Annotated in this window: 41 protein-coding genes; 21 read left to right on the plus strand and 20 right to left on the minus strand. The window is 33.2% G+C overall.

Going from position 1 to position 48,651, the window contains the following annotated elements; genetic code table 11:
• Positions 1-545: 545 nt before the first annotated feature.
• From ACWVCY_RS02270 to ACWVCY_RS02280, 3 genes are all read right to left on the minus strand, one after another.
• Positions 546-866 carry a hypothetical protein gene (locus tag ACWVCY_RS02270; protein WP_455140067.1) on the minus strand — a complete coding sequence of 107 codons (321 nt, stop codon included), beginning with the start codon at positions 864-866 and terminating at the stop codon, positions 546-548.
• A 128-nt stretch (positions 867-994) separates the two neighbouring features.
• A complete protein-coding gene (locus ACWVCY_RS02275) occupies positions 995-1,492 on the minus strand; it encodes a DinB family protein (RefSeq protein ID WP_455140068.1) in 498 nt (165 codons plus the stop codon).
• Position 1,493: 1 nt separating this feature from the next.
• Entirely contained in the window at positions 1,494-2,309 is an 816-nt protein-coding gene (locus ACWVCY_RS02280) for a class I SAM-dependent methyltransferase (RefSeq protein WP_455140069.1), read from the minus strand.
• 478 nt (positions 2,310-2,787) lie between these two features.
• Between ACWVCY_RS02280 and ACWVCY_RS02285 the strand changes: the two genes are divergently transcribed.
• The gene (locus ACWVCY_RS02285; protein WP_455140070.1) at positions 2,788-3,213 is read left to right on the plus strand and encodes a GNAT family N-acetyltransferase; all 426 of its coding nucleotides are present in this window, start codon (positions 2,788-2,790) and stop codon (positions 3,211-3,213) included.
• A 10-nt stretch (positions 3,214-3,223) separates the two neighbouring features.
• On the opposite strand, the gene ACWVCY_RS02290 is transcribed toward ACWVCY_RS02285, so the two are convergent.
• The gene (locus ACWVCY_RS02290) at positions 3,224-4,273 is read right to left on the minus strand and encodes a hypothetical protein (protein WP_455140071.1); all 1,050 of its coding nucleotides are present in this window, start codon (positions 4,271-4,273) and stop codon (positions 3,224-3,226) included.
• 224 nt (positions 4,274-4,497) lie between these two features.
• On the opposite strand from ACWVCY_RS02290, the gene ACWVCY_RS02295 reads away from it, so the two are divergent.
• The gene (locus ACWVCY_RS02295) at positions 4,498-5,706 is read left to right on the plus strand and encodes a hypothetical protein (RefSeq protein WP_455140072.1); all 1,209 of its coding nucleotides are present in this window, start codon (positions 4,498-4,500) and stop codon (positions 5,704-5,706) included.
• A gap of 15 nt (positions 5,707-5,721) precedes the next feature.
• Here ACWVCY_RS02295 and ACWVCY_RS02300 read toward each other — a convergent pair whose 3' ends face one another.
• The 6 genes from ACWVCY_RS02300 to ACWVCY_RS02325 all read right to left on the minus strand — a co-directional run bounded on the left by ACWVCY_RS02300 (position 5,722) and on the right by ACWVCY_RS02325 (position 12,273).
• Positions 5,722-6,732 (minus strand): NAD(P)-dependent oxidoreductase, encoded by a 1,011-nt coding sequence (locus ACWVCY_RS02300; RefSeq protein ID WP_455140073.1) that lies wholly within the window; start codon positions 6,730-6,732, stop codon positions 5,722-5,724.
• Between the two features lie 26 nt (positions 6,733-6,758).
• Positions 6,759-8,270, minus strand: a complete 1,512-nt coding sequence (locus ACWVCY_RS02305; RefSeq protein ID WP_455140074.1) for an FGGY-family carbohydrate kinase — start codon at positions 8,268-8,270, stop codon at positions 6,759-6,761.
• Between the two features lie 9 nt (positions 8,271-8,279).
• A complete protein-coding gene (locus tag ACWVCY_RS02310) occupies positions 8,280-8,900 on the minus strand; it encodes a class II aldolase/adducin family protein (RefSeq protein WP_455140075.1) in 621 nt (206 codons plus the stop codon).
• Between the two features lie 24 nt (positions 8,901-8,924).
• Positions 8,925-9,257 carry an SCP2 sterol-binding domain-containing protein gene (locus tag ACWVCY_RS02315; RefSeq protein WP_455140076.1) on the minus strand — a complete coding sequence of 111 codons (333 nt, stop codon included), beginning with the start codon at positions 9,255-9,257 and terminating at the stop codon, positions 8,925-8,927.
• A gap of 184 nt (positions 9,258-9,441) precedes the next feature.
• Positions 9,442-11,388 carry an aldehyde ferredoxin oxidoreductase family protein gene (locus ACWVCY_RS02320; protein WP_455140077.1) on the minus strand — a complete coding sequence of 649 codons (1,947 nt, stop codon included), beginning with the start codon at positions 11,386-11,388 and terminating at the stop codon, positions 9,442-9,444.
• A gap of 51 nt (positions 11,389-11,439) precedes the next feature.
• Positions 11,440-12,273, minus strand: coding sequence for a 2-oxo acid dehydrogenase subunit E2 (locus ACWVCY_RS02325; RefSeq protein WP_455140078.1), 834 nt, complete (start codon positions 12,271-12,273; stop codon positions 11,440-11,442).
• A gap of 138 nt (positions 12,274-12,411) precedes the next feature.
• Here ACWVCY_RS02325 and ACWVCY_RS02330 point away from each other — a divergent pair, with 138 nt between their 5' ends.
• From ACWVCY_RS02330 to ACWVCY_RS02360, 7 genes are all read left to right on the plus strand, one after another.
• Positions 12,412-13,608: a serine hydrolase domain-containing protein gene (locus tag ACWVCY_RS02330; RefSeq protein WP_455140079.1), complete on the plus strand. Its 1,197-nt coding sequence runs from the start codon at positions 12,412-12,414 to the stop codon at positions 13,606-13,608.
• Positions 13,609-14,649: 1,041 nt separating this feature from the next.
• Positions 14,650-16,296: a methyltransferase domain-containing protein gene (locus tag ACWVCY_RS02335; RefSeq protein ID WP_455140080.1), complete on the plus strand. Its 1,647-nt coding sequence runs from the start codon at positions 14,650-14,652 to the stop codon at positions 16,294-16,296.
• A 14-nt stretch (positions 16,297-16,310) separates the two neighbouring features.
• Positions 16,311-16,580, plus strand: coding sequence for a 4Fe-4S dicluster domain-containing protein (locus ACWVCY_RS02340; protein WP_455140081.1), 270 nt, complete (start codon positions 16,311-16,313; stop codon positions 16,578-16,580).
• Between the two features lie 22 nt (positions 16,581-16,602).
• Positions 16,603-17,598 (plus strand): aldo/keto reductase, encoded by a 996-nt coding sequence (locus ACWVCY_RS02345; RefSeq protein ID WP_455140082.1) that lies wholly within the window; start codon positions 16,603-16,605, stop codon positions 17,596-17,598.
• An 86-nt stretch (positions 17,599-17,684) separates the two neighbouring features.
• The gene (locus ACWVCY_RS02350) at positions 17,685-18,635 is read left to right on the plus strand and encodes a DMT family transporter (protein ID WP_455140083.1); all 951 of its coding nucleotides are present in this window, start codon (positions 17,685-17,687) and stop codon (positions 18,633-18,635) included.
• A gap of 84 nt (positions 18,636-18,719) precedes the next feature.
• A complete protein-coding gene (map, locus tag ACWVCY_RS02355) occupies positions 18,720-19,625 on the plus strand; it encodes a type II methionyl aminopeptidase (RefSeq protein ID WP_455140084.1) in 906 nt (301 codons plus the stop codon).
• Positions 19,626-19,735: 110 nt separating this feature from the next.
• The gene (locus ACWVCY_RS02360; RefSeq protein WP_455140107.1) at positions 19,736-21,019 is read left to right on the plus strand and encodes an MFS transporter; all 1,284 of its coding nucleotides are present in this window, start codon (positions 19,736-19,738) and stop codon (positions 21,017-21,019) included.
• Here ACWVCY_RS02360 and ACWVCY_RS02365 read toward each other — a convergent pair.
• Positions 21,016-22,998 carry a HEAT repeat domain-containing protein gene (locus tag ACWVCY_RS02365; RefSeq protein ID WP_455140085.1) on the minus strand — a complete coding sequence of 661 codons (1,983 nt, stop codon included), beginning with the start codon at positions 22,996-22,998 and terminating at the stop codon, positions 21,016-21,018. The genes ACWVCY_RS02360 and ACWVCY_RS02365 overlap by 4 nt on opposite strands.
• A gap of 243 nt (positions 22,999-23,241) precedes the next feature.
• Here ACWVCY_RS02365 and ACWVCY_RS02370 point away from each other — a divergent pair, with 243 nt between their 5' ends.
• From ACWVCY_RS02370 to ACWVCY_RS02380, 3 genes are all read left to right on the plus strand, one after another.
• On the plus strand, positions 23,242-24,057 hold the full coding sequence (locus ACWVCY_RS02370) for a glycerophosphodiester phosphodiesterase (RefSeq protein ID WP_455140086.1): 816 nt from the start codon (positions 23,242-23,244) through the stop codon (positions 24,055-24,057).
• A gap of 8 nt (positions 24,058-24,065) precedes the next feature.
• Complete coding sequence (locus ACWVCY_RS02375; protein WP_455140087.1) at positions 24,066-24,845, plus strand: hypothetical protein; 780 nt, start codon at positions 24,066-24,068, stop codon at positions 24,843-24,845.
• Positions 24,846-25,046: 201 nt separating this feature from the next.
• Positions 25,047-26,726 carry an ATP-dependent nuclease gene (locus ACWVCY_RS02380; RefSeq protein ID WP_455140088.1) on the plus strand — a complete coding sequence of 560 codons (1,680 nt, stop codon included), beginning with the start codon at positions 25,047-25,049 and terminating at the stop codon, positions 26,724-26,726.
• A 102-nt stretch (positions 26,727-26,828) separates the two neighbouring features.
• On the opposite strand, the gene ACWVCY_RS02385 is transcribed toward ACWVCY_RS02380, so the two are convergent.
• Both ACWVCY_RS02385 and ACWVCY_RS02390 read right to left on the minus strand, forming a co-directional pair.
• Positions 26,829-27,992: an NAD(P)/FAD-dependent oxidoreductase gene (locus ACWVCY_RS02385; protein ID WP_455140089.1), complete on the minus strand. Its 1,164-nt coding sequence runs from the start codon at positions 27,990-27,992 to the stop codon at positions 26,829-26,831.
• Entirely contained in the window at positions 27,992-30,073 is a 2,082-nt protein-coding gene (locus tag ACWVCY_RS02390; RefSeq protein ID WP_455140090.1) for an FAD-dependent oxidoreductase, read from the minus strand. Before ACWVCY_RS02390 ends, ACWVCY_RS02385 begins: the two co-directional genes overlap by 1 nt.
• Positions 30,074-30,346: 273 nt before the next feature.
• On the opposite strand from ACWVCY_RS02390, the gene ACWVCY_RS02395 reads away from it, so the two are divergent.
• The gene (locus tag ACWVCY_RS02395; protein WP_455140091.1) at positions 30,347-31,021 is read left to right on the plus strand and encodes a hypothetical protein; all 675 of its coding nucleotides are present in this window, start codon (positions 30,347-30,349) and stop codon (positions 31,019-31,021) included.
• A gap of 242 nt (positions 31,022-31,263) precedes the next feature.
• Positions 31,264-32,652, plus strand: a complete 1,389-nt coding sequence (locus ACWVCY_RS02400; protein ID WP_455140092.1) for an aspartate aminotransferase family protein — start codon at positions 31,264-31,266, stop codon at positions 32,650-32,652.
• Here ACWVCY_RS02400 and ACWVCY_RS02405 read toward each other — a convergent pair.
• Positions 32,639-33,832: a YgeY family selenium metabolism-linked hydrolase gene (locus ACWVCY_RS02405; protein WP_455140093.1), complete on the minus strand. Its 1,194-nt coding sequence runs from the start codon at positions 33,830-33,832 to the stop codon at positions 32,639-32,641. The genes ACWVCY_RS02400 and ACWVCY_RS02405 overlap by 14 nt on opposite strands.
• 183 nt (positions 33,833-34,015) lie before the next feature.
• Between ACWVCY_RS02405 and ACWVCY_RS02410 the strand changes: the two genes are divergently transcribed.
• The 6 genes from ACWVCY_RS02410 to ACWVCY_RS02435 all read left to right on the plus strand — a co-directional run bounded on the left by ACWVCY_RS02410 (position 34,016) and on the right by ACWVCY_RS02435 (position 39,479).
• Complete coding sequence (locus tag ACWVCY_RS02410) at positions 34,016-35,350, plus strand: PQQ-dependent sugar dehydrogenase (RefSeq protein WP_455140094.1); 1,335 nt, start codon at positions 34,016-34,018, stop codon at positions 35,348-35,350.
• A 272-nt stretch (positions 35,351-35,622) separates the two neighbouring features.
• Positions 35,623-36,279 carry a hypothetical protein gene (locus tag ACWVCY_RS02415; RefSeq protein WP_455140095.1) on the plus strand — a complete coding sequence of 219 codons (657 nt, stop codon included), beginning with the start codon at positions 35,623-35,625 and terminating at the stop codon, positions 36,277-36,279.
• Between the two features lie 223 nt (positions 36,280-36,502).
• On the plus strand, positions 36,503-37,747 hold the full coding sequence (locus ACWVCY_RS02420; RefSeq protein WP_455140096.1) for a cysteine desulfurase family protein: 1,245 nt from the start codon (positions 36,503-36,505) through the stop codon (positions 37,745-37,747).
• A 1-nt stretch (position 37,748) separates the two neighbouring features.
• Positions 37,749-38,156 carry an iron-sulfur cluster assembly scaffold protein gene (locus tag ACWVCY_RS02425; protein WP_455140097.1) on the plus strand — a complete coding sequence of 136 codons (408 nt, stop codon included), beginning with the start codon at positions 37,749-37,751 and terminating at the stop codon, positions 38,154-38,156.
• 5 nt (positions 38,157-38,161) lie between these two features.
• A complete protein-coding gene (locus ACWVCY_RS02430; protein WP_455140098.1) occupies positions 38,162-38,416 on the plus strand; it encodes a sulfurtransferase TusA family protein in 255 nt (84 codons plus the stop codon).
• 118 nt (positions 38,417-38,534) lie between these two features.
• Positions 38,535-39,479, plus strand: coding sequence for an FTR1 family iron permease (locus tag ACWVCY_RS02435; protein ID WP_455140099.1), 945 nt, complete (start codon positions 38,535-38,537; stop codon positions 39,477-39,479).
• Between the two features lie 5 nt (positions 39,480-39,484).
• Here the strand turns inward: ACWVCY_RS02435 and ACWVCY_RS02440 are convergent, their stop codons facing one another.
• From ACWVCY_RS02440 to ACWVCY_RS02465, 6 genes are all read right to left on the minus strand, one after another.
• Entirely contained in the window at positions 39,485-39,847 is a 363-nt protein-coding gene (locus ACWVCY_RS02440) for a zinc-ribbon domain-containing protein (RefSeq protein WP_455140100.1), read from the minus strand.
• Positions 39,848-39,973: 126 nt separating this feature from the next.
• Positions 39,974-40,489: a hypothetical protein gene (locus tag ACWVCY_RS02445; protein ID WP_455140101.1), complete on the minus strand. Its 516-nt coding sequence runs from the start codon at positions 40,487-40,489 to the stop codon at positions 39,974-39,976.
• 115 nt (positions 40,490-40,604) lie between these two features.
• Positions 40,605-41,435, minus strand: coding sequence for a diacylglycerol/polyprenol kinase family protein (locus tag ACWVCY_RS02450; protein WP_455140102.1), 831 nt, complete (start codon positions 41,433-41,435; stop codon positions 40,605-40,607).
• Between the two features lie 215 nt (positions 41,436-41,650).
• Positions 41,651-42,346 carry a phosphoribosyltransferase gene (locus tag ACWVCY_RS02455; RefSeq protein WP_455140103.1) on the minus strand — a complete coding sequence of 232 codons (696 nt, stop codon included), beginning with the start codon at positions 42,344-42,346 and terminating at the stop codon, positions 41,651-41,653.
• A gap of 22 nt (positions 42,347-42,368) precedes the next feature.
• On the minus strand, positions 42,369-43,874 hold the full coding sequence (locus ACWVCY_RS02460; protein WP_455140104.1) for a carboxypeptidase M32: 1,506 nt from the start codon (positions 43,872-43,874) through the stop codon (positions 42,369-42,371).
• A complete protein-coding gene (locus ACWVCY_RS02465) occupies positions 43,874-45,916 on the minus strand; it encodes an Eco57I restriction-modification methylase domain-containing protein (RefSeq protein ID WP_455140105.1) in 2,043 nt (680 codons plus the stop codon). Before ACWVCY_RS02465 ends, ACWVCY_RS02460 begins: the two co-directional genes overlap by 1 nt.
• A 247-nt stretch (positions 45,917-46,163) precedes the next feature.
• On the opposite strand from ACWVCY_RS02465, the gene ACWVCY_RS02470 reads away from it, so the two are divergent.
• Positions 46,164-48,651, plus strand: a 2,488-nt coding sequence (locus ACWVCY_RS02470) for an alpha-amylase family glycosyl hydrolase (RefSeq protein ID WP_455140106.1), incomplete at its 3' end; no start/stop codon positions are given.

Consider the following 48,651-nt stretch of genomic DNA (forward strand, 5'->3'; position numbering starts at 1 on the left):
ATTAAGGCTATCAAAGATTGTCCACTCCTTATGTTTTTGGATTCCCCGTACATCTAATAAAAGGGGCCTGTAACCATTGCGTAGTTGTTGATAAAGTACTTTAGGGGATATTTCAATCCTCAATTCAGATTGTGGCAATTTTACTCACTTTTTTTAATTAAATTGACTTTTAATAATAAAAATTTATATTTTCTTTTACGATTGTAGTTGGAAATTTCAGTTCTTACAAGGATCGCTAAAAAAATGTAAAATTTAATTCGCTGGTTGATAGAAAACAATATTTGTTCTTGAATTAAGAAGTCAAATGTAGAGGCTTAGATATTTTGATTAGAATATATGATGAAAACTCATCTGAAATATCCCTTTCATATTTTCTATTCCTGACCTTTAAAGCTCTCTATATGATTGGTTATCTCACGATCAGAATACATTTCATTTTCTCAACTTTTTGGATTTAATTTGCTTTTTTTTGTCCTTTCTGTTTTCTACAGCAGTAGGTTTCCTTTACATTAGGATAGTGGAGCTAAATTATTAATTAATCATCATTAAGACCGATCAAAAGGTTCTCCGCATTTTGGACAGAAATTTCCTTTAAAGTTAGCCCCACAAATCCCGCAGCTGACCCATCTTGATGGTGGAGGCTTCTCCTTTTCATGTGGTGAAGAGGAATATTCCCTAACATTCATTAAACCTTTTTCATCGGTAAAAAACTGTGTGTATCCACATTCAGCACAGATATAAATTTCAAGGGTTGCAGTTTTAGGAAATGCTATTGGTACAGAAAATGTATACATTCCTGGGCTAAATTTAAATGCTCCACGGATGTCAGAAGCTCCACAATTCGGACAATGCTGGACAAATCTCATGTTTAATATAATTGATTCTTTAGGTTAATATTCCTGTTGATTCCAGAAGAGTATTTGTATAGAAGTTAAATAAAGATCTTGGCTTTTATTTCTTTTTGCAATTGAAATTTAGATTTTTAAGAAATCTATTAGGTAAAGGAGGGTTTTGAATATAAATTAATTAAATAATAAATTTGGCCCCTATGATAATTATCATGGTCATACCATTCTTCCAACAATTGAAATATTTTCATCTTTTCTCCCCAAGGTGCCTTTGTGTCCTTTTCATAAGAGGAATCTTCTGCTTCTAGAATATGTTCTGAAAAATCTTCAGTGACTAGGAATTTTTCCTTAATTTCTTCTAATGAATAATGTACTCTCTCTTCTATTCGGAAAAAGACATTTCTGACCCATTGTGCTCGCACACTTAAATCAGTTTGACTACGATTTGGATCAAAACTTTGATGAATATACCGAATTTCAGAACCAAGGATATGCCGTAATATTTCGTCTATTGACCATAAATTTTCTTTTGGTCTTTTTTTAAATTCATCTTCATTAAATTGTGTCAAATTTTCCCATAATTGTTGACGATGTCTTAATATTCTTGAATAACGACCTTTCCAAATTTTTCTATATGAATCCAAATTAAAACACCTTCTTTTTTCGACAAGAAATTATCAATGAAAAAGGAATAATTTGATTGACCCGAATGAATTTTTCATTAATTTTTCTGTCGTAATATGCAAGTTCCTTAAAATTTGATTGTCGAAGCTGTTCTCTGTTAAAACCTTTTGGTTCTACAATTCTTTCAATTAGAAAACCAGAGTAAATTAGACTATTAATTAACTCTTCAAAGCGTCTATATCGTTGACCAAATGAAGCGATTTTTTGTTGATTTTCATCCTCCCAATTCCATATGTCACGTGATTCATTAAAATATGAATATATTTTCTCGAAGTTGTATTCTTCTAAGGCTTCCCATAAAACAAATTGAATTGGATGTAAAATACAGATTAGAAATTGTCCATTATTCCTTAAAATTCTAAAACTCTCATTGAAGACTTTCTGAATATCTTCTACATAACTGATTGCATGTACGGAAATAATTAGATCAAATGATTCATCTAGAAAAGTTGTGGAAAGATTTTCCATATCTTGCCTTATAAACTTTATATTCACATTTTCTCTTGAAGCAAGACCTTGAGCATAAAGTAATTGTTTTTCAGAGATATCTAATCCAGTGACAGATTTAGCTCCCCACTTTGCTAAAACAATGGATATTTGTCCTCCTCCACACCCTAATTCGAGGCAATCTTTACCTTTGACATCATCTAATAACTTCAAATGCTTTTCACTGGGAGCATAAGGACCATAATGAACATCCTCTAGAGATATAATTGTTTGAGCTTGATAATAATCGCTTAATTTATCCCAAGAAATTCTATTATCTTCATTTGACATAAATTGGCCTCTAATCTAAGATATTCGATAAAAATTAATTATCTTATTGAATTGTTTAAAGTTTTTCCCTCTAATATGTCTTGAAGGAATTTTTCAACCGTATCAAAATCATTTTTAGGCTTTTTAGATGCATCTAGGGTTTTTAGAATACCTTCTCCCTCTTCAATGAGACATGAGAGATTGCTTTTTAGTTCTGTTGTAGTTATTGAATTAATTGTAATTAATCTTTTTATCATTACATTTTTGAATAAGAAGATGAAAAAGTTCACTTTTACTAAAATATCGCGATCCTACAATCATTAATGGGAGTCCCTTCTGACCTTGAAAGAGAATGAAATATCCAAGCTCACCAAGTAAGGAAAAAATAATTTTAGCTCAAGTGGAAATTCTAGTCAATTCAATTGTTAAGCCAAAATAATATTAATAGTTCTTAAATGCTTCCATCGGATTTTTAATTAATAAAAAGAGTGATGAAAACATGATAGAAATTCTATCAATTGAGCAATATTCGCAAATATTAGATCTGTGGTATCTTACCAATTTACCATTGAAAGAAAAAGGACGTGATAGTTATTTAAGCCTTGAAAAACAACTAAATACAGGATCAATTATTATTATAGGTTATTTTTCAGAGAAAACTTTGGTAGGTGTTGTATTAATAAGTCAAGATGGGAGAAAGGGATGGATAAATCGACTCGCAGTTCATCCAAATTATCGACGACAGGGTATTGCTTCTCAATTAATCCAATATTGTGAAAATTATTTTAAAAGCCTTGATATTACCGTTTATGGAGCTCTAATTGAAGCAGATAATACCCCAAGTAAAAATTGCTTCGAGAAAAACGGATGGAGCTGTTGGCCAGAGATTCAATATTATTCAAAACGTAAAAGTGATCAGAGTTAAAATAGCTATTTTATAGATGAATAGGGAACCCGAAAGTTAATAATAATGTCATTATGATTAGGGGAATTATTCTAAGATAACCAACCTCACGTTCAAAACCCCATAAATATTCAATTGCCAAAAATAAGTAGATTATAATAAAAACAAAGGAAAAAAATTCAAGTATTATTCCGAATGTTCCTGCATAATCTGTGATGTTAAAAATCAAAAAGCGAGCTTGATCAAAAGAAACATTATAATTTAGCACATATGTTTCATAATTACTCAATTGATTTATTAGAGCTAATATAGGAAGAAAAATCACTTTAGGCGCTATTAATACTGAAATTATTTTAAGAGTCTGTAAATATTCAATCTTCAAGGGAGCATCATAAGTTATTAAGTATATAACTGTTGTATATAACAGGAATAAGATTAAGTTAAGTATCAAGTATCCAATTATACCATCACTAATTATTTCATTTTGAAGCGGTACCCATTCCATTTGTTTTACTGGATTTCCATAAACAAATCTTGGTACTGTTATAATTGTAAAGATTATTAGAATTATACTTGAAATTGTATAAAGAATGAGGAAAGGCATCCATGTATCAATACCATAACGAAGATAATTGAAAATCTTCTTGGGGAAAATAAACATTTGAAATTGATAAATTGTTCCTGAAATAGAATCTCTTTTATTAGGGACAGGAATATTTTCCTTTTGACTAACGCCCCGAAGTTGAGAAAGAGGCATTCGACATGAAGGGCAAGTTTTCTTTTCAAGATCTCCTTCAGATAGACTTTTCAGACAAACTTGACAATACTCATAATTTAGGATTGAATCAAGTTCTTTACTAGAAAAATCCAACGAATCCTGTACAAATTGAGCCAATCCATGAACTGCCGTAAAGTATTGATAAGCAGTAATTTTTTTCTCCTTATAACGAATTTTTTGCTTTTTTAACCATTTAATCCAGCTATAAGTGGTTTTCTTATATTCAATCTTTTCTGGTGTCTTTTCCAATTCATCTGTTATGAAATTAATAATTGCTTCTAGTGGTATATCATTGCTACTCATTAAAAGCCCTCATTTGACTCTATTTAGCTTGAAATTATCAGGTTTTTAAAACCTAAAATAAAATATCCCTTAAAGATTTTAATTGTGATTTTTAATTGAATAAAATGCTTTTTAGAAAAACTATATAATATTTTGTTAAGCAGCACTTATTCTTTTCTTATTTTATTCTAAATAAGAAGTTTTATTACGAATAAATACTAAAAATGTATGGAGTCATTAGATTTATGTTCCCAATCCAATTATGCGGATTAATTATTTTTTTCTGTGAAGTGGTTTCTAACATTACTTTATTCTATTTTATAGCAAAAAGATACCGAAGAACGAAACTTCTTGTAGTAGCTATTCTTTCTAGTTTATATATCGTATTTATCGCTTTTATTGCTATAGAATTACTCTTTTTCCTTATAAACTTTAATAATCCTGTCAATGCTTATCTTGATGTGGGAAATAATTTTTTTACTTCCCTTTTACCCTTTTTTGGGGGTATATCTGCTGGGATTTTTCTTCTTTTCATAGAATATTTTCGTAATGAACGAATAAATCCAATTCATATGGGTATTTATGGTGTCTTTTTAGGAGCATTTATTCTAAATCTTCTTTATCATTATATCATCCCAGAAACAGTTAATATCAGTGAATTAACTCCGCCTTTGATGACCAATGATGTGCAAGAGTTATTTTATTTTTTTCTAAGCTTTTTATTTTCTACTAATTTTCCTGCACCCTATTTTGTGGGTTATGTTGTCATTATAACTTTACATTCATTGAATCAAATAAATAAATTAATTGCTCCTCATGAAAAAATACAAAAACGTCAAATAAAGTTAATGGAATATTCGATCATTTTTTATTATCTTTTCACCCTTCTTTTAGTCGTTTCAGGCAATATTCTTAGAAACATTACACCCCCTGACGTCCAAGTTTTTTTGAAACATTTTGCTCCTCATATAACAGTTCTTTTAGGGCATTATACAATGTTTCAAGCATATGTTAAAGCTCCTATTGGATTCTTGCAATTTCAACGAAATGAAAAAATTCTTGTTATGAACCAATCAGGTATTCCTTTATTTTCATATGATTTTGAAGATTTTAATCAGGAAAAAATTTTCAGCACTCGTCTAAAAGGGGAGCAAGATCTTCTCTTATCTGGGGGAGTCTATGCGGTTCTATCGCTTTTTCGAGATATGATCCAAACAACCAATATCAAATTAATTCAATTTGAAAAGAAACAACTCATGCTGGCTTATAATGATAATTTCATTACCTTTCTTATAGTAGATAGAGTCTCTCAGTTTCTTTGGTCAGCATTAGAATCTTTTTGCCGTATGTTTAATCTAAGATATGGCAATGAAGCAGGAGAATTAACAGTGGTTCCTGTTTATATTTTTGATGATGCAGTTGAATTAGTAGCCTTAGCGTTTGGTCGAAAGTAAATTTCGGATCCTTATTTATGTTTTCCATTGATATTTAAGATTTTTACCTTCAAGAAAACTTAAAATATCAGAGACAATCATTTCAGTTTGGTGTCGGATTACATCTTGAGTATTTCCACCAAAATGAGGCATAACTGTAACATTGGGAAGTTTTAAGAAACGGTTATCTGAATCAACTGGTTCATCATCGAAAACATCGAGGCCAGCACCTGCTATCTTCTTTTTTACAAGAGCTTCATAAAGAGCATCTTCATCGATGCAAAAGGAACGAGCAAGATTAAAAAAATGCGCTGTTGGCTTCATCAATGCAAACAATTCTTTGGTAATGAGTCCTTCTGTTTCCTCTATCGGAGGAGTATGAATCGTGATCAGATCAGATTCTTTCATCAACTCTTCTAGCTCAACAGCTTGAGCTAGGGTTTCTTTAACAACTAGATGATTTGAATCTATATAAGGGTCATAATAGATTATTTTCGATCCAAAGCCAAGATGTAGACGTTTAGCTACTCTTTGGCCAATTTGGCCAAATCCTATTATCCCAATTGTCAATCCACCCAATTCAATTCCAATGAATTGGTTATAGAATTCCGCAAATCCGCTTTCATCTAATTCTGATATGTCAAACTCTCCACTTCGCAGAAATCTATCCAATTGAATAATTTTCCTTGCTTGAGATAGCATCATACCAACTGTTAAATCTGCTACTGCATCAGCATTTCTATGGGGTGTATAAATAACAGGGATTCCTTTTTCTTCAGCTGCTTCAGCATCAATATTAACAGGAGTTCCTCGAGTTGACGCAATCAATTTTAAATGGGTTTTCTCTATTACCCAAGCATCAATTTCATCAGCTTCTGTAATAATGATTTCTATGTTCTCATTATTTAATTTTAAAATTAGTTCTTCATCATCAAAAAATAACTTGCCTGTTTTCCTCCAATTTTCATATTGAACATTCAATTGAGGGTGATTTTGGAGTATTCTAAGACCATTCTCATGAAATGGAGCCGTTATTAAAACTTTCATTCATTGGATCTCCTAAAATACAGAGTTCACTCTTCAGTTCGTGACTCTTGGTAAATCTCTTTCCATCGCGGATATAATGACTCATATTCAGCATTTTCAGCTTCTTGAGGATAGAAATAAATATGTTCTCTGAAGAACTTGCAAGCTTCCTCCATATCCTTGTACACTCCAAGACCAATCATGCTTGCAATCGCTCCAGCTAGAGCTGCACCCTCAGGTTCTAATACTCTGATCTCAGAATTAAGAACATTCGATAAAATTTGGGCAAAAGCTTTTGAACGACTTAATCCTCCAACTAAATTAATTTCAGAAGAAGGAACACCAGTTAGATCGCTGATTTGTTCGTAATTTGCCCTGACAGCATAACTAAGGTTTTCAAGTAAAGCTCGAGCAAAAGAACCAATATTTATAGGATTATCAAAAGAATAAGCAATGGGAGTAAATTGATAACCCCCTCCACTAGGAATTAGCAACATTTTCTGAGCTGAGAATATTTGAGGACCTAAATCTGCAAACACTCCACCTGATCCAGGAGCTTCAGACAAAACAAGCTGTTCAAATTTTTCCCATGGATTATGAACCTCTAGAGGGGATAAAATTGATTCAATAAACCAATGGTGAATGTCTCCACCTGACCCTGCATTCGATTCAATTACCCAACGATGAAGAGGAAAAGCACCAGTCCATATATTCTGATCTGGATCAATTAAAGGTTTTTGTACGACAAATTGTAATGGCATTGTTGAACCAGCGACAACACCCATAGAATTAGGATGAATAGCTCCACATCCAATCAAAGAAGCTTGGGTATCTGCAGCACTCATAATCACGGGTATCTGGCTAGAGAATCCTAACTGTTGGCTAATTTCTGGGTTAATTGAACCAATAACCTCCCCGAATTGTAAAAGTTCAGGAAGAATCTCATGAGAAAAATTAAATTCTTCCATAATTTTATCAGACCATTTTCTTGCAGTGATATCAAATAATAGTGTTTCAGCTGCTGCAGTATCATCACTAGTATATTTTCCAGTTAAACGATAATTTACCCATCCATCTATTGTTAATAGGTGTTTAATCATATTATATTTTTCTTCTTCATTTTCTTTAAACCAGAGTAATCGTGGTAGTGCGAATAAAAATGGAGCTCCATGGCCAGTTATTCGGAAAAGTTCCTCATTAGTCATGTATTCTTCAACATCAACTTCTAATCCTCTAGCATCACGATTGGGTCCTGCATATATCTCTTTTCCTTCTTTATTGAGAAATACACACCCATGTCGTTGAGATGTTGCAGAAATTGCCTTTATTTCACGTGCTTCAACTGATGCATTCTCTAATGCTTGTTGAATACACTTTACAAGAATATTCCAAAATAGATCAGGATTGAATTCGTGACCATAAGGCTCAAGACCTTCAGGTATCAAATAATGTTGACTCCATGGAATCTTTGAAAATCCTTTAATTTTTCCTATTTCATCAATAATTACCGCTTTTCCTCCACTAGTTCCTGCATCAAGCGATAAATAATAAATATTCATTCAATTCACCTAATCCCAATCAGGAAAACGACGAAGTTTTCCTTCGAACTGCTTTGCATTTAAATAAAGTTGTAAATATTCCTCTAAAGCTCTGGTTTTTATAGCTGCTCTCTGAAAGGATTCCTCACTGACAGAAATCACTCCATGATTTTGGAGTATAAGAACCTGACTGTCCCAAAGAGCTGTTGCAACTGCTTCACCCAATTCTTTTGATCCACTTCTCTCATATGGTACAATCACTACCTCGGGAACAAGAAAAGCTAATTCTGCAGTAAAAGGTTGAAATTCAGGTGGATTTTCTAGAATTGAGACCGCTGTTGCTAAAGGAGCATGAGAATGAATAATAAAGCGGAAATCTTCATCTTCTTGATAAACACGGAGATGCATAGGCCATTCTACACTCGGTGAATAGGTAGAATGTTCCTTTACTATTTCACCATGCAGTGTCATTTGAATGAGATCTTTCGGTTCAACTAAGTCTTTTTTCAATCCTGAAGGAGTTATCCAAAATTTATCAGTTTCTTCAACAGACCGAAAACTTAAGTTTCCCCCTATATCGGTCAAGATCTTTTCTGAATAAAGCTCCTTCATTGTCTTACATAATGATTGTTTCAATAATTGATCGTCCAAATGAAAAACCTCTTTTGTAGGTATTCATTTCATCAATTTTTGAAGTTTTAATAAATCAGGCATACTTCCTTTTACTTTCAACTTTTTAGCAGTATAAGCTTTCATCCCACCTATCTCCCCAGACATGATTCCAACCCATGTTTCAGAATCAGTGGTGATTTTGACATCTGATTTTTCAGGTTCTCCTTCTTGGATCTCGCTAGGAGTACCATTTTCAATTTTGAAATAATAATGTTTTCCAATATCACTGAATTCAAACGACATTACTTTATTCCACTTTCGAAATACTTTTTGAGACTTTTCAGTTAAAAAGTTTTCACGGAGTTTGTTAACGCTATCTACATAATCTTCAGTCATTGATTTCACTTCCAAATGATTGTTGGGTTAAGAAAGGAATTATTCCTATTAAATATAGATTCTTTGAAAAGGATTGTGTCATAAAAATACAACTTTTAATTTTTACTAAAATCTTCTGTAAAGCGACAAATTATTTATATATTTGGAACAGGTCGAAAAATATTATTTTTATTATATCTGAAACTCAAGAAGGAGTATCAAGCAGATTGGAATATTCAATTAATCCTAAATCTTGCAAGTGATTTTTATTAGGTAATGAAGTCTCTAAATCCCATTTCAATTTATTATAAAAATCACGTATAATCTGATTTTCTTCTTCGACAGTAATACCTTTATTTGGGCCACTAATTGCTGTTTTAAGAAGTCGAGTAGGTAATTTGAATGCTAAAGGATTAATTCCTTCACGAATGTTGAACAAATGTTTAAGAGTAAAAATTCTTTCACCAATTATTGCAAGTTCTTTTCCTGAATAGGTTGAACCCAGAGTTAATTTTAAGAATTCAGCTATTGGGAAATTTCCCGTTACTAAAGAAAATTGACATAACCCCAGTGACGAAGTGAGTTGATTATAAAAATAAAAATTAGAGATTTGATCCTTCTTATCTAATTCAGGATACATTTCGTTATATTTAGATAATCCAATCATCAACTCCATAAATGCAGTATGTCGACCAGGAGCTGGATCTATTCGATAGGGTAAAACAAGTGTTTTAGAATAACGGGGATCATGAGCTGGAATTGGTTGATTTTGGATATGCATCGCATATTCTTCTCCCAATTCCTTTTCAACTGCTTTTAATCCTTCTGCAAACCGATCCCCAAGGCCTCTACGATGAACTATTAGCTCTAAAAAGGCCAAATAGTTTTGCGGGTGTCCCCAATCTAGGATTAAACCTTCTAAATCTTGAGCTGTTAACCGTCCTGTTTCCTGTGCCTCTATAGCATAAGCTATTAATGCACCAGCCGCGATTGTATCCACTCCCTGTCTATTACAAAAGTCATTAAGCTGAAAAATTGATCCTAGATCATCATTCAGGAGATTTGATCCCAGCATTGCTAATGTTTCATATTCAGGCTTATGGGTATCTTCAAAAGTATATCTTTCATCTGAATAACGCATTATTCCTCCACAAGCCATTGGACAGGAATGACATCCATAGCTTTTGATCTGATATTGTATTACATTATCTCCAGTTATTTTTATACTATTTTTTAACGGAAAATCCTTATGAGAACCACCCCAATTTTTTACTGGACCATCTCCTGTTTCTACTGCAATAGCCGTTCCAGCACAAGTTCCCCACTTTCTATACCCCTCTATCACTAGATTAGAAGGACTCATAGAGCCGAAGTTTTTAATCCTGAAGCGTCGAATCCATGGTGCAAATATCGTTGAAGCTTTTAAAGCAGGTTCCATTAATGAACTAATTCCTTTATTTATCCGTTTATTAACCAATTTTCTAAGCTCGGTTAATCCATCTGGGTCACTTACTGGTATATCCTTTGTTCCACTAACGACAATAGCTTTCAAATTTTTAGACCCCATGACTGCACCTAAACCACTTCTAGCCGCTATTCGTCCTTTATCGGTCACAATACCACTAATTAATACTTTATTCTCTCCAGCTAATCCTATAGAGGCAACATGTACCTTTCCATATTGATTCTGCAGTATTTCCTCAGTTTCTAAACAATCCTTCCCTTTTAAATGAGGTGAGGAAATAATCTCTACTGAATCATCAGTAATACGTAGAATACTTAGCTCTTTAGATTTTCCTTTAATTATAAGACCATCAAATCCAGATTTTCTTAATTCTGGCCCAAAACGTCCACCACAGTTAGCCTCTCCCCATGTATTAGTCAGTGGAGATTTAGATGCAACAGTAAACCGTCCAGAAAAAGGAATTCGTGTTGCACTAAATATTCCTGTAATAAAGCATAAAAAATTATCTGGAGAGAGAGGATCAACTTTAGCAGGCATATTTCTTAAGAGATAATCAATAACTATGCCATGACCACCTAAAAATTTTAAAAATTTTTCTTCACTAAATCCAATTGACTCTAATGAAACAGATTTATTTGTTAAGTCAATTATTGCAAGACGATATAATCTAGAATTAGAAATACTCAATTAATTACCATCCATTGAAGATATACAATTCAAATAGCTCTATATTTTTACTCATTTGAGGCCAAAACCCATTTGCATTAATTCCGAAAGCTTAGCGAGGAATCGAGTCGCGGGAGCTCCAAGGGACACCTCCTCATCAAACATCACAGTCATACTGAGGTATTCGCCAATGTCGACAGGGTTAGCTAGATCTCTTCGCTTCTTAAAGATTCCCCCCAATGCGAACACAACAGGATGCAAACCGATTGGGATGGCCCATCCCCCGCCTTTTCCGAACATACCTACTGCTGTGACACCAACAGTACCCATGAGACGCTTCCTTAGAAAAGGATCTGATCTAATTTTCCACCAAAAAGGCTTCTTCAGGAAGCCTGGTAAGCGAAGAAAGACACTGACTGACTCAGGAATCCCTTCACCAGCTATGAAACGTCCACTGGTTTCTAACCTCTGGACCCGACGAATTTCATCATTAATCTGCCTGAAGCTCTTCTCGTTCGCCTTCCTCACGATGTATTGAGTAGGAACCTTTTCTGAATTCACCTGCCGCTCGATTATCATGCCAACATCAACATCCTCGAAGACAATGAGCTTTATTTTTCCTTTCTTAAAGGCTTGAATTTCTCTATGCTCGCCTATGGCTTGAGCAATACATTTTATCACCCAAGCTGTGAAAGAAAGCTTCTCTCCAGTCTTTACTTCATTCTCTATGATAAACTTCCGTGCTTCTGTGACATCAATCTCAACTAGCCCATAGATACGGTTTTTCGGTGCTAGGTTGTTAAGAAGGTCTATGGGCCAAGTAGATCTGCGGGTTATTTCTCTGAAAGGAACAGTACTTCCTAATTCTTCGGGTTTCATATCTGGGTCCTGCTTTTGTGAACTCATAAACAATAAACCTCATTTCCATCCGTTAGAACCAAAATACTAGAGCACTTTGTCCCTGTTGCGTATAGGCATATTATATATAAATGTATACTAAATGTACATTAATCGTTCTATATATAAACCACAGGGTGAATCAAAGTGACCAAAAAAAGTGTGATTTCAGGGTTTGTCAAACCTAGGTTTGAAGCTGTACAGGAAGCCTTCGCTGAGAACTTTGAGCAACGAAATGAACTAGGGGCAGCCTGTTGTATTTACCACCGAGGAGAAAAAGTAGTCGACTTATGGGGTGGCATTAGAAGCGAAACTACTGGAGAACCATGGGAAGAAGATACCATGGTGATTGTTTGGTCAACTACAAAGGGATTAGCTGGATTAGCTATGGCACTTGCTCATTCACGGGGATTATTTGACTTCGATGAATGTATCTCAAAGTATTGGCCTGAATTTGCTCAAGAGGGTAAAGAGAATATCACTATTCGACAGCTACTAGCACATCAAGCGGGACTCTTTGAATTCGATGGACAAGGTGACAAGAACACGATAGCAGACCTTGATCGCCTAGCAGAGAACTTAGCACGACAAAAACCTGCATGGGAGCCAGGAACGAAGCAGGGATATCACGCTATCAGCCTTGGATACTACCAAAGCGAGCTCTTGCGCCACGTTGACCCCAATGGCCGTAGCCTAGGGCAGTACTTCCAAGATGAAATTGCTACTCCACTTGGTCTCGACTTCTACATTCGACTTCCTGAAGAAATTCCAAATTCCAGACTAGCTACCCTTCGAACTGCCAAGATTGGCCTTTTGGCGATACGAGGTATGCCATTCCGCTTGGTTCTTGCATCGATGTACAAAAATTCTACATTCCGTAGATCGCTATTTGGGAGTGACATTTCCTTGGACAAAGAACATATTTATGCTAGGAATTTCGAAGTTCCTTCAGGAGGAGGTGTGGGAACAGCCCGTGCCATTGCTCATGCATACAGCGTTTTTGCGACAGGTGGAAAGGAACTTGGAGTGCGAGAGGATACACTTCAACAATTAATGGCACCCCCCGTTGCTCCATTACAAGGATCCAGAGATCTAGCCCTAAAAGTGGAGATACCATTCTCTCTCAGTTTCACGAAACCCTCTCCAAAGACCCCCTGGGGTTCTCCTAGCTCATTTGGGATGCCAGGAACAGGAGGTTCATTTGGATTTGCGGATCCACAAGCTAAGATAGGATATGGGTATGTCCTCAATGGGATGGGTATGTCACTTACTGATCCAAGAGACCTCGCTCTACGTACAGCAATGTACCATTCAATTGGCATAACAGATCCGTACTATGAGTGAGGAGACAATCCAACACTAGGAACCAAGAGATTCAAAACGATACAAATTTTAACAAGTCTGCAAATTCTAATACTTCCTATTGTATTTTGCCTTCACATTTGAATATGAAAACTAACATACTTATAGGTACTTTGTGGTAGGTTACAGTTTCATTACTGCGTACAGAAATTGATTTCGTCTCTACCCAATCGGAACTCTTTTATATTCCTCGTGTTAGGTATCTTGGGATTCTTAATAGATCCCTAGATTCTGAAAGGATAATTATTGTGGTTAATCAGGATTCAGGGACATATTATAATCTATGATTGTATAATATTGGTGACAGTGCTAGTCATTGTCCTCCTACGTGGAGATGAAAACCAAGTTTGATTAGCAAAGCAGATCTATACCACAGGGCCAGCTAGAACATACCTAGAATAGAAAAGGAGCAAACAGAATCGTCCCAGAAAAAATCAGTAATAAACAGATTACAACCAGATAATAGAATAGGGCTATAGGGAACAATATAAGTAATTGCAAATTATATAAGTCACTACAATACAAGTGATTTAATATTATAGGACAGGGTTACAGTGATTATTAATAAAGAAATTCTAGAGGTTGTTGTTAGCATAAACAACCATCAGGAAGATCTATTCATTTGCAATATTATTTTTAGTTTTCTACTTCATTGATAGACCATTTTTGCAAAGTGTTGAAGTATTTAAAAGAGATAATTGTTTCCTTTTGAATCGCACAAAAGAGAAAAGATTCTCAGCGGTGTGCAAAGCATTAATTTTGTTGACTTCCTGATGGAAGGAATTTTCACCTCTCCCCTATCCTATAGCTATTAAGACGGTGTGAAACCTATATTTTAAATTATAACCTTTTCCTTTGTTTACAATCGATACTTTAACCTTAATACTATTGTTTTTAATTGATTATTTGTTATATCACTATTTGTGACAATATAACTTAGGATCAAGTATACTCAAGCAGTTAACATCCATTGGAGATATATAGTATAACACCAATGAATCATATATTATGAGTCTTCTCTATATGAAAGTTCTTGAAAAATCTCCTGACCAGTATGATAAAGAATTTCAAAAATTATTTCCAGAAAGCGCAGAAATATATGAATTAATATTAAAGACAATCGGGAAAACGGGAAAAGTGCTGGAGGTTGGGAGTGGAACAGGAAAACTAGCGATTCAATTGAATAAACTTGGATTAGATGTTACTGCTGTCGATACCTCGAAAGATATGATTGATTTTGCCTTAAAAGAAGTTCAATTAAATAATGTAGATGTTAAATTTATTCTGGGAGACTTTACTTCTCATATTATTTATCAGCAACTAGAAACAGAAGGACCATTTGATTTTATTATTTCTACCTTTGTCTTATCAGAACTCACACCTCTTAAACAAATACTCTTCCTTAAACAAATATTTAATCTCTTATCCCCAAAAGGACAAATTTTTATTGCAGCAGAAACATTTCCGAAGACAAGATTTGCGAAATATTTCTATAAACTAAAAATAGGTATTCTTAATCAAATTAATATTTTTCGTGAAGGGTATAGTACTTATCCTATCCTTGACTTCAAGAAAAGATTAGAATATTGGTTTCAAGGTGACTTTTTACTGGAAAAAAGGAATATTCAATTATATAATGGAACAAAAAAAGATTCTGAACCTGAAATTACACCTTTACTTTCTTTAGAAAGTCAACTGGGACGATTTCGATGGTTAAAAGTATTTTATTGTATTCTTAATGGAGTTTTAACCCGTAAAAGTATTAAACCAGGTTTATATAAAGTCGGGAATCCAAATAACCAATCTCCATTGTTGGTTACCTCAAATTACTATTGGACCGCTTCAACAGTCTCTAAAACTTTACAAAACTTTCAAATTGACTGTTATGTACTCGTTGCAGATACCAAAGGAATTAATGTTTGGTGTGCTGCTGGAGGAGGTCATTTTACCCATCATAGTATTATCGATGCACTCAGACTCTTTGATGTGGATAAATTTCTGACCCATAAAGAAATTGTTATTCCTCAACTTGCAGCAACAGGAGTTGATAGAAAAGAAATAACAAAATTCAAATGGGAACCAAAATTTGGACCAATAAGTATTAAAGAAATCCATAATTATCTGATTAATGGTCGAAAAAAATATCCTTCCCAATCCAAAATTAGATTTGATATTGTTAACAGAACATTTATGGGAACTCAACATACAATATTTCTATTAATAATGTATTTTCTCCCAATTTTCTTATTAACTGGATTTCTGGGTTTTTTAGGATTGGATCGATCATTCTTTTGGTTTAATGTGTCGTTTCAAGGTGCTATTATTGCATTATCCCAAAGTCAATTTTTTGCTTGGTTTTACCCCCTTTTCAATTATACACGATCCTTTTTCATTAAAGGACTTACTTTTGGAACAATTTCTAGCGTAGGTATCTTGTTTCTCATGACTGGTTTAAAAACCTCATATAACCTCTCCACCATTATTTTCTGGTTTCTGCTTATAATGCTCCTTGGTCTGCTCGTAAGTTTGGATTTTGCTGGACAAACACCCTATTCAAATCATTTAGAAGTCGAAGCTGATTTGATATTGTTTCTTTTACCAGCGATTCTCATAATAATCTTTTTAATAACAATGTTGATATTATTTCCTCCTATTACGCTATTATTTTAAGAAAGGTGTATATAGTGACTGCTAAAATCTTTCAAGAAAAATGCATCGGATGTACATGGTGTGTTGAGGTCTGTCCTCATCAAATAATAATTATTTCAAAAGAAAATAATAAAGCTGAGATTATAAATGCAAAATTCTGCATAGAATGTGGAGCCTGTGCATTACAATGCCCTGTTGAGGCAATTCGCTCTCATCCTATAGGTTGTGGATGTATAGGTGGAGTATTAAGAAAAAAGATTAATAAAATTTTACGAAAAGAAAACCCTAAATCTTGTTGTAATTAATTATCCAAAGAGGGAAATTATAATGGAATACAAACTATTAGGAAAGACTGGTATTCGAGTTAGTCGAATTTGTTTAGGAATGATGTCTTTTGGCGATCCCAATATATCTAAATGGACCTTGGGGATTGAAGAAGCAAAATCAATAATTTTGAAAGCAATCGATTTAGGAATTAATTTTTTTGACACAGCAAATGTCTATTCTGCTGGGAAATCAGAGGAAATAACTGGTGAGATCTTAAAGGATTATAGAGATGAAGTTGTGATTGCTACTAAAGTCTTTTTCCCCTTAAGTGGCTATAGTCGTGATCCCGAACCAAAACCAAACACTAATGGACTCTCACGCTATCATATTAGACAAGCAATCCGTGATTCGCTAAAAAGGCTACAAACTGATCACGTTGATTTATATCAAATTCATCGGTTGGATCCATCTTTACCAATTGAAGAGATTCTCATATCACTTAATCATCTAATTCAACAAGGAAAAGTCCTTCATATAGGAGCCAGCTCGATGTTTGCATGGCAGTTTACAAAAAGTCTCTGGATGGCAGAAAAATACAATTTGGAACCGTTTAAAACAATGCAAAACCATTACAACCTTTTATATAGAGAAGAAGAACGAGAAATGATTCCATTGTGTCAAGACCAAGATATTGGTCTTATTCCTTGGAGTCCCCTTGCCCGAGGATTCTTAGCTGGTAAATATCAACGTGAAGAAGAAGAGACATCAAATCGAAGTAAATATGATCGTTATTTAAAGCTGAGATATTTCAAAAAGGAAGACTTTGATATTGTTGACCGAGTTGTTGAAATCGCAAAAGAAAAAGACGTTGAACCTGCTCAAATTGCTTTAGCATGGCATTTTAGTAAAGTTTATATTACTGCACCTATTTTAGGTGCAACCAATATCAGCCATGTCGAAGATGCTGTAGAAGCGTTACAAATTAAACTTACAGACTATGATATTGTACGTTTAGAAGAGCTCTATAAACCTCAACTGATCAGTGGTCATTCCTAAGAATTATCTCTAATAAAATTATCTTTAAATGAAAAAATACTGAATCTTTTTATTAGGTAGGATTCAGTGAAGAGGCTAAAACTGATTTGGAAGAAGAACAATTTCATATGCACACAACACGTTTATTCGCTGTGTTTGTAATGATGATTGCAGCTTTTTTCTGGGGTACAACATATATAATAGTAAAAATCGGTCTTTCCTATCTTGATCCTCCTCTTCCACCCCTTGGTTTTTTATTTTTAAGGTTCTTAATAGCTTTGATAATTATTTTCATTCCTATAAGCCTTCTCAATCCTATTAATGATTTCTTTGTCTTATTAAAAACCAAATGGATTATTTTTTTGGGAGTAGTTAATGCTATTGCCTATATACTTCAGTTTTTAGGTCAAGGCGGGACTACTTCCGCCATAGCAGCTTTATTCATAAATATATATCTAATATCCACCCCATTCATTGCATGGGTGATTTTAAAAGAACAAATACCGAAAAAACTTATAGGAGCAATATTTTGTGGATTGATGGGAGTAATAATGGTTTCAACTGCAAATATATTAATCGAACCACCTCAGGATTATACAATCTTCTTTTTAAGCACGATATCGGTCTTTTTCTCGGGAATTATTTGGGGAGGATATTCTGTTATCTCTAAAAAAATAAATATTCTAGCTAATGAAACAAACTCTATTCAAATGAAAAATGCCCCTTTGATCTTTACAACCTCAAATTTCTACACAGTCTGCATAATATTTTTTTCTATGCTTTTCTTTCACCATTTACCAAATATTTCCATTTTTACATTAAATTCATGGTTAATAATTCTATATCTTGCTATATGCGGGACTTTAATTCCATTTGTTCTTATAATTTATGCTTCTCGTTCGTTGAAAGCATCAGAGATTAATCTAATCACTCTTTTAAATGTAATTGTTGGATTAATACTTGCTTCCCTCGTATTAGCAGAGGATTTTACATTGTTAAGTGTGATAGGGAGTTGTTTAATTATAATAGGCATTATTACCTCTATCAATACTAAGTAATTTGAATTTAGTTGTTTTTTTTGTTAAATAAAGCGAAGAGCTTTTATTTTTATTAATAAAGGCTCTGATTAGTGGTGTCACCATATGATATGGTCTCGCGAAGAATTACATGACCTTCAATTATCAGGAAAAATCGCTAAATTAACATTAGATCAGATTGAAGCTTATATCAAACCAGGAATTTCGATTGGGGCATTACATGATACTTTAGTTAAATTAATACAGAAACGTGGAGCTGATTTAGCTTTTCCTCCAAATATTAGCTTAGACAATTGCGCAGCGCATGATACAGCAAATATTGATGAAAAGCGAGTAATTCCTAAACGAGGCTTAATTAAAATTGATATAGGTGCTAATGTTAATGGGATGCTTTCTGATACTGCCAAAACATTTTCTACCGACGGAAAGAATGTTCGACTTATTAAAGCATCTCAGGAAGCTCTTGATAAAGCTATCGAGACATTAAAACCTGGTATCAGAATTAGTGACGTTGGATCAGTTGTACAAGAAACTATTGAACGTTTTGGATACAAGCCGATTTCAAATTTGACAGGCCATCAATTAGAAAAAGCTCGTCTTCATGCAGGAGTATCAATTCCAAGTGTCAAGGCGATGCCTTTTTCAAAGCGTACAAAAATCAAAGAAGGTATGATTCTAGCAATAGAACCGTTTGCGACTGATGGCAAAGGACTTAATTCTGGGTATGTTGATAATTTTGGTGAACCGCTGATTTTTTCTTCTAGTGGAAATCCCCGAACAGAGGTAGGAAAAATTTTAACCAAACGTTTTGAGTTATTACCTTTTTCTCTTAGGTATGCGAATCAATATTTAATTGAAAAAGAGAGTAAAGTTTCTAATCTAGCTCAAATTTTGACTCAAGACCATTTTCATGGGTACCCACCTCTTGTTGAAAAAACAGGTGGACTTGTCAGTCAGGCAGAACATTCAGTCTTGATTACTAAATCAGGTATAAAGATCTTAACTGAATGAACTATATCTTACCAGAATGATATTGCTTATAAATATGTAATAAATTCAAAGATTTGTTTTTTATAACTATTGTTCAATATAAACTTATAGGTGCTACTAAATTGTCCTCAATGAATCAAGATGAAGATCAGAAACAATCATCTAACTTGATTGGTTATCTTATTTTTCTTTGTGGCCAATGGATATCAATTTTAGGATCAAATATAGTCAATTTTGTAATTATATGGTTCTTAGCATTAACTACAGAAAGTGAATTTGTTTTAGGTCTTTCCGCTTTTCTTGGTTTTATGCCATTCATTCTTGTAACCCCCATTGCAGGAGTGTTTGTGGATAGATGGAGTAGAAAGAAAGTAATTGTTTTCGTTGACTTTATGCAGGCATTCTTTACATTAATCCTGATAGCTGCCTTTATATCAAATCTCTTCACTGATATTCAGCTTGTACTCATTCTTCTTTCCTTGAATTTTATTAGAGGAATCTTTGGGGCATTTCACACTTCAGCAACTGATACCCTTCTACCAATCATGGTTCCACGGGATCAACTAAGTCGAATAAATGGTATGAATTACTTTGTTAATGCTGGAATAAATATTATTGGTCCAATTATCGCTCCTATATTACTTGAGATTTTTCCAGATATTACTCAAATACTCTGGCTAGATGTTATTACCTTTCTTCTAGCTATTGTACCAACATTATTAATAACTATACCAAAAATTATTAAGAAAGTTGAAAAAATTGAAAAACCTTCTTTCGGACACGAATTCATCGAAGGAATTCGATTCATAATTAAAACACCTGGATTATTCCCTCTTCTCTTTGTTTTTGCAGGTGCAAATTTCTTTTTGACTCCACTCTTCACTCAACTTGCTTTTTTCATCAAATTCATCCATGGAGGTCAGGCTCAAGATTTCGGATTTATAGCAGCTTTACAGCAAACAGGTCTGCTTATTGGTTCATTCATTATGACATTCTGGAAAGGCTTCAAGAATCATGCTTTAGGTGTTGCATTTGGATTGTTTTTAGGCTACTTAGGACTAGTTATAATGCTTCTAGCTCCTATTGGTTTTTTCCTAATATTAGGTATTGGAATTTTTATTACAGGATTTGTATTACCAGTTGCTAATGTCTCAAGTGAGGCAATCTGGGGAGCTACTGTTCCACGAGAAGTATTAGGCCGCGTTTATGCGGTTCGTCGGACATTGGCACAATTTAGTGCACCTGTTTCAATGCTCCTCTCTGGAATTTTTGCAGAATTATATGGTTTAACCATCATTCTCTGGGTAGCTTCGATATTGGGACTAACTGTCTTAGGATTCACATGGTTTTTCACTCCACTACCAGAAGTCGAGAAACGTATCAGTATACAGAGATCAAATACTAAAGATGCTTAAGCTTGTATTCGATTGGTTTTATATTTTAATTGACTTTCAAGAATATCTAGGAGAGAAAGACAGGAAAAATAACGTATACTAGGATCTTTCTCAATCTGTGGATCAATCAACTTGAATAGCTCTGGAACGATACTAGGATTGCTACGATATCCTAAGGCTTCTGCTGCTAATTCACGTACGCTATAAATCTTCTCTATTTGAATTGCTTGAACTAAAAACTGATCTATCTTGATATCGCTATTTGGGATATGACCCAAAGCATGAGCAGAGGCTGCTCGTACGGTATTTGCTGGATCATGAAGAAGGTGATGAATTAACCTTTCTAAGATCGGATTTAGACTAAATGACTCATCTAAGTCGTCTATTTTGTTGATAAATACTCTAAATGCTTCTATTATTTGTTGACGGACTTCAAGGCGATCAGAATGCAATAGAGAAAACATTAAATCTAGATCAGAATATTCAATCCAATTAGTTAAAATCTCAAGATAATTCAAGTTTAATAATAAATCTCTACTATTCTTTATTCTATCTAGAATATGATTCTTAAAAATTCTTTGGTCTAACTGTGATATAGCCCATGTGGCTTGTCTTTTGACCCATGGATCTGATTCTTTTTCTAAACATTCTAATAGAGCCTCAAAACTTAAGTTTTCCTTTAAATTTCCTAGAAATGTGCAAATAGAAGCTTTAAGTGAAAAAGAAATTGATAGTTGAAGATTTTTAAGAATTAACGGCAAATATTTTGACAAAAACTCTATATCTTTCTTTAACAACGGTATAAAGCTTTCTAATCCCTCTAAGATGGACTCTTTTAAGGAGGATGATTGAATTTTGAAATACAGATCTATCAAGCAAGCCATTGATTCTTCATAGCTATTCAATTGTGCAAGTAAGGAGATAATATTCTCCTTTACTTTGAAATCAACTTCTTGAGAAAGACAGGTTTGACATAATCGCTGCATTAATTTACCTCTTTCGGTCTCATCAAGATAAAGTTGCTGAATTGACCATGCACTAACAGACCTGACGTATGAATCTTCATCAATTAATCCTTTTAATAGAGATGAAAGAGCTTCTTGACTTTTAATTATACCTAGTGCCTCAGCAGATGCTTCTCTTACTGAAAAACTAACATCAGTCTCCAGACTTTCAGCTAAATCTCCTAACGCTTCATAAACTTTTAAGATTCCTAGTGCTTCTGCAGCTGCTGCTCTAATTTTAGAATTACTATCAAATTTTAATCGTTCTATCAAAATTGGATATAAATCATATAAATTCTTCTTTCCTATTAATTTAACTGCTTTTAACCGAATCGCTGGATGTTTTTCTGTCTCAACGATAACGTCGAGACTATTATTAACTTCAGTGGTCTCTAACCACTCAAAAGAGTCTAAGGCTCGTTTACGAAGGCCGATATCTTCATAAGATGAACTGATTAATGTTAATAGAAGGTGTTCTAATTGTTTTGAGATTTTTTTTGCTTTTTTAGAATAGAACTGTAAACCCTCAATAATTCCCTTCTTTATCTTTTCATTATATCGATTTATATTCCATTGATGAAGAAAAATATCTTCCACAATTGGAAAAGGAAAATTTCCTAGTAATTCTAAATAAGTTGGTAATTTTTCTCTAATATTGATTTGTTGTTGAATTTCGGTAAAAAGTTCTTCTTCATTTGGGATTATACCAGATAATGTCTTATTTAATGAACTTTTAATTGAGTTGATCACATCAGGATCTTCCTCCCTTCTTAGCCATTGCAATAACTCATTAGAGATTACAGTTTTTCCAGTAAAGTTATTTGCAAGAATTATTCTTTGAATTTTATTATTTGAGTATGTTAAAGGAATCAGCTTCTCCGGAAATATAGCAGCCAATCGTGTTATAAGTAATGATACAATTTGATGATCAGGATCAACTTCAATAAGGTTTATTAATGAATTTTGGATTAAATTAACATCTAACGTTTTTTTCATCAGTTATAAACCCTGAGACATTCATAATGGTGCGTTTAATAAAATTCTTGTCCTATAAACTTTAAAATCTAGATTATAATGATAATCTTACTCTAAACAAGATTCAACGATTATAAAGAATCATTCGTTTGCTCTATCTGAGATTGAGCATGCTCTAAAGCATCAATAGTATACTATTCGGCTTTAGTTGAGCATTCAGAGCTTGGATGTTAGCCTCAATGATTAAGTGAGATTGAAAAACAAATGAAAACACCCCAATTTAACCCATTTCGCTCTCCTCATCGACCTTTAGTCATGGGACATCGAGGTGATCAAACAGTTTCTCCTGAAAATACTTTATTAGCTTTAAAAAATGCTGCTCTGTTAGAACTAGATGTTATTGAAACAGACATTCGTATGACTAAAGATAATGAATTAATATTATTTCATGATGAAACTTTGGATCGAACGACTAATAAAACGGGCCCTGTGAAGAATTACACCCTAGATGAACTCAATCAGGTAGATTTAGGTTATTCATTCACATTAGATGGTGGAAAGTCTTTTCCTGCTCGTGGTCAAAATTGGAAAGTTGTTACTCTCCGTCAAGCATTTGATTTATTCCCTAAAATGCATTTTAATTTAGATATAAAAGATGTTGATCCTATTGCTCCAGAGCTTCTAGCGAAAATAATAATAGAATATTCTCGTGAGGATTCGATATTAGTGGGATCATTTCATCATTTTCAAATAAAAAAGTTCAGAAAAATCCTTCCACATGTTCATACGTCAGCATCACCTCAAGAAGTCAGAAGATTTTTAACTTTTCAAACACTATTTCTGGAGAGAATAATTACTCCGAGATATTCTGCATTTCAAGTCCCTATCATTCATCAAAATCGCACGATTGTGACAAAACGATTTGTAAGAGCTGCACATGCCAAAAATATTGCAGTTCATGTTTGGGTTGTTAATGACCGGCTATCATTCGAATATTTAATTCAACTCGGTGTTGATGGGATTTTTACTGACGATCCTTGGCTTCTCTTGGAAGTACTACAGGAAAAAGAATTAATTTGAGGTTTTAAATGGAGCATCCTACACCTGATGATCAGAAAGTATTAAAACACTTAACGCAAATTCTATTCTTCCCTTCTTGGTCAAAATTAATAGGTTCAGAATATTATTTGGGTTCTTATTTAAATCAACCAGTTATTGAAATATTAAAGGATAATGTTGTGTTTTTACCCGATCAAATACTAACAGGCGAAGAAGAAGATTCTGAAGAAGCTTTTGTTGTTTTAACTGGAGTTGGTCTTTATTATACCCAATTTCGTGTCACTCCTAAAATGATTAACACTGATTTTCGAGAATTGACATGTCTTTTAATTTCATTAGATGATTATGAAAAAGCTCAAGATATATCAACTTCAATCATTAATTCTGAAAATCTCCGTATGACTGAATTGATGATTTCCATTCCATTTGCACTTATTTTGGCACGACAAACCACTCAAATGTTTATGAGAGGGGTCATTGCACGGAATGTAGTTCATCCATACAAAGATTGTTTTGATGAGTTAGTTCGAATGTGTAACAATCCAAACACTCTTTCCTCTGAAAATGGATATAAATTACTTTCAGGAGGGGGAAAATTTACTAATCATCTTTTAACAGAAAAAATTTTAGATAGATATTCTCAAGTCACTGCAGGTTTGAAAGCAGTTGAAACCTCAGCTAATATAATTTTAGATTCTCTTCAATTAACGGAAAGTAGGATAAGATTAGCAATTTTTGAAAAAATAAGGTTAATCAAACGTGATTTTGTTGATGTTGGGTATCCCAGACTAATGGATTGGACGCCTTGATAAAAAAGTCCATAATTGTTTAAGACAGCTTAATTATTGAAAATCACTCATTCTTAATAAAACAGATTTCATTCTTATTTATCAAAGAATTCTCAATCCTCGATTTAGATTTTCGGTTATTATGACTACGTTTCCCTAGACAGGTATAGGAACTATTATCTTTATATAGGATAAAGGCAATTTAGTGTCATTAGTTGAATCATGCAATTAGCTAAACTTAGTCTTAGAAACTTTAGAAGCATCGCCAACCTCTCTCTAAGTGATCTAAAGAGTTTAAATTGTTTTATAGGTCCCCATAATTCAGGTAAGAGTAATTTATTGGAAGGTATTTCTGTTTTTTGGGATGGAGCTTTTCGTGCTGAAAATCAGCTACAATTCCCACAAGAAGAAGTCATTTCAAGTTATAATTTTGAAAATCTCCTCTCATATTTTGGAGATTCCAAATCCATATCTGGAGAATTTCATCTAAGAGTAAATGATGACATTCAATCATGGCAAGATAATGAAATTCTACGTAATATTTTTGTTGAAACTGCGAAATTTTATCGTTATTCTCAAGCAAATCAAATTTTTGATGAATTTTTAGATCTATTAACCCAGATCACTTCACATGGAGAAATAAGTCATTTTGTATTTAATTTGTCCTTGCAAAAAGAATTATATACCATACTAGAAAAAAAGATCTATCTCCAACTCCGAAATGGAGAAAAGATTCCTTTTCCCGAGGAAAAAGTAGCCCCTGAAATCATTCAAGAGTTCTTTTCACGAGCATTCTTTAGCTACTTTCAAACAGATTCCGATTTCAATAGATCTCTCCATACGAATTTATTAAATTTACTACATGAAAAGAATTATCAAATACTATCTTTAATTGAAGAATTTCTTCAGGATGTCCTCTCTCAAAGATTTCATTTTGAACTTGGGGCACGAACACGGAATAACCATCAAATAATTGATGTTACTATAGAAAATGCTTTTACAAATCCGCTGTGGAAAATTTCATCCAGTACAAAACGGATAATTTCTCTTGCTTGGCTTCTAACTTGCAGTCCTATAGGTAGAATTGTTATTGTTGATGAGCCCTCCTTATTTCTCCATCCACGCGGGGAAAGAGCTCTTGCAAGGAAACTTGAACAATTCTCTCGGAATCACCAAATATTCTTCTCAACTCACTCCACACGGCTTTTAATTGGTCACGCATATCTAGTTGATCTTCACAATGGGTGGACTCGCATTAGACCTATAAAGGGAGAAAAAACCATGAAAAAGGTTGTTAATATCCTAGGGATCCAACCTTCTGATTCCTTTGGATCTGATGTGGTAGTTTTTGTTGAAGGACGAACAGATGAACGAGTTTATCGAGTGTTTGAAGATATAATAATAGGTTCTGGAATACGAGCAGCAAAAAATCGTGTAAGTTTTATTCCTGTTGGGGGATGGACTAATATGAAATTTGTCATTTCTATAGAACTCTTGAAGAGTAAATTTGTTCGTTCCCGAGCTGTTGCAATCACTGATGGAGATATATTAAATTCTGATAATTATGATAGAGTTCGAAATAACTGGGAGATGGTTTTCCCAAAAAATACCTTCTTTTCTCTTACTGAAGAAAGTATTGAATCATTATTCCTTAATAATAGCGTTATTTTTCCACGATGTTTCACTAATTCTGATTCTATTACTATAGATCAGCTTAATGAATACATCCAAAAACGAAGAAATCGTGGGATTCCTGATAAAGCTATTTTAATTGAATTATTAGAAATATATTACGGTAAACGCTATAGAGTACCATTAGCAGAAGCTCTTGCCAAGAAATTTACAAAAGAAGAAATCCCAAAGGATCTTCAAAATTTTTTTATCTCACAGATATTGTCATAGCTATATAAAAAGATTAAATGCTGTAATTTTGGTAATGTCTTTATTTATTAAAAACTATTTTATCTAAAATCCAAGATAATTTTACAGAACTAAACCAAATCTCTATTTTAGCATTTCAATTTGACCAAAATCACGGTTCAATGTAAATTCACTTAAAATCTCCAAATCTAGAGGAGTTGTCTTATCTAATATCAGTCTAGCCAAGACATCACCTAAGCCAGGGCCTATCATATAACCTTGTCCACACATACCTACTGCTAATAACATACCCTCGATATTTTCTACCTTTCCTACAATTGGTGAACCATCAGGTGTCATAGGATATAAACCACGCCATGTTCGTCGGATTTTAATATTTTTTAATCGAGGTAAGAGGTGAATCATTCTTTTTGCTATTTGAGGTAGAAAAGAACTAGTTTCTCTCCTATCGGTTCCGAGTATAGAAGGGTCTGGAGTCAAACAAAATATGATTTGTCCTTCCTTATTTTGATAAAAATAAAAATTCTTAGAATTTCCCCATTTAGAATCGATAGCAGGTCTAATATCTACTACCATAGGGGAAAAAAAGTACTGGACAGGTTCAGTGATTCCAGCTTCATGAGAATCAGGAACGACTGGAATATCTAATCCTATAGGACGCATTATTTCCGAAGCTTCTCCACCAGCTGCATTTAAAACTATCGAGGTTTGATATTTTCCTTTATTTGTCCTAATTCCTGTAATTTTTCTTTCTTGAAGGAGGATTTCTTGTACGTGTTCTTTGAAATGAAACTCTGCATCAAGTTCTAGAGCTCTTCGATAAAAAGCATGTACTGAAAGTAGTGGAGAAGCATTTCCATCTTCAGGGGAAAATGTTCCTCCCCGAAGGTTTTCAATATTAATGCCAGGTACTAATTCTTTTATTTTTTCAGGAGTAATAAAATCAATATTCAGACCATAATTCTTTTGTAGTTCTACAGTCTGTTTTAATAAACGTTCATGTTCAGGTGTATAAGCAACAAAGGTGTATCCACCTTGGATCCATTGAATATCATCCCCATATTTTTCTTCCCATGTACTGAAAATTTCAATAGAACGTTGACAGACCTTGATTTTACTTTTTTGAGAATGAGTAGCACGAATCCCCCCAATGGCATGTTTGTTATCCGCTTGTCCAACTGAGGCATTTTTCTCAATAACTAAGGTCTTTAGACCGTTGTTTACGAATGAAAGGGCAGCTGGTACCCCAACACTTCCAGCACCAATAATTATAACATCATAGATCATTAATTTTTCCCTCCGTGTGATTTTGTAAAATCTCCCATAGGAACTTCAACAAAAAGTGGGCGTAAGGTGCCTGGTGTATAGTTATCCAGAGAAATTCCCTCCTCTGTAAACAGACGCTCAATTAAACTAGAACATGTTTTGCCACCACAAGCTCCCATTTGAACCCGTGTCAATGTTTTGAGCTCATTAACATCAGTAACGCCTGTTTTTATCCATTTTCGTATATCTCCTGCAGTAACCCTTTCACAACGACAAATAATTGCTTCATCTGGATAAGTAGGTTTGTGAAATATATCCATAGGTTCAATTTTTGTATCAGCTTGTAACCTAAGATTAACTGCAAGTTTAGCAATTTTATTTGGTAATTTTATTGTAATTAGCTGCGTTCGAGGAAATTCTTTTAAAATTCGTACCCTTTCTACAGGAAACTGTCCTAATAATCCCTCATCCCCCATTACAGTTACTAATTTTCCCTTCTGAAGTTTTGTGGTTGCTATTTCAAAAGGGAATGTGACAAACGGATTATCCTTATCTTTTCGATAATCAAGGAGGGTAATAGCTAAGCCTGGACACACAGCTATGCAACGTTCACAGCCTATACACTCTTTTTCTCCTTTGAAATAAGGTAAATGTGTTATTAAATCATCCTCTGTATGTATTTGATCCTGTGGGCACACACTTGCACATGGATTACATGGTATTTCTTGATCACAATGAAATAATGGAAAGATATCAGCCTTAACATCAGGCAGAGGTCGATTAATAGGAGGAGGAGGGTGTATTTTCATCAAATTTGCTTTTGCTTCTAGCACCATTAAATCTTCGGTTGTTTTAATTCCCATTTCATTTAGAAGACGAATTGCTTCAACACGTCCAGTAAAGATTGCAGCACTTGCTTCGGCTATCTCTTGTGCATCCCCTGCTACTACTGCTTTAAATCCAAAAATTCCAGCTTTTTTATAAAATTCATCAACTGGGGAAAGACCAACAGCAATTAGGATTGTATCGCATTCAAAAGTTTGTTCTGTACCTTTAATGACCTTCCACTTATCATCCAATTGGCCTATTGTTACACTTTCGACACTATTGATCCCATTTGCAGCTATAATAGTATGGTTTGTGTAAATTGGTACTCCCAGACGTCTCAGCTTATTTTCATGAACTTTATAACCTCCACATCTTGGAAGAGCTTCAACAAGACCAACAACGTTAATATTAGCTTGAATAGCATGGTATCCAGCTATTAATCCCACATTCCCACCTCCTACAATAAAGACTTTTTCGGATGGTTTCACTAAATCTCGATTTACTAGAGTTTGAAAAGCCCCTGCTCCATATACTCCAGGTAATGTGTCTCCTGGAAATGCAAGCATTTTTTCACGTGCTCCTGTAGCCACAAAAATATATTTAGGTTTAATCAAAGCATAAACCTGTGAATCTTTCCACACTCCAACCAGTCCATCTGAAAAAACTCCAATAGCAATACTATTTAACCAAATATCTATTAATTTATGATTTTGTACTTGTTTCCCTAAAATTTCTGCTATTTCAATCCCCCGTTTTCCAGCATAAACATCCTCTTGAGATCCAAAAAATTTATGCGTTTGTAGTATTAATTTTCCTCCAAGACGATGTTTATCATCTATTAATAATACTTTTACGCCATAATCAGTAAATATTTTAGAGGCTGAAAGTCCTGATGGCCCTGCACCTATTACTAAAACTTCAGTTTCATAAATTAAAGGATCACCCACACCCTTAACTTGATCATCCTCAGGTAAAGCAGGTAACCCAATACATGGTTCAATTTCCATATTAGGTCTTAATACCGTCATACATGCTTTTACAGGACGACCATTAACTATCACGGTACATTGTGCGCATTGTCCATTTGCACAGAATATCCCTTGGGGACTATTATCCTTTGGATGATTTCCAAATACTTTTATTCCATGAGAAAAAAGAACAGAAGAAATTACCTTACCCTCTTCTCCTATCAAGGTCTTACCCTTCCAAGTGAATTCAATATGCTGTAATTTTGGAATGTTAAGAATTGGATGTTGAGTAATTCGATATTTCATTAAAGTTCCTCAATAAATCATCATCAGTCAAGAAAGAAGTCAAGATTTAGGATGAATCTAGGGAAGAAGAAAGATATTTAAGTAATCTGACTTGAAACCAATCGTATCCAACGTTGTTTACTTTTATATTTGAATTTCTTTATGGTATTTTTGGTAATATTCGTATAGATGAATGTAATTTCATAGTGATATTGACTTCCAAAAGATTAAACCACTATCTTCTCTCAAGATGAAAAACAAATTAGTAAGTGAAAATATGTTGAGGAAGAAAAAATGGTAATTACTCCAGATACACAGACTGCATTAGACATTCTTCGTGTATGGCCTGAGGATTTTAAATGGTATCTAATACCTATTTTTGCTCTCGTTATCTATGTCTATTTTAGTGAAATAGAAAAAGGAAATTGGAACCGCGTATTTGCAGGATTAGCATTTTGGGGAATGGATTGGCTTAATGAAATTGCTAACGCTTTAATCCTTGTTTTCACTCAGGAATCAGCCTTATGGACTTGTGGAGGAGAAACAGGATTCCTGATTTTTGTTGGATTAAATATTGAAATTTCATTAATGTTTGCTATGGCTGGTGTTGCCTTTGTAAAGGTACTTCCAGAGGATCGAAACCTTAAATTTTTTGGTTTAATACCTAATAGATGGGGATTAGCAATTGGAAATGCAATATTTTGCGTATTTGTTGAGTTAATCCTCAATTATGCTGGAGGATTACTTTGGCATTATCCTTTTTGGAATAATCCCTTGCTTGGTTTTCAATATATTCTGAGCTGGATCCCTATTGTTATTTTTGGTTATTTACATTTCATGATAGTCTGTTTCTGGGTCCATGATATGAAATCGCAAAAAAATCAAATTATTGCTGTTTCAGTTATTTATACTATTGCTATAAGCGCAGTAATCCTTTTTGGTATTGTTTTAAAACTACCATATTTCTAACTTTTTATTTATTCTCAAATTTTGAGTAGAATGTTCGCTCTTTACTGAAATGGTGGTAATTAATCTAATGATCTGTAAAACCTTCTGGATTATGAAAATCTTCAGTAGAAAGATACAATCAAATCATAAGTTTCGGGTATATATCACCCTATATTCTGGAATTGTGTAGAAATCAAAAATTAAGCTTAAAGAACATTAAACTTAAAACCTAAAAATAGATCGTACAAAAAAAAGTGATTTATATGACCTTTGAGAATCTTCATTATCCTGAAGCTCCAAAAATTATTGATAAGCTTCCAGGAAAAAAAGCGCGAGATATACTCAAAAAACAATATGAAATTGAAGGTAAAGCTGTCTCTTACCCAAAAGCTATTCCATTAGTAATTGGTGAAGGTAGAGGAGCAACTATTAAGGATAGCGATGGTAATATCTTTATTGATTTTTTTGCAGGGGCTGGAGTGGTTGCATTAGGCCACTGTAATCCAATTATAATAAAAGCAGTAGAAGAACAACAAAAAAAGATAACACACACACTAGATTTTCCTACCGAAATACGTATCAGACTAGTTGAGAAAATTCGTGGAATTTTACCTGATAAACTTAGAGATAAAATGAGAATTCAATTTGGGGGACCCACAGGTTCAGATGCTGTGGAAATGGCAATCAAATTTGCTAAATGTATGACTCAACGAAGAGCTTTTATCTCATTTGAAGGAGCGTACCATGGCATGACATCAGGAGCTCTCTCATTAACCTCAGGAAGATTTTGGAAGGAACAATATTTACCATTACTCTCAGAAATACATTTTCTTCCCTATGCTTATTGTTATAGATGTCCTTTCCAAAGGATACCAGACACTTGTGAGAGAATTTGTGCTCAATATTATGATTATAAACTGAATGATCCTCATTCAGGTGTTACCCAACCTGCAGGTACAATAATCGAGCCAATTCAAGGTGAAGGAGGATCTATTATCCCACCAAAAGGATTTATTAAACAAATTCAAGAAATAAGTCAGAATTATGATATCCCAATCATTTTTGATGAGATACAATCAGGTTTCAATAGAACTGGTAAATTTTTTTCATTTGAGCATGATGGAGCAGTACCTGACATCATAACAATGTCTAAAGCTCTGGGGGGTGGTTTCCCATTGTCAGCAATAGCATATAGGGAAGAATTTGATGAAAAGGAAAAATGGGTTAAAGGAGCTCATATCGGAACTTTTAGAGGAAATGTCTCAGCTATGGCTGCAGGTGTTGCAACTATTGATTTCATGATTGATTATAATCTATCCGAACATGTTAAAAAATTAGGAACCTACATGGTACAATCATTGAAAGATTTAGAGAGAAATTCAGACATTATCGGTGAGGTTCGAGGAAAAGGGTTAATGATAGGGCTAGAAGTAGTAGTTAATAAGGAAACCAAACAACCTTCGGAAGAGCTAGCTAGACAGATTAGAACAGAAGCATTCAACCGAGGAGTATTAGTAGAAATAGGTGGCCATTATAACAATGTAGTACGGTTACTGCCACCATTAGTAATAACACAAGATCTAGCAGAGAAAGGGATTGAAATTTTAAAAACAACTATTGAAATGGTTCAGAATACTTCTAACTATGTGTAAAAGATCTAATTAATCGAATATAAAATTCTGTCGCTTTAATTAACTGATTTATAGCCACTTGGTCTTCTGGAGTATGTGCATGTTCTTCTTTTCCTGGGCCAAATCCTATTGTTGGAATATTAAAAATACCTTTGGTTGCTGCTCCATTTGTAGAAAAAGGCCAATATTTCAATTTAGGTTCTTCTTGGAATTGTTCACGATAAACCCCCATTGCCTGTTGAACGAAAGGATGCTTTTGATCCATTATCCAAGAGGGATAATAGGATTTAAAAGTAAATTTTTTTCTTGAATTTAACTGTACAGTATATTCAGGAATAAATATACGAGTCTGAATAGTTTTAAAGGATTCTAAGTTCTTTAATTGTTCAATTGCAGTAATATCAGATTCATTAGAAACCAATCGTCGATCAACATATATGATTGCTTTATCAGGGGTTGCATTAATATTAGGACTACTTGACTCTATTGCTGTGACACTTATTTGAGCTTTTCCTAACAGAGGATCTATGTGAAGATTCTTCTGAAGTTTTCTTATGTCCTCAATAATAGGGAGTAGGTTATAAATGGCATTAATACCTTGGTCAGGATTAGCTCCATGGGCCGAAATTCCATCAGTTGTTATTTTTAGATCAACACGTCCTTTTTGACCGATAGCAATCTGAAGATTCGAAGGTTCTGTTAATATAACTTTATCTGGTTTAATTCTTTCCACTTCAATTAAATGTTGCCAATTAAGTCCTTCATGTTCTTCTTCTCTTACTGAACCTACGAAAATTATCTGCAAATTGTCAGGAATACCAATTTCAGTCAAAATTTTTAATGCATAAAGAGTGGTAGCAAGACCTCCTTTTTGATCTGAAGCACCTCTTCCATAAATTATTTCATTCTCAATTTTTCCATTAAACGGCTCATGTTTCCAATTTTCAGGATTCCCCACATCAACCGTATCCATATGACTATCAAAGGCAATAATTTGCGATCCATTTCCTAAACTCCCATAAAGATTACCTATTGCATCAATAGTAATATCATCAAAGCCAATATGCTCCATTTCACCTTTGATAAGTTTTCTAACATCATCTTCCTTTCCAGGCGGTGAAGGTATACTTATTAGCTCTTGAGTAAATTTAATCAGCTTATCTTTCTTTTCATTAACTAAAAAATTAATTTTATTATTCATAATACCGTCTCAAATAAAGGATTTTTGATTAGAAGTATTATGTTCTAGTTGAAAAAATTTTAGATAAAATTTTCTTTTCAATAATTTTCATGACTGCTTACTTGATTTAAAATTACTGATAAGTGTGAACATTCCGAATTTCAAATCTAAAAATACATATTAGACTCTTTAGTTTGTTTTATCATGAAAAAATTGAGTAGCTATTTTTATTTGGTTATTTTATTAGGAATTACCCTATTTTCTCTTATTTTATTTTCTCAATCTTCCCAATTTCAACTTAAAGGTGAATATCTGCCTTCAGTAAAGTTTGAACTTATGAAAGTATTTTCCAACCTTACATTCACGAAGCCTTTAGGCCTTTATTCCGACACAAAAGATTTTTTATACGTTGTTGAACAAGAAGGATTAATTAAAAAATTTAAAAATCAGTATAATACCTCATCCACAGAGATTTTTATCGATTTACGTGATAAAGTCCTTTTGGGAGGGGAACAGGGACTACTTGGATTTGCATTTCATCCACAATTTCTATCAAATGGTCAATTTTTCGTGGATTACACCGCTGATAACCCTAGAAGAACTATTATATCTCGTTTTAGTCTTTTAGACACACAATCTGTAAACTATAGCTCTGAGATGATAATTTTGGAAGTTCCTCAACCATTTAACAATCATAATGGAGGACAAATCGCTTTTGGGCCCGATGGATATCTTTACATAGCTTTAGGAGATGGTGGAAGTGGAGGGGATCCATATAATCATGGTCAAAATCGTTCAACGTTATTAGGATCAATTTTACGATTAGATGTGAATTCAAAGACATTAGCTACAAATTATACAATTCCTCCAGATAATCCTTTTGTTGGGAATTTATTAGGATATAGAGAAGAAATATTTGCATATGGATTGCGAAATCCTTGGCGTTTTAGCTTTGATTCCTTTTCAGGAACCTTATGGGCAGCAGATGTGGGGCAGAATATGTGGGAAGAAATTAATATCGTTGAAAAAGGGAAAAATTATGGATGGAGAATAACAGAAGGATTTGAATGTTATAACCCTTCAGTCGATTGTAACCGTGCTGACTTAATTGACCCTATCTTTGCTTATGGACATGACCTAGGAGCTTCCATCACAGGTGGATTTATATATCGAGGATTGGAACTCTCAGTTCTCTTTGGATATTATCTTTATGCAGATTTTATATCAGGAGTTATTTGGGCTTTGAAATTAACAAATGGAATAGAAAATTATATTCTAGTTGATACTCCATTAAATATTGCTTCTTTTGGTTTAGATAAATCAAATGAATTTTATCTTTGTGCATTTGATGGGTATATCTACAAGCTGATTTATGAGCATTCATCATCAAATTTGACTACTAGTTCTGCTTTAACAGCTGAAAGTTCATTTCTAATTAGTTCCACCCAATCCACATTCCCTACCTCAAGTCCATATCTGCAATTTCTATTAGGATTACTCTTCCTGTACATTATTTCTAGAAAAATTATACGCAAATAATTCGTGATTTTACCTTGAGAAAAGTTAGGTAATATAAATAAGAGTTGGGGGCAATATTTAGTAAAATAATTTGAGTACTTTTTTTAACTATGAGGACAGAAATTAATTTAGAATAAATCTCAATTTCAAAATATTCAGTGGGTGGATAAACTACGTTCGGCCTTGATATCATCTCTAAACCTGGATTTTTATTACTTTCCCATGAATTTGTCAAGGGTTGGTTATATGAAGTTAATACAGGAATTAAAGATCAGGACATTCATGCAAGTCTTATGAGTGCAGCTATCAATACACTCAAAGAGACTCAAGGTCAAACAATTACAGCTATTCGGCACGTAGGATTTACACTCTTATTATATGAGGGATTATTAACATATGGTATCTTAACAACTTCCGAGGCAGAATATGATCCTATTCAGTTTGAGTTCCTACGTGAGGTAATTTTGAAATTTGAATTAATGTTTTCATTTGAATTGTCATCGGGGACTCTGTTTACCCGCAGTGATTTTGAGGTATTCCATCAAATTGTGGATGAAATGTATGATAAAATGGTGGGTATTGATGTTGATGGACTCAGGAAAATTTTGAAAGTAATGAATTATTCAAAAATTAGAAATTTTATTGTCTACGAAAATCATCACTTTCAACCTGTTTTTACAAGTATCGTCGACCCGCTTGTTAATATCCCCCTTCATAAAATCACTAAAATCTTCCGAGAAATGAATTATCTCTGCGAACCAGTTGATGGAGCTTCATGTGAGATAGATTTTGATGATATATGGATTTCTGGAGTAAGAATCCCAACTCATTGGCTAATTTTATTATCACCAGTTCAAAGGTTAAATCGTGCAAGTTTATACACTGAATTAAACGCAATCCGAGATACTTTATTAAGGAAAGAGAATAATTCATATATTTCAAATAATTAGATTTTAAACGGACTGGTTAACTTCTGTATCAATGCATTCATACATAATAAGGATCTCTTAGCTCTATAAGGAAACTTCCTTCGTTTAGTTAATAAATTACTTTAGTTTTATTTAACATCAAGAAACTCATTTTGCTTTTCTTCAATCAATACTATTCTGCGAATAACGTTAAGAGTAGATTTTTTAACTCAACTATTGTTAAGATTATATGAAGGTTTATACTTTGAAAGTATTTCTGGATAACAATTCTAGTTCCAAAGTTTCGGAAACAGTAGTAAAAGCTATGATACCGTACTTTACCGATATAGTTTCTCCACCAGGAAGTGAATATGGTATTTCAGCGGGAATTGAAGCTAAAGAAGCTCTTGATGAAGCACGTAGAGTCATTGCAGAGAAACTCAATGCTGATCCTGATGAAATTGTTTTTACAAGTGGTCAAACAGAGTCAAACAATTTAGCGATTAAGGGGGTTGCATTTGCAAACCTTAATAATGAAAATAAATATATAATCGCCTCTAGTGTTTCCCACTTCTCGGTATTAGACAGTTTGGAATCATTAAAGAAGTATTTTGGCTTTGAATATGATTTAATTAAAGTAGATTCAGAGGGATTCATCGATAGAACTCACTTATCTGAATTATTAGCCAAAAATCCTCTAATAGTCTCTATCCCTCATGGTAATCAAGAAATTGGCACTGTAGAAGATCTTGAGGACATTATTGCTCTTTGTCATAAATTTAATTCCTTAATTCATATTGAAGCGTCTTATAGTTTTTGTAAAGTTCCTTTAGATGCTTCTAAGCCAGATTTAGTAACAGTAACGAGTCACTTAATCCATGGACCAAAAGGAGTAGGAGCATTAAAGATTGGAAAAAAAGTAAAAATTGTACGGCTCATGGATGGAGGTCTCCAAGAAAATAAAAAACGTGGAGGAACAGAAAATATTCCAGGAATAGTGGGTTTTGCTACAGCTGTATCTGAATATACACCAGAAATTAATAAATATACACAAGAACTTAGAGACTACTTATGGGAAAATTTAAAGAAAAATATTGCTAATTTTCAGCTTACAGGAGCAGTAGATAAAACAAAAAGATTACCAAATCATCTTTCCCTTGTATTTAACTATGTTGAGGGAGAATCGATCTTGCTTCATCTAGATATGCTAGGATTTATGATTGCAACAGGTAGTGCATGTTCTTCAAAACGACTTGAAGCCAGTCATGTTCTTACAGCCATAGGATTACCAACGGAAGTAAGTCATGGAAGTGTTCGGATTGCAGTTAGTCAATATAATACAAAGGAAGAAATAGATGCGTTTATTCCTGAATTAGCAAAAGTCATTAAACGTCTTAGAGAAATGAGTCCTGTTAATGCGGAATTTATGAAAGAATATTTTGAGATGAAAGCAAGTGGAAAAATACATGATGAACATGATCATCATGATGAAATAGAAGAGCATGATTAAGATGGCACATCTATATTCAAAAGAAGTTATAGATCTATTTATGAATCCCCAAAATATGGGTGAAATAGAAAATCCCGATGGGGTAGGTAAGATAGGTAATCCTGTATGTGGAGACATTATGTGGATTTATCTTAAGATCAATCCTGAATCCGATGTAATTGAAGACATTAAAGTAAAAACTTTCGGTTGTGTAGCAGCTATTGCTACGAGCTCAAAGACAACAATGATGACCAAAGGAAAAACGCTAAAAGAGGCTTATAGATTAACAAAAAAGCAGGTAGCAGATGAATTAGGTGGTTTACCTAAACAAAAAATGCATTGTTCTAACCTTGCTGTTGATGCCTTACACAGAGCTATGGAAGATTATCTGAAGAAAAATGGCCGTTCAATGGATGAATTGGTGGATTAAACATATTGTCTGGTCTATTAGTGGATGAAACTATTGATATAACAGGATTAATTTGTCCTGTTCCACTTATAGAAACACGACGAGCTATTAAAAGAGCAAAAGAAGGACAGTTAATCGAATTTATTGGCACATCAGCTGAATCTACATCACGAAAAGACATCCTATTGGCAATAGAAAATTTGAAACAAGAACTTCTTTCTAATGAAAACATTTTGGATTCAGATAAATGGCGTATAATAATAAGAGTACAAAAAGAATAAATGATGTAATATTAAATCCTTATTCAAATTAAGGATTAATTCCGCAAAATCCTGTGTTTTTAACGAATATAATTTTCAAAAAAATATTACAATCACTTACATTTGAAGCGGTGTAAATATGATTATTGAATTGTTTCCTATTTTAATTTTTAGCCTAGTAACTTCTCTCAGAGAAGTATTAGAGGCTGCATTAATAATTGGTATTATATTAGGATATTTAAATGTTATTGATCATAGAGAAATGAAAAAAGATGTATTATATGGAATTCTGAGTGCTATTTGGGCTAGTATTTTATTGGCAATTATTTTTTTGACTTTTTTTTCTGGATTAGATGAATATCAAGAACTATTTGAAGGAATAGTAATGTTCATAGCTGCTATCGTCTTAACTTGGATGGTTTTTTGGATGGCCAAGCAGGGGAGATTTATGAAAGCTGAATTTGAAAAGAGAATTCAGACAATTTTATTAACTAAAAAACAACGAATTGGAATTTTTTCTCTTGTATTCTTCTCTGTAGCAAGAGAGGGAGCTGAACTAGTACTACTCCTTTACTCAAATTTCTTGGGAAATTATTCCCTTCTAGGAATGATCCCTACAATGCTCACAACAGTAATTGGACTCTTTTTAGGTATTTTAATCTCTTCCATTTTAGCATTCTTTTTATTTAAACAAACATATCAATTGAATCTGAAAAAATTCTTTAATTATACAAGTATTATTCTTATAATCTTTGCTGCTGGACTAATTGCTCATGGTTTGCATGAAATTTTCGAGTTCCTTGAACATAGTGGATCCTCCCTTTCGACATTATTCATTTGGGCTGAACTGTGGAATATTAATGACACATTACTAGGTGATATACTTAAGTTTCTTTTCGGATGGAGCTATGATCCGAATTATTTAGGTCGATTCGAGAAAAGTATGATTGGAGGATTACTAGCAGGTTTATTCGGTTGGAATGATAACCCTTCCTTGATAGAAATTGCCAGTTATCTAAGCTACCTAATTCTAGCTATTCTATATCTAAAAAGATCAAGTCAAAAAGATCAAGCTATAAAATAAAAAGACTATTTAGCGAGTTCTGAACCACATTGAGTACAAAAAACTGAATCTTTTTCATTTTGTGTCCCACAAACCGTACAAAATGAACCTATACGGTGATTAATCTTCTCTTTAGAATCAAAACCAATCTTTGAATCTTCATCAAAAGAATAAGAGTTTTTAGCATAATTTCTAGGTAAATGATGAAGAGAACGTTTTTTATCTGTTTGTAAATATGTACCTAGAGCTCCAGAAAAAATCCAACATGCCATCCCTAAAATTAATCCAACACCAAAGTCATAATAATTTGTAAAAATTCCAATAAAGAGAAAAATTACTCCCAAACCACTAATTAATGATACAATTGCATTTTTCTGATTCTGATCCAAAAGAGACACCTTAATTAAAGGATTATTGAAAGACTTTTAAATATTAAATCTTGCGGCATGAAAAATCATCAATTTTTTGAGATTAGTGAAAATTATATAGAATTTAGTATAGATTAAGTATTTACGTTATTCTGCTTTTATCGCTTGGAAAATTAAATTCAAAGTTCTCATTTCCTTTTTTTTAAGTGGTAAATAATAAAGATCTATTGCATCAGGAATTTTTACCTTCCAAGAAAATGAATTTTCACTCAAATTAGGCCCATTAGGAAAAAATTCTATTTCAGAAGGTACTGTTGTTCTGAAAGGAAGTGCTTCCACCCATGTACTTTGTACCTGATCTCTATTTAATAATTCAACATAAATTTGTTCATCTATTAAGCTTAATTCTTCAATATGAGATGAATCAATTAATATATCAGGCAAAGGTTCTCTAAATTCAAAGGTTTCTTTGGCAATTGATAAATAATGAATCCCAGCTAATTCTGAATGGATTTCATCTTGAGTTAACTCCTTACTCCCATATTTTTGTTCCCACAAGACTTTTAGGGTTCTTTCAGTTAGATATAATCTTAATATATTCCTGCGTTTTTTGACTGAAAACTGGGTAAACTCCATATATGAGAAAGAAACAGGAATTTTCATCGATTAACCACTGAAACATAGAGGTTTTTAAAGGTTACTAGCTTCTTTATCCCTTACAGGACTTTTTTCATTCAAAATTTATTGAGAAAAAAATTACAAATAGATATGTGGGTAGTTAAAAGAATCTCAACATTGACCCTAGAATAAACGAAGATCCAAGAACAATATCAACAATTATCAAAGTTATTATTGTGGAAGCAGGGATAAGAAGATTATCAATATCAGCGGGGGATAATGCTTCTACGATAGTTGTAATTATGGCTAAGAGTAAGATAACTATAAAAATACCTTCAAGGTTTATACCCGGATCCTTAAGAACAGCAAGATCTGGATTCACATCACCGCCTAGTACACCTAAAAGGCCTAAGAACAATAATGACCCAATAATTGAAAATAAAAAGACTCCAAAGGATCCTTCGAGAGATTTTTCACGACCTAGAGTTTTATATTTTCTCTTACCGAATCGTTTCCCGAAATAAGGTGCAATACCGTCACCCCAACCGACGATAGCCATCATTAACATTCCAACATAAGTTCCAAAAAGGAAAGTTCCGGCAATTATCATAATAATCGTAAAATAAAGTGTACCGCGTAATAATTCACGTGGATCTCCAGTTCGACTCATTGTTTTTACATCTGGATCATCAGGGGACCCTTTAAAGCCTTTATATAGGAAAGTACAAAAGAAAAGGAAAGGAACAGTTATATTCAGTAAATATGAGTATCCATCCGAAGTATTAAGGAAAAGCCAAACCCAGATAAAAGACCCAGCAGCTATATGAATAATTTTCCGCGAAAGATCAGAAGATAACATGTTATTATCAACTAATCTCTCCATAAGAGTAATAATCCCTTTTACATAAACTAAAGCAACAATAATTCCGATGAAGGCATTCCAAATTAAAGGTAGGAACCCTTCGTTGCCAAGTGGTGCAATATATCCCATTATTATCACCTAAATCGAAAATCCATTAGAATTTTTAGTAAAAGGACATAATCCTAGCTTTTTTTAAAAAACCATCTAAAATAATTCAACCTTGATATTAATGAATTCTTGGAATCAGAAAAGAATATTCTACCAATTGGGATGAAGATTAAGCTAATTACTGTAGAACGGTTTCATTAATGCCATTTTTACTATCTTAATTATAAGAGTAATTTTTATCCTAATAATGGTTGAAATTCTTTTAATAATGAAAAATAATCCTTTGCTTCTAAATCTGAAACATCATACCAATTAGTATAGGCATCTGCTACAGCAAATGGGAACTTTTCCCGAACATTCAAACATATTATTTTATCTAATACCTTTTCTAATCTTTTAAGAGAACTTATTGGTGCAGTTGGTACTGCAAGAATAATGGTTTCTGCACCAAGTTGTCGTAACCATGAGGAAGCTGCTAAAACAGAAAATCCACTGGCAACTCCATCATCAACAATAAGGATATTTTTACCATATACCTCTAATTTATGGCTTGTTCCTGTAAATTCTCTCCTTTTTTTCTCGATTTCATATTTTGTTCTTTCAATTTGGGTCTCTAGCTGATGAGTTGTTATTGCTAATCTATCTAATAACATATCGTTTAAGAATACTTGCCCGTCAGGTGTTATTGCCCCCATACCTGCCTCAGTGTTTCCTGGGATTTGGATTTTTCTTACTATTAATAGATCAATTTTGGTTCTTGGAACTAAGGGAAATTCTACAATCCCTAGTCCTACAGGGATACCCCCATTTGGAATTAAAAGGAGTAGGTCAAAGGATTCTAATCCTACATAAGAGCCTAATAATGATCCTGCTTTTCGTCGAGAATTGAAGATATAATATTTATTTCGGAAAGATAGATTCTCAATAATCAAATATTATTCTATCCCATGCATATTAAAGCTCATATAATTCTGAATATTTATTTTCTAAATAATGAATAAAATATCTTACTGTTAAAGGTTCTCCAGTAATCTCTTTGACCATATCCAATCCATCATATAAGACTCCTTTTGAATGAATGTTATTAGCTAGCCATTGGCGGATTGGGGTAAATTTTCCTGTATTTATTTTTTCATGCCATTCAGGGAGATCTCTTGTTAATCCCCGATTAATTAGTTGTGCTGCGATAATATCTCCCATTGCATAACCATAAAAATATCCCCAATATTGACTATACCAATGTAAATCTTGCATTACACCTTGAGTATCCGATTCGACTTTAACTCCTAAATATTGCTCGTATTTCTTATTCCATTCCTGAGGTAGGTCAGCAACCTCCAGTTTCCCAGCATATAATGCTTGTTCCAGCTCAAATCGTATTATTATATGTATGGCATAGGTTAATTCATCACTTCCAATCCGACTTGGTCCAGGTTGAGTAGCATTGATCGCAAAATAAAATTCTTCTTGATTTATATCATTAAACACTCCTGTTTGACTTTTAAACTTGGGATAGTAATAATTCCAGAATTCTGGGGAAAGTGTAACGTGATTTTCTAATATCCTTGATTGTGATTCACCGAATGAAGGACCAGTATATCCATTAACTGGTTGACCAATCCATTCAGGATTTCGTTGTTGGGCATGCAAAGAATGGCCGCACTCATGGGATCCAGCTAATAAAGCCTTCATAATTTCGTTTTCCTTATATTTTACAGTCAATCTGACATCTTTGGGGCCACAGGCAATTGTTAGGGGATGTTCAACTTCATCCACCCGACCAGCTTGAAAATCATACTCCAAAAATTTAACCAATTCATTTACTACATTTTCTTGCTTTTGTTGTGGTATAAAGCGTGTTAAGAATGTTTTATTAGGTTGTTTTTCTGCTCTCGTGCATTTTTCAACGAATGGGATTAAAAATCTCTTAGTTTCACTAAAAAAATTGTTTAATTTCTCAATAGTAAATCCAGGATCACGAATATCAACTAAAGCTTCGTATGGATCTGATAATCCCTTTACTTCAGATAATAAAGTTGCTTTTTCAACCTCTAGTTCAAATAATTTTTTTAAATCTGCTTGGACTATTGAAAAATTATTTTTTTTCTTAGCGATTTTCCATATTTCCAGTGTTTTATTACTTTGAATAGCTAACTGTCCTACCAACTCTATTGGTAAAGCGATTTTTTCTTCAACTGCTCGTTTTAAAAGAAAAACGTTTCTTTTTTCAACATTATTTAGTGTAGAATCTTTTTCGCTTTGATTGATTAACGAAATCATCTTTTTTGAGGTCCATTTTTTATGTATAGTCTGTTGTAACCAGTTAAACTGATTTGTTCTATGCTCTAATGCTGAAGATGGCATATATGTATTCATATCCCAATAAAGGAGGGAAGAGATACTAGAAATTGTATAAATCTCTTTATACTTCTCTAATAAATATTTATAGGCAAATTTCATTACGATTCACTTCGATGACAATCTGATAATAGTTTTTTAATCAATGTTAATGTTTTGTTCGAATCTGAATTGTTTCGTTGGAAGGTCTCAAGAATATAATTAAGATCCTCATTATCTAATTTATACAGCTTTAAGACATTTAATTCTATATTCGATTTTAATTTAGATATTTCTTCTTCAATAGCATCATCTTTTTCTTTTTTAGGATCATTATTTAATACTAAAATTTGTTTTACATTTTCGATAATATTTAAATACTCATTATTAATTCTAGAAGCTCTCGGAACAGGCATATCGTAAATAAAAAACATATTTATGTTTGTAGTGACTTTTAAGCGTAATAAATAATCAAATATAAAGCTATTAAAGATCCCACATAGATAATACAACTCCTCTTCCTTAATTATGCGAATTCCTTCATTATTATAACTCTTAATTAATGTTAGACTGTTTGCACACAATACATCATTAGGTAAAATTGTGGCAATCATAGTTCTTCTATTTGTACTTGCAGCAATTGATCGGAACGCTAATTTTGGTTTAGAAATACCGTACTTCTTGGAAATTCTGTCTGGTATGTTATTTTTCATAATCCAATATCGGGGTTCAGCAAAATTGTTGTTATATTGTTCAATCATTTTCCCCTCATAGACTGCATATCCTTTATTTTCTTGATTGAAGAGATTATTATTAATTGTTACATCCAATTCTCTCGTTAATCGAAATTTCCATGAATTGGGGATATCTTTACTTAAAGGAGGATACATATACATTTTTTTAGTGATTTCAATATCTTTTTCTGATTTAAACTCCATTATTGACCAAGAGGAAGGTGAATATATTTTAAGTTGATTCCAATCTAAATGCAAAATACAGGAAAAAATTTCGTTTGAATCAACTATTGATTGCATAAAAGCTGCTAAGAAGATGGAAGTATGTCCTGTTTTTTGATAAATAATTGTGTCAAATTTGAATGATCTGTGTACAGAGGGAAAGATACCTAGTTTATTCTCAAATGAAATAAGTTCTTTTACTAGTCCTTGGTCAAAAATTAAATTTCTTAATCCTTTTGTACCTGCATCAGTATGAATGCCGGAGGGTACTATCATCCCACAGAAACCATTTGTGTTTAAAATATTATAAACTCGCTCCACAAACAATTTATAAAGGTTTAAGTCTCCACTAATATTTTTTTTTCTTTTTGCTATCTGAATCTTACTGGATTGATAATGAAAATTCCTCTTAAACCATTTCGCACTCTGAGATATCGATTCTTGATGTAATATCCATGCTTCTTTAATTTTAGGATCATTAAGTAATCTCTCAATGATTTTTCGGGCTTCCTGCTTATCAACATTATATTTTGATAATTGTTCATCAAAATTAGAAAAAAATTCTTTTTCCAAAGGTTTATGAATGTTCCAAGGAGGATTTATGATACATACATCAAATCCTCCCTTTTCCATAATCTTGGGGAATTTTTCCTTCCAATTAAATCGTACATCTGCAATATTTGAGTCAGAAGTCTGTAAATCTATATGGCTAATTAATGCATCACCTTGAAATAAATTAAATTTTATCTTCTCATTTCGATTATTAAATGGTAATATAGTTAAAAAACTCTCTTTACAATTATTGATTGCTGTTTTAGATATATCAACTCCAAATAAGTTATTTTGAACTATATCCTGACAGAATTGAACCTTACTCCTTTTTTCTATCCCTTTATTTTTTAGATATTCAAAAAATGAGACTAAAAAGCGATAAGATTCCAATAAAAGGTTCCCTGAACCGACAGTTGGATCAATGATCTTAATATTTCTTAGTATCTGGTAAACCCTCCTCAGATCCCTCTCAATAAATTGGTCAAATATATCTAGAATGTTTTCTGAAGTAAATTCTCCATAAAGAAATTCTTTATTCAACTGTGCAAAGAGAAAATACGTAATTGTACGAGGAGATATAAATTGTGCTAATATTGAGGGAGTATAGATTTTACCTAAATCTTTTGTTGTAATACTTAAAGGAGAATTCTTTGTCACAATGATTTTCCTCATATCTGATCTCAAAGTCTGAATAATTAATAGAGAAACAGTATAATGTTTTAAATTTAATATTCCTCGTTCTTTATCATTAAGGCCCTTTTTTAGGATTTTTCTATTAACTGATCTGCGGGATTTATATAAGAATAAACACCTACATAATAGTATCAATTAAAGATAATCGAAGGAAAAACTACAAATTACTACTTTCTCCTTCTAGATTTAAAACTGGATGTGATTCTTCCTCGTGCGATTGAGTCGTAATGCCCTAGAAAAATACCGTTTTGAAGAAAAATTCTTTAGTACCGATGAAGGATATGTCACATTTCCATCTACCTATCATGTTCGGCTTTTTGTTGAATCTCTTAACAAAAAAAGAGATTTGTTACATTTTCCTGAAATTGCTGCTCGTGCATCCGAGATAAACGGAATATCTCTATTAAATGAGATTTCACACTTTCTTTTTGAGCAATATAAAAAAGAAATTGCTCCAAATTTATACAAAGAAATATCAGAATTTCTTAATGAAATGATAGGCAAGAATAAAGTTGATAAAACAATTGAAACACTTCTCACAACATTTCCTCCCCCTTCTATATTTTTTCAAAAATCCTCCCTTGAATCCTTTCTCGAAAGTACAACGAAAAATGTTCCAAATAGGGAAATTTTAATAGAAGAACTAATTCATATATGGTTGGAGAATAACAATCCAGCTTTAAATAAGCACAGAGAACTTTTTGAGGATGAAGAGCTAAAGAAAATATCAGATTATGGGAAAATAATCTCAGAAATTGAAAACTTTTTTGAAAAGAATAGACCATTTGGGCCTAAAAATAAGAATTTCTTTAAAATGCTTCAAGATCCATTGAAAGAAAATCCTCTTTCAATTAAAGCCCAGCTGGAATATATAGCTAAAGAATGGGCTTCAATCTTAGGTCCAATGTATTTTAAGATACTTTCTGCCTTAGATTTATTTGCAGAAGAAGAAAGACTACGCGGATTAGGGGCTGGGTTAGTAAGGGTTTATGAATATGATGGATTAGAAGAAAATTACACTCCTGATGCGAATTGGATGCCAAATGTAGTAATGATAGCAAAAAATGCATATGTTTGGTTATTCCAGTTATCTAAGAAATATGGACGTGAATTACGAACTCTTGACCAGATACCTGATGAAGAGCTTGCTCAGCTAAGTAGATGGGGAATTAATGCGTTATGGTTAATTGGTTTATGGGAAAGGAGCCCAGCTTCAAAACTTGTAAAGCAATGGTGCGGGAATCCAGAAGCAGAAGCTTCAGCTTATAGCTTATTTGACTATACTATTGCCTTCGATCTTGGAGGAGAAAATAGCTTCTCACAATTAAAACAAAAGGCTTTAAGATACAATATACGATTAGCCTCGGATATGGTTCCCAATCATACGGGAATTGACTCAAAATGGATCAGAGAACACCCTGATTGGTATATTTCTCTTAATTACCCACCATTCCCTTCTTATCAATATAGTGGAGCTAGTTTAAGTCAGGACCCAAATCTTGGAATTTTCTTAGAAGATCATTATTTTAGCCGAACTGACGCTGCAGTAACCTTTAAACGTGAAGATTATCGAACAGGAGATACTAAATATATATATCATGGAAATGATGGAACAAGTATGCCTTGGAATGATACTGCACAATTAAACTATTTATTACCAGAAGTTCGTGAGGCAGTAATTCAAACAATATTACATGTTGCGAACAAATTTTCTATTATTCGATTTGATGCGGCAATGACGTTAACACGAAAGCATTTTCAACGATTGTGGTTCCCACCTCCTGGAAGTGGAGGAGATATTCCTTCACGAGCTGGAACGGGAATTTCACATGAAGAATTTATGCGAAAAATGCCTCAGGAATTTTGGCGTGAAGTTGTTAACCGCATCAAAGAAGAAAAACCAGAAACACTTTTATTAGCGGAAGCATTTTGGCTATTAGAAGGTTTTTTTGTTCGTACATTAGGTATGCACCGTGTGTATAACAGTGCTTTCATGAATATGCTTCGTGATGAGGATAATGCTAATTATCGCTCAGTTATTAAAAATACTTTAGAATATGACCCTGAAATACTAAAGAGATTTGTAAACTTTATGAATAATCCTGATGAAGACACTGCAGCCAATCAATTTGGAAAAGGTGATAAATATTTTGGGATTTGTCTTCTTCTTGTAACATTTCCAGGACTTCCCATGATTGGACATGGTCAAATTGAGGGTTGGGCTGAGAAATATGGGATGGAATATCGTCGATCTTATTGGGATGAAGGCATGGACTGGGGTTTTTTACAATACCATGAAAAAGTTATTTTTCCATTATTAAAAAGAAGATATTTGTATTCAGGAGTAAAAAACTTCTTATTATATGATTTTTTTACCAAAGCAGGTTATGTTGATGAGAATGTGTTTTGTTTTTCAAATGGGACGGATAAAGAACGGTCATTAATTATATATAATAATTGTTTCCAAGGAACAGCAGGCTGGATAAAAAATTCGGCCGCATTTTATGATCGTGAAGCTGAGAAACTTGTTCAACGGTCATTGGGATATGGATTGAAGCTAACTGGTAAACCAAATCATTTTTTGATATTTAAAGATCAATTTACTGGTCTAGAATATATTAGAAACTCAGAAAATCTTTACAATAATGGATTAGAGGTTATATTAGGTTCTTATAAAGCACAAGCATTGATTGATTTAA

This window comes from Candidatus Hodarchaeum mangrovi (genome assembly GCF_975850365.1).

What these genes read in the sequence shown, in the direction of transcription:
- ACWVCY_RS02415 (WP_455140095.1), top strand. Translation starts at nt 35,623, where the DNA reads ATGAGTGCAGCTATCAATACACTCAAAGAGACTCAAGGTCAAACAATT.
- ACWVCY_RS02325 (WP_455140078.1), bottom strand. Translation starts at nt 12,273, where the DNA reads ATGAGTTCACAAAAGCAGGACCCAGATATGAAACCCGAAGAATTAGGA.
- ACWVCY_RS02390 (WP_455140090.1), bottom strand. Translation starts at nt 30,073, where the DNA reads ATGAAATATCGAATTACTCAACATCCAATTCTTAACATTCCAAAATTA.
- ACWVCY_RS02445 (WP_455140101.1), bottom strand. Translation starts at nt 40,489, where the DNA reads ATGAAAATTCCTGTTTCTTTCTCATATATGGAGTTTACCCAGTTTTCA.
- ACWVCY_RS02375 (WP_455140087.1), top strand. Translation starts at nt 24,066, where the DNA reads ATGGAGCATCCTACACCTGATGATCAGAAAGTATTAAAACACTTAACG.
- ACWVCY_RS02300 (WP_455140073.1), bottom strand. Translation starts at nt 6,732, where the DNA reads ATGAAAGTTTTAATAACGGCTCCATTTCATGAGAATGGTCTTAGAATA.
- ACWVCY_RS02315 (WP_455140076.1), bottom strand. Translation starts at nt 9,257, where the DNA reads ATGACTGAAGATTATGTAGATAGCGTTAACAAACTCCGTGAAAACTTT.
- ACWVCY_RS02360 (WP_455140107.1), top strand. Translation starts at nt 19,736, where the DNA reads ATGAATCAAGATGAAGATCAGAAACAATCATCTAACTTGATTGGTTAT.
- ACWVCY_RS02385 (WP_455140089.1), bottom strand. Translation starts at nt 27,992, where the DNA reads ATGATCTATGATGTTATAATTATTGGTGCTGGAAGTGTTGGGGTACCA.
- ACWVCY_RS02435 (WP_455140099.1), top strand. Translation starts at nt 38,535, where the DNA reads ATGATTATTGAATTGTTTCCTATTTTAATTTTTAGCCTAGTAACTTCT.
- ACWVCY_RS02425 (WP_455140097.1), top strand. Translation starts at nt 37,749, where the DNA reads ATGGCACATCTATATTCAAAAGAAGTTATAGATCTATTTATGAATCCC.
- ACWVCY_RS02380 (WP_455140088.1), top strand. Translation starts at nt 25,047, where the DNA reads ATGCAATTAGCTAAACTTAGTCTTAGAAACTTTAGAAGCATCGCCAAC.
- ACWVCY_RS02450 (WP_455140102.1), bottom strand. Translation starts at nt 41,435, where the DNA reads ATGGGATATATTGCACCACTTGGCAACGAAGGGTTCCTACCTTTAATT.
- ACWVCY_RS02370 (WP_455140086.1), top strand. Translation starts at nt 23,242, where the DNA reads ATGAAAACACCCCAATTTAACCCATTTCGCTCTCCTCATCGACCTTTA.
- ACWVCY_RS02280 (WP_455140069.1), bottom strand. Translation starts at nt 2,309, where the DNA reads ATGTCAAATGAAGATAATAGAATTTCTTGGGATAAATTAAGCGATTAT.
- ACWVCY_RS02410 (WP_455140094.1), top strand. Translation starts at nt 34,016, where the DNA reads ATGAAAAAATTGAGTAGCTATTTTTATTTGGTTATTTTATTAGGAATT.
- ACWVCY_RS02405 (WP_455140093.1), bottom strand. Translation starts at nt 33,832, where the DNA reads ATGAATAATAAAATTAATTTTTTAGTTAATGAAAAGAAAGATAAGCTG.
- ACWVCY_RS02460 (WP_455140104.1), bottom strand. Translation starts at nt 43,874, where the DNA reads ATGAAATTTGCCTATAAATATTTATTAGAGAAGTATAAAGAGATTTAT.
- ACWVCY_RS02295 (WP_455140072.1), top strand. Translation starts at nt 4,498, where the DNA reads ATGTTCCCAATCCAATTATGCGGATTAATTATTTTTTTCTGTGAAGTG.
- ACWVCY_RS02290 (WP_455140071.1), bottom strand. Translation starts at nt 4,273, where the DNA reads ATGAGTAGCAATGATATACCACTAGAAGCAATTATTAATTTCATAACA.
- ACWVCY_RS02400 (WP_455140092.1), top strand. Translation starts at nt 31,264, where the DNA reads ATGACCTTTGAGAATCTTCATTATCCTGAAGCTCCAAAAATTATTGAT.
- ACWVCY_RS02365 (WP_455140085.1), bottom strand. Translation starts at nt 22,998, where the DNA reads ATGAAAAAAACGTTAGATGTTAATTTAATCCAAAATTCATTAATAAAC.
- ACWVCY_RS02345 (WP_455140082.1), top strand. Translation starts at nt 16,603, where the DNA reads ATGGAATACAAACTATTAGGAAAGACTGGTATTCGAGTTAGTCGAATT.
- ACWVCY_RS02270 (WP_455140067.1), bottom strand. Translation starts at nt 866, where the DNA reads ATGAGATTTGTCCAGCATTGTCCGAATTGTGGAGCTTCTGACATCCGT.
- ACWVCY_RS02335 (WP_455140080.1), top strand. Translation starts at nt 14,650, where the DNA reads ATGAAAGTTCTTGAAAAATCTCCTGACCAGTATGATAAAGAATTTCAA.
- ACWVCY_RS02395 (WP_455140091.1), top strand. Translation starts at nt 30,347, where the DNA reads ATGGTAATTACTCCAGATACACAGACTGCATTAGACATTCTTCGTGTA.
- ACWVCY_RS02285 (WP_455140070.1), top strand. Translation starts at nt 2,788, where the DNA reads ATGATAGAAATTCTATCAATTGAGCAATATTCGCAAATATTAGATCTG.
- ACWVCY_RS02305 (WP_455140074.1), bottom strand. Translation starts at nt 8,270, where the DNA reads ATGAATATTTATTATTTATCGCTTGATGCAGGAACTAGTGGAGGAAAA.
- map (WP_455140084.1), top strand. Translation starts at nt 18,720, where the DNA reads ATGATATGGTCTCGCGAAGAATTACATGACCTTCAATTATCAGGAAAA.